This window comes from Pseudonocardia terrae (assembly GCF_021343995.1).
Taxonomy (GTDB): domain Bacteria; phylum Actinomycetota; class Actinomycetes; order Mycobacteriales; family Pseudonocardiaceae; genus Pseudonocardia; species Pseudonocardia terrae.
The window spans coordinates 1-57671 of record NZ_JAJTTE010000006.1; the positions used below are offsets into that span (position 1 = coordinate 1).

General features: G+C 74.1%; 47 protein-coding genes (1 of these 47 running past the window's edge). 26 read left to right on the forward strand and 21 right to left on the reverse strand.

Annotated elements, in window-relative coordinates; translation table 11 throughout:
* A partial coding sequence (locus tag LWC33_RS05475; protein ID WP_233303121.1) for a YncE family protein occupies positions 1 to 1078 on the forward strand: 1078 nt, incomplete at its 5' end.
* A gap of 523 nt (positions 1079 to 1601) precedes the next feature.
* Complete coding sequence (locus LWC33_RS05480; protein ID WP_233303122.1) at positions 1602 to 1856, forward strand: hypothetical protein; 255 nt, start codon at positions 1602 to 1604, stop codon at positions 1854 to 1856.
* Here the strand turns inward: LWC33_RS05480 and LWC33_RS05485 are convergent.
* From LWC33_RS05485 to LWC33_RS05510, 6 genes are all read right to left on the reverse strand, one after another.
* Positions 1822 to 2637, reverse strand: coding sequence for a DUF1775 domain-containing protein (locus LWC33_RS05485; RefSeq protein ID WP_233303123.1), 816 nt, complete (start codon positions 2635 to 2637; stop codon positions 1822 to 1824). The genes LWC33_RS05480 and LWC33_RS05485 overlap by 35 nt on opposite strands.
* Before the next feature lie 297 nt (positions 2638 to 2934).
* Positions 2935 to 4134: an ROK family transcriptional regulator gene (locus tag LWC33_RS05490; RefSeq protein WP_233303124.1), complete on the reverse strand. Its 1200-nt coding sequence runs from the start codon at positions 4132 to 4134 to the stop codon at positions 2935 to 2937.
* Positions 4131 to 5570, reverse strand: coding sequence for a sugar ABC transporter permease (locus LWC33_RS05495; RefSeq protein ID WP_233303125.1), 1440 nt, complete (start codon positions 5568 to 5570; stop codon positions 4131 to 4133). Before LWC33_RS05495 ends, LWC33_RS05490 begins: the two co-directional genes overlap by 4 nt.
* Entirely contained in the window at positions 5567 to 6343 is a 777-nt protein-coding gene (locus LWC33_RS05500) for an ATP-binding cassette domain-containing protein (protein WP_233303126.1), read from the reverse strand. Before LWC33_RS05500 ends, LWC33_RS05495 begins: the two co-directional genes overlap by 4 nt.
* Before the next feature lie 163 nt (positions 6344 to 6506).
* Positions 6507 to 7655, reverse strand: coding sequence for a sugar ABC transporter substrate-binding protein (locus LWC33_RS05505; protein WP_233303127.1), 1149 nt, complete (start codon positions 7653 to 7655; stop codon positions 6507 to 6509).
* A gap of 471 nt (positions 7656 to 8126) precedes the next feature.
* Positions 8127 to 9020 (reverse strand): EamA family transporter, encoded by an 894-nt coding sequence (locus tag LWC33_RS05510; RefSeq protein ID WP_233303277.1) that lies wholly within the window; start codon positions 9018 to 9020, stop codon positions 8127 to 8129.
* Positions 9021 to 9333: 313 nt separating this feature from the next.
* Between LWC33_RS05510 and LWC33_RS05515 the strand changes: the two genes are divergently transcribed.
* Complete coding sequence (locus tag LWC33_RS05515; RefSeq protein ID WP_037050289.1) at positions 9334 to 9522, forward strand: DUF7455 domain-containing protein; 189 nt, start codon at positions 9334 to 9336, stop codon at positions 9520 to 9522.
* Positions 9523 to 9650: 128 nt separating this feature from the next.
* On the opposite strand, the gene LWC33_RS05520 is transcribed toward LWC33_RS05515, so the two are convergent.
* Positions 9651 to 11390: a DEAD/DEAH box helicase gene (locus tag LWC33_RS05520; protein ID WP_372476550.1), complete on the reverse strand. Its 1740-nt coding sequence runs from the start codon at positions 11388 to 11390 to the stop codon at positions 9651 to 9653.
* A gap of 335 nt (positions 11391 to 11725) precedes the next feature.
* Here LWC33_RS05520 and LWC33_RS05525 point away from each other — a divergent pair, with 335 nt between their 5' ends.
* Positions 11726 to 13393, forward strand: coding sequence for an alpha/beta fold hydrolase (locus LWC33_RS05525; RefSeq protein ID WP_233303129.1), 1668 nt, complete (start codon positions 11726 to 11728; stop codon positions 13391 to 13393).
* A gap of 85 nt (positions 13394 to 13478) precedes the next feature.
* Here the strand turns inward: LWC33_RS05525 and LWC33_RS05530 are convergent, their stop codons facing one another.
* From LWC33_RS05530 to LWC33_RS05550, 5 genes are all read right to left on the reverse strand, one after another.
* Entirely contained in the window at positions 13479 to 18023 is a 4545-nt protein-coding gene (locus LWC33_RS05530) for a Pls/PosA family non-ribosomal peptide synthetase (RefSeq protein ID WP_233303130.1), read from the reverse strand.
* A 96-nt stretch (positions 18024 to 18119) separates the two neighbouring features.
* Positions 18120 to 19538 (reverse strand): aspartate aminotransferase family protein, encoded by a 1419-nt coding sequence (locus LWC33_RS05535; protein WP_233303131.1) that lies wholly within the window; start codon positions 19536 to 19538, stop codon positions 18120 to 18122.
* Between the two features lie 599 nt (positions 19539 to 20137).
* Positions 20138 to 20590 (reverse strand): universal stress protein, encoded by a 453-nt coding sequence (locus tag LWC33_RS05540; protein WP_233303132.1) that lies wholly within the window; start codon positions 20588 to 20590, stop codon positions 20138 to 20140.
* The gene (locus LWC33_RS05545) at positions 20584 to 21822 is read right to left on the reverse strand and encodes an MFS transporter (protein WP_233303133.1); all 1239 of its coding nucleotides are present in this window, start codon (positions 21820 to 21822) and stop codon (positions 20584 to 20586) included. The genes LWC33_RS05540 and LWC33_RS05545 overlap by 7 nt, the downstream gene beginning before the upstream one ends.
* Before the next feature lie 44 nt (positions 21823 to 21866).
* On the reverse strand, positions 21867 to 22502 hold the full coding sequence (locus LWC33_RS05550) for a MarR family winged helix-turn-helix transcriptional regulator (protein ID WP_233303134.1): 636 nt from the start codon (positions 22500 to 22502) through the stop codon (positions 21867 to 21869).
* 136 nt (positions 22503 to 22638) lie between these two features.
* Here LWC33_RS05550 and LWC33_RS05555 point away from each other — a divergent pair, with 136 nt between their 5' ends.
* From LWC33_RS05555 to LWC33_RS05595, 9 genes are all read left to right on the forward strand, one after another.
* On the forward strand, positions 22639 to 23091 hold the full coding sequence (locus LWC33_RS05555; protein WP_372476551.1) for a DUF6319 family protein: 453 nt from the start codon (positions 22639 to 22641) through the stop codon (positions 23089 to 23091).
* A 100-nt stretch (positions 23092 to 23191) separates the two neighbouring features.
* Positions 23192 to 26536, forward strand: a complete 3345-nt coding sequence (gene recC, locus LWC33_RS05560) for an exodeoxyribonuclease V subunit gamma (RefSeq protein ID WP_233303135.1) — start codon at positions 23192 to 23194, stop codon at positions 26534 to 26536.
* Positions 26533 to 30585: a UvrD-helicase domain-containing protein gene (locus tag LWC33_RS05565; protein WP_233303136.1), complete on the forward strand. Its 4053-nt coding sequence runs from the start codon at positions 26533 to 26535 to the stop codon at positions 30583 to 30585. The genes recC and LWC33_RS05565 overlap by 4 nt, the downstream gene beginning before the upstream one ends.
* Positions 30582 to 32663: an exodeoxyribonuclease V subunit alpha gene (recD, locus tag LWC33_RS05570; RefSeq protein WP_233303137.1), complete on the forward strand. Its 2082-nt coding sequence runs from the start codon at positions 30582 to 30584 to the stop codon at positions 32661 to 32663. The genes LWC33_RS05565 and recD overlap by 4 nt, the downstream gene beginning before the upstream one ends.
* 89 nt (positions 32664 to 32752) lie before the next feature.
* Complete coding sequence (locus LWC33_RS05575) at positions 32753 to 34438, forward strand: NAD(P)/FAD-dependent oxidoreductase (RefSeq protein ID WP_233303138.1); 1686 nt, start codon at positions 32753 to 32755, stop codon at positions 34436 to 34438.
* Complete coding sequence (locus tag LWC33_RS05580; protein WP_233303139.1) at positions 34438 to 35868, forward strand: ATP-binding protein; 1431 nt, start codon at positions 34438 to 34440, stop codon at positions 35866 to 35868. Before LWC33_RS05575 ends, LWC33_RS05580 begins: the two co-directional genes overlap by 1 nt.
* Positions 35865 to 36203 (forward strand): UBP-type zinc finger domain-containing protein, encoded by a 339-nt coding sequence (locus LWC33_RS05585; protein ID WP_233303140.1) that lies wholly within the window; start codon positions 35865 to 35867, stop codon positions 36201 to 36203. Before LWC33_RS05580 ends, LWC33_RS05585 begins: the two co-directional genes overlap by 4 nt.
* A 46-nt stretch (positions 36204 to 36249) precedes the next feature.
* Positions 36250 to 36738: an NUDIX hydrolase gene (locus LWC33_RS05590; protein ID WP_233303279.1), complete on the forward strand. Its 489-nt coding sequence runs from the start codon at positions 36250 to 36252 to the stop codon at positions 36736 to 36738.
* A 318-nt stretch (positions 36739 to 37056) separates the two neighbouring features.
* On the forward strand, positions 37057 to 38763 hold the full coding sequence (locus LWC33_RS05595; RefSeq protein ID WP_233303141.1) for an MFS transporter: 1707 nt from the start codon (positions 37057 to 37059) through the stop codon (positions 38761 to 38763).
* A gap of 37 nt (positions 38764 to 38800) precedes the next feature.
* Here the strand turns inward: LWC33_RS05595 and LWC33_RS05600 are convergent, their stop codons facing one another.
* Both LWC33_RS05600 and LWC33_RS05605 read right to left on the reverse strand, forming a co-directional pair.
* Positions 38801 to 39133, reverse strand: coding sequence for a hypothetical protein (locus LWC33_RS05600; protein WP_233303142.1), 333 nt, complete (start codon positions 39131 to 39133; stop codon positions 38801 to 38803).
* A 6-nt stretch (positions 39134 to 39139) separates the two neighbouring features.
* The gene (locus LWC33_RS05605) at positions 39140 to 39466 is read right to left on the reverse strand and encodes a hypothetical protein (RefSeq protein WP_233303143.1); all 327 of its coding nucleotides are present in this window, start codon (positions 39464 to 39466) and stop codon (positions 39140 to 39142) included.
* 166 nt (positions 39467 to 39632) lie between these two features.
* On the opposite strand from LWC33_RS05605, the gene LWC33_RS05610 reads away from it, so the two are divergent.
* Positions 39633 to 39890: a DUF7218 family protein gene (locus tag LWC33_RS05610; RefSeq protein ID WP_233303144.1), complete on the forward strand. Its 258-nt coding sequence runs from the start codon at positions 39633 to 39635 to the stop codon at positions 39888 to 39890.
* Between the two features lie 618 nt (positions 39891 to 40508).
* Here the strand turns inward: LWC33_RS05610 and LWC33_RS05615 are convergent.
* The gene (locus LWC33_RS05615; protein WP_233303145.1) at positions 40509 to 42770 is read right to left on the reverse strand and encodes a molybdopterin-dependent oxidoreductase; all 2262 of its coding nucleotides are present in this window, start codon (positions 42768 to 42770) and stop codon (positions 40509 to 40511) included.
* A 54-nt stretch (positions 42771 to 42824) separates the two neighbouring features.
* On the opposite strand from LWC33_RS05615, the gene LWC33_RS05620 reads away from it, so the two are divergent.
* The 3 genes from LWC33_RS05620 to LWC33_RS05630 are packed head-to-tail and all read left to right on the forward strand — an operon-like array spanning position 42825 to position 44625.
* Positions 42825 to 43610, forward strand: a complete 786-nt coding sequence (locus LWC33_RS05620) for a 5-formyltetrahydrofolate cyclo-ligase (RefSeq protein WP_233303146.1) — start codon at positions 42825 to 42827, stop codon at positions 43608 to 43610.
* The gene (locus LWC33_RS05625) at positions 43607 to 44122 is read left to right on the forward strand and encodes an O-acetyl-ADP-ribose deacetylase (RefSeq protein ID WP_233303147.1); all 516 of its coding nucleotides are present in this window, start codon (positions 43607 to 43609) and stop codon (positions 44120 to 44122) included. Before LWC33_RS05620 ends, LWC33_RS05625 begins: the two co-directional genes overlap by 4 nt.
* The gene (locus tag LWC33_RS05630) at positions 44119 to 44625 is read left to right on the forward strand and encodes a gamma carbonic anhydrase family protein (protein WP_233303148.1); all 507 of its coding nucleotides are present in this window, start codon (positions 44119 to 44121) and stop codon (positions 44623 to 44625) included. Before LWC33_RS05625 ends, LWC33_RS05630 begins: the two co-directional genes overlap by 4 nt.
* 387 nt (positions 44626 to 45012) lie before the next feature.
* Here the strand turns inward: LWC33_RS05630 and LWC33_RS05635 are convergent, their stop codons facing one another.
* From LWC33_RS05635 to LWC33_RS05645, 3 genes are read right to left on the reverse strand one after another with little or no spacing between them, the layout of a single operon-like run.
* Positions 45013 to 46062 (reverse strand): phosphotransferase family protein, encoded by a 1050-nt coding sequence (locus LWC33_RS05635; RefSeq protein ID WP_233303149.1) that lies wholly within the window; start codon positions 46060 to 46062, stop codon positions 45013 to 45015.
* Positions 46059 to 46745, reverse strand: coding sequence for a TetR/AcrR family transcriptional regulator (locus LWC33_RS05640; protein WP_233303150.1), 687 nt, complete (start codon positions 46743 to 46745; stop codon positions 46059 to 46061). The genes LWC33_RS05635 and LWC33_RS05640 overlap by 4 nt, the downstream gene beginning before the upstream one ends.
* Positions 46742 to 47485: an SDR family NAD(P)-dependent oxidoreductase gene (locus tag LWC33_RS05645; protein WP_233303151.1), complete on the reverse strand. Its 744-nt coding sequence runs from the start codon at positions 47483 to 47485 to the stop codon at positions 46742 to 46744. The genes LWC33_RS05640 and LWC33_RS05645 overlap by 4 nt, the downstream gene beginning before the upstream one ends.
* A gap of 171 nt (positions 47486 to 47656) precedes the next feature.
* On the opposite strand from LWC33_RS05645, the gene LWC33_RS05650 reads away from it, so the two are divergent.
* The 6 genes from LWC33_RS05650 (at position 47657) to LWC33_RS05675 (ending at position 51742) form a co-directional block, all read left to right on the forward strand.
* Positions 47657 to 48022, forward strand: a complete 366-nt coding sequence (locus LWC33_RS05650; protein ID WP_233303152.1) for an ArsR/SmtB family transcription factor — start codon at positions 47657 to 47659, stop codon at positions 48020 to 48022.
* Complete coding sequence (locus LWC33_RS05655) at positions 48019 to 48468, forward strand: SRPBCC family protein (protein WP_233303153.1); 450 nt, start codon at positions 48019 to 48021, stop codon at positions 48466 to 48468. Before LWC33_RS05650 ends, LWC33_RS05655 begins: the two co-directional genes overlap by 4 nt.
* Positions 48469 to 48498: 30 nt before the next feature.
* Positions 48499 to 49008 carry a MarR family winged helix-turn-helix transcriptional regulator gene (locus LWC33_RS05660; RefSeq protein ID WP_233303154.1) on the forward strand — a complete coding sequence of 170 codons (510 nt, stop codon included), beginning with the start codon at positions 48499 to 48501 and terminating at the stop codon, positions 49006 to 49008.
* The gene (locus LWC33_RS05665; protein WP_233303155.1) at positions 49005 to 49829 is read left to right on the forward strand and encodes an ABC transporter ATP-binding protein; all 825 of its coding nucleotides are present in this window, start codon (positions 49005 to 49007) and stop codon (positions 49827 to 49829) included. The genes LWC33_RS05660 and LWC33_RS05665 overlap by 4 nt, the downstream gene beginning before the upstream one ends.
* Positions 49789 to 50616 carry an ABC transporter permease gene (locus LWC33_RS05670; protein WP_233303156.1) on the forward strand — a complete coding sequence of 276 codons (828 nt, stop codon included), beginning with the start codon at positions 49789 to 49791 and terminating at the stop codon, positions 50614 to 50616. Before LWC33_RS05665 ends, LWC33_RS05670 begins: the two co-directional genes overlap by 41 nt.
* Positions 50617 to 50683: 67 nt before the next feature.
* A complete protein-coding gene (locus LWC33_RS05675; protein WP_233303157.1) occupies positions 50684 to 51742 on the forward strand; it encodes a D-2-hydroxyacid dehydrogenase in 1059 nt (352 codons plus the stop codon).
* Positions 51743 to 51754: 12 nt separating this feature from the next.
* On the opposite strand, the gene LWC33_RS05680 is transcribed toward LWC33_RS05675, so the two are convergent.
* Positions 51755 to 52333 carry a TetR/AcrR family transcriptional regulator gene (locus LWC33_RS05680; RefSeq protein ID WP_233303158.1) on the reverse strand — a complete coding sequence of 193 codons (579 nt, stop codon included), beginning with the start codon at positions 52331 to 52333 and terminating at the stop codon, positions 51755 to 51757.
* Between the two features lie 107 nt (positions 52334 to 52440).
* Between LWC33_RS05680 and LWC33_RS05685 the strand changes: the two genes are divergently transcribed.
* Positions 52441 to 53946 (forward strand): cytochrome P450, encoded by a 1506-nt coding sequence (locus tag LWC33_RS05685; protein WP_233303280.1) that lies wholly within the window; start codon positions 52441 to 52443, stop codon positions 53944 to 53946.
* A gap of 52 nt (positions 53947 to 53998) precedes the next feature.
* Here LWC33_RS05685 and LWC33_RS36740 read toward each other — a convergent pair whose 3' ends face one another.
* On the reverse strand, positions 53999 to 54226 hold the full coding sequence (locus tag LWC33_RS36740) for an Lrp/AsnC ligand binding domain-containing protein (protein ID WP_504937463.1): 228 nt from the start codon (positions 54224 to 54226) through the stop codon (positions 53999 to 54001).
* Between the two features lie 89 nt (positions 54227 to 54315).
* Here LWC33_RS36740 and LWC33_RS05690 point away from each other — a divergent pair, with 89 nt between their 5' ends.
* Both LWC33_RS05690 and LWC33_RS05695 read left to right on the forward strand, forming a co-directional pair.
* A complete protein-coding gene (locus LWC33_RS05690) occupies positions 54316 to 55812 on the forward strand; it encodes a deoxyguanosinetriphosphate triphosphohydrolase family protein (RefSeq protein ID WP_233303159.1) in 1497 nt (498 codons plus the stop codon).
* A gap of 225 nt (positions 55813 to 56037) precedes the next feature.
* Positions 56038 to 57462 carry a xylulokinase gene (locus LWC33_RS05695; RefSeq protein WP_233303160.1) on the forward strand — a complete coding sequence of 475 codons (1425 nt, stop codon included), beginning with the start codon at positions 56038 to 56040 and terminating at the stop codon, positions 57460 to 57462.
* Positions 57463 to 57507: 45 nt separating this feature from the next.
* On the opposite strand, the gene LWC33_RS05700 is transcribed toward LWC33_RS05695, so the two are convergent.
* Positions 57508 to 57671: the final stretch of a hypothetical protein gene (locus LWC33_RS05700; protein WP_233303161.1), read on the reverse strand. It continues 454 nt past the right edge of the window; only the last 164 of its 618 coding nucleotides appear in the window; the start codon falls outside the window, past its right edge; its stop codon occupies positions 57508 to 57510.

The window sequence follows — 57671 nt, forward strand, 5'->3', positions numbered from 1 at the left end:
CGTGGTGCTGGTGCTGCTGGCCGCCGTCGGCGGCGTCGGCTGGTTCGCCGCGAAGCAGTTCGGGCTGCTCGGCAGTTCCGGCACGACGGCGACGGCTCCGGCCCCGGGCGAGCCGGGCGGGGAGATGCCGCCTCTCACCGAGCCCACCAATCAACCGCCCGCCACCAGCGTGCCGATCCCGTCGCTGGGCCCGACGATCCCGGTGGGCAAGACCCCCGGCTTCATCGCGCTGTCGCCCAACGGCCGGCTCGGCTACATCGCCAACCGCAACGCCGGCGTCATCACCGTCTTCGACACCTCGGTCGACAAGGTCGTCGCGACCATCCCGGTCCAGGCCGGGCCGCCGCAGTACCTGGCCTTCGCGCCCGACGGCAAGCGCGTCTACGTCTCGATCTTCAACGACCAGAAGACGGTCAACGTCGTCGGTGTCCTCGACACGACCAGCAACTCGATCACCTCGACCATCCCGGTCGGCACCGCGCCGTACGCCCTCGCCGTCACCCCCGACGGGTCGAAGCTCTACGTGCCCAACCACGACTCCGGCACCGTCAGCGTGATCGACACCGCGACCGACACCCTCATCCACGACATCAAGGTCGCGCCGAACCCGCACTGGGTCGCCTTCGCCCCCGACGGCAAGACGGCCTACACGGCCAACCACGAGTCCGGCGTGATCTCGATCATCAACACCGCGGACGACACGGTGACCGGTGAGGTCAAGGTGCAGGTCAGCCCGCACAGCCTCGCGGTGTCGCCCGACGGCAAGTGGGTCGCCAACGTCAACTACGACAGCGACTCCGCGACCGTCATCGACACCACCACCCAGAAGGTCGTCGCGACGGTGCCGGTCGGGCACAAGCCGCAGGACATCGCGTGGGCGCCCGACAGCCGGTTCTTCTACGTCACCGGCGTCGAGGGCGACAACCTCACGGTGATCAGCGCGCAGAACTGGGGCGTCACCGCCACCCTGCCGACCGGGGACGCCCCGACCAGCCTCGCGGTCACCCCGGACGGGAAGAAGGCCTACATCACCAACCTCAACAGCGGCACGCTGACCGAGGTCAACCTGACCGGCTGACCCCGGGGCTCCGGTCCCGCCCCACTCCCGGCACCGGCAACGGCACCGGCAATGGCTCCACCCCCGCATGCCTCGGCCGCCGCACGCCTCGGCCGACGAACTCCCGGCTCGCCTCCCGCGAGTCGGGCCCTCACCTCCCGCGAGTCACGTCCTGATGTTCCGCGAGTCGGGAGTTCCGGCGGTGCGAGTCGCGAGCCCGGGCACCGCGGGTCGGCATTGTCGGATGACCGAGTTGCCCATCGCGGTCGCTCCTGCGACTCGCGCCGACATTTCGCGGTGCGCGCCGGGGTACCGCCCTTCGGGGGAATTCTCCGATCGCCCGGTCATTCGTGTTCAGGTCGCCGGACCACGGGTATCGCTCCGCCGGTTCTGGCGTGGGGGTCACCCCCACCCCGGTCGGCGGGTCGGCCCCGGTAGGAGTGGGGCCAGCGTCATCGTCGTCGGCTCGGTCCGGCGGGATGCTTCCTGTCGTTCGACACCGACACCGGGAGGGCCCCGGCGCCAGGACGGAAGGAGAAGCACGATGTCCGCACAGACCGCTCAGCTCGCTCTCGTCACCGGCACCGGCGGCACGGCGCTCTCCCATCGCGACCGCGCCGTCCTGCGCGCCATCGAGGCCGGCCGTGTCCGGCTGTCCGGTGGCTCCGCCCTCGTCGTCGACGGGCTGTTCCTCGCCGACCCGTTCGCCGCCCCGCGCCTCACCGACGCCGGTCTCATCGCCGACGCCGACGGTTCCGTCGCCCTCACCGAGTCCGGTCGCGCCCTGCTCGCCGCCTGAGGTTCCGCGGACCTCCGGCCCCGGCAGGCGCCACCACCTCGGGCTTCCGGCCCTCCTCACGATCCTCGGTGGCCTCGCTCCCGTTCCCACGGTGGGCGGCGAACCGGGCGGCCTGCCACTTCCCCAGCTCCCGGATCCCCATCGCGACCAGCGCCGCGAGCGCGATCCCGACGCCGATGGTCCACGCCGCGTTCGAGCCGGGCGAGGGCGTCGCGGGCAGGCCGGCCGCAGCGTCGCGGGCCGCCTGGTCGTGGTCGTGATGGCCGCCGATCGGGATCGCCTGGACCGCCGCTCCGTACGGGAGCACGAGGGCCGCGCGCGCGGGCGGGGGACGACCCGGCGTCACCAGGTCCGACCACTCGAGGACGGCACCGGACCGGCTCGTCTGCGTCGCCCGGAACCGCACCGGACCCGCGCCGTCGGGCATCCGGCCCACGCGCAGCACGAACTCCACGGGAGCGGCCCCGACGGGACCGCCGTTCCACTCGATCCCCGTCGCCGTGGTCGTGACCTTCCATCCCGACGGTGCCGACGGCTGCGGGTCCTCCAGCGGGCGCGCCGTGGGCAGGTCCACCCGCAGCGCGACGACCGGGTCGGAGGGGTCGTCGTCGGTCACCCGGAACATCACGACGACGTCCCGCGCGCCGGCCTCGGTGTGGTCGGGCGAGAGGGTCACGTCCGCCGCCGCGGCACCGGCGGACAGCGTGCCCAGCCCGACGACCGTCAGGACGATCAGCAGGGCACGCCGGAGCGGGACGACCGCCCGGCCGATCCCCCGCATGCCCGTCTCCTCGCCACTGCTCCCGCCCCGAGGCTCGCCCCTGGGGTGCGGCCGTTACCGCCGCACAGTGCGTGACGACGGTGGGCGCTCGGAACGACCCGGTCAACCTCCCGCGAGCCGGCAGTTCCGGGCCACCGAACCGCACATGTCGGGGGACGACGGGGATGTGCAACTCAGGCACCCGAATTGCCGACTCGCCGAACCCCAAAGCCCAACTCGCCGAAGCCCAGACCCCGACTCGCCGAAGCCCACAGCGCGACTCGCGGAAGCCCAGACCCCGACTCGCGGGAACGGCTCCTACACCGCGCCCAGCACCGGCTCGAAGGCGAGTTCGGCGGCACCCACCAGCTTCCCGTCCCGCCCGAGTGGTGAGACGGCGACGCGGGTGCGGCCGGCCGCGCGGCTGACGAGGCTGCGGCGGTGGAGCTCGTCGCGGATGCGGTCGACGAGCGGGGTGGGGAGGGCGGCGAAGAGGTCGCCCAGCACCACGAGCTCGGGTGCCAGCATGTTCACCGCCGTGACCAGGCCCGTGACCAGCCACTCCGCGAACTCGGCGAGCAGGTCGAGCCGGCCGGGCCGGGACTCGAGGTCCCGCAGCTCGGCCACCAGGACCCCGCGGGGCGTGTCCTCGGGCAGCCCCAGGGCCCGGCACAGCGCCGGCTCGCCCACCTCGGTCTCCCAGCAACCCTGCTCACCGCAGAAGCACGCCCGCCCACCCGGCCGGACGATCATGTGCCCGATCTCGCCGACGTACCCGCCGGACCCCCGCAGCGGCACGCCGCCGACGATGACCCCGCCGCCCACGCCGACGTCGGCGGAGAGGTAGAGCAGGTCGGAGGCGTCCCGCGCCGCCCCGCGGACGTGCTCGGCGAGGGCACCCAGGTCGCCGTCGTTGCCGACGGTGGTGGGCGAGCCGAGCACCGCGGCCAGCCGGCTGCCCAGGGCGATCTCCCGCCAGCCGAGGTTGGGTGCCTCGTGGACCAGACCGTCGGCCCGTCGGATGACCCCGGGCACGGAGATCCCGACCCCCTGCTCCCGGACGCCGAGCTCGTCGCGCAGCAGCTGGGCCGACTCGGCGATGTGCGTGATCACCTCGCCGGGCAGCCGGGTCGTGCGGTGCAGGTTCCAGCTGTGCCGGCCGAGGATCTGGCCGCCGATCCCGACCATGGCCATCGCGACCTGGTCCACCCGGACGTCGACGGCCAGGACGACCGCCGCCTGCGCCTCGGGCAGCACCAGCAGGGAGGGCCGCCCGGCGCCGGTGCGCTGCGCCGGGACGGCCTCCGTGACGACGCCCGCCTCCGCCAGCCCGTCGACCACCGCCTTGATCGTGCTCCGGTTGAGCCCGAGCTCGCTCGCCAGCGTCGCGCGCGTGCAGGGCCCCTCGACGTGGAGGCGGCGCAGCAGCGCGGTCCGGTTGTGCCGGCGCGCGTCGTCGGGACGGGTGCCGGAGGTCGGGACCGAGCGGACTTCTCGCTCGCGGGCTCGCTCGGTCACCTGCCGGCGGCCGCCGACTTCCGCCGGGACAGGACGTCGACGCCCGCCGCGAGCAGCAGCACCAGGCCGGTGATGATGAACACCACCGCGGCCGGCTGCTTGAGCAGGCCCAGCCCGTTCTCGACGGTCGCGAGCACGGCACCGCCGATGACCGCGTTGGAGACCCGCCCCCGCCCGCCGAACAGCGACGTCCCGCCGATGACGGCCGCGCCGACCGCGAACAGCAGCGTGTTGCCGCCACCGGCCGCGGGAGAGACCGACCCGACCTTCGACGAGTAGACGATCGCGCCGATCGCCGCGAACGCCGAGCTGATCACGAACACGGCGGCCCGGATCCGGACGACGTCGATGCCCGCCCGGCGGGCCGCCTCGCGGTTGCCGCCGACGGCGTAGACGTGCCGGCCGAACCGCGTGCGGTCGAGGACGTAGGTCCCCAGCACGAGGAGGACCAGGACGATCGGCACGACATAAGGGATACCGGAGATCGCGATGACCCCCGGCGACCGGTCCTGGGTGAGCAGGAAGGTCGCGACCGCCCCGAGCACGACGACGGCCCCGACCTTGATGAGGACCAGGCCCGTCGGCTGCGCCACCAGGCCCTTGTGGAGCCGGCTGCGCTGCTGGAGGAGCTTGACCGCCGCGTACCCGCCCGCCGCGACGACGAACAGCAGCCACGAGCCCAGCGTCGACAGGTTGCCGTTGGCCACCGCGTTGATCACCGGGTCGCGCAGGCCGAGGGTGCCGCCGTCGCCGATGAGCTGCAGGATCACGCCCTGCCAGGTGATGAACAGGGCGAGGGTGACGACGAAGCTCGGCATCCCCACCCGGGCGACGAGGAAGCCGGTCAGGCAGCCGACGACCACACCGACGCCGATCGCGAGCAGCATCTCGATCCACGGGTTGGCCGGTGCCCCGATCAGCAGGATCACGGCCGTCAGCACGCTGACCACGGCGCCCGCCCACACCCGCACCCAGATCGCCAGCGCTGCGGCCACGAGCATCGCGACGATCAGCACCGCGAAGACGAACCCGCCCATCGCGCCGAGCATGTTGCCGCCGCTCACGAGGTGCAGCGCCATGAGCGCCGCCGCGAGGCCCGACGCCGTGCCCGCGGCGAGGTCGATCTCACCGGTGAGCAGCACGAACACGAGGCCCATCGCGATGATGGTCCGGCCGGCACCCTGCTGGAGGAGGTTCGCGAGGTTCAGCAGGCTGGGGAAGGTGCCGCCGGAGTCGAGGATCGTGAACAGGACGAACAGCGCGGCGAGGCCGAGCAGGGCGGGCAGCGAGCCGAGCTCGCCGCTGCGCAGGCCGCGCAGGTACCCGCGGATCGCCTCGCCCGTGGTCCGGGCGGTGGTGTCGATGCCGAAGTCGGCGGCCCGGTTGCCGGGGTCGGCCTTCTCGGCCGCGGACTTGTGCGTCTCGGGTGCGGTCACTGCCCGACCACCCCTTCCGGTCGGGCCAGCCCGAGGTCCCCGGACCGGCCTGCGGTGATGAGCTCGACGACCTGCCCGTGGGTGACGTCGCGCGTGGGCACCTCGGCCACCATGCGGCCGAGGTAGAGGGTGGCGATGCGGTCGGCGACCTCGAAGACGTCGGCCATGTTGTGGCTGATCAGGACGACCCCGATGCCCTGCTCGGCGAGCCGCCGGACGAGGTCGAGGACCTGCCGGGTCTGCGCGACGCCGAGGGCCGCGGTCGGCTCGTCGAGCAGCACGACCCGGGAGTCCCACAGGACGGCCTTGGCGATCGCGACGGTCTGCCGCTGGCCGCCGGAGAGCGAGGCCACCGGGGTCCGCACGCTGGTGACGGTGCGGACCGACAGCGAGGCGAGGGTGCGCCGCGCCGCCTGCTCCATGTCGGCCTCGTCGAGCAGCCAGGGCCTGCCGCGCTCCCGGCCGAGGAACATGTTCTGGACGATGTCGAGGTTGTCGGCGAGCGCGAGGTCCTGGTAGACGACCTCGATCCCGAGCTTCGACGCGTCGGAGGGGCTGTGCAGCGCGACGGGGTCGCCGTCGAAGAGGATCTCGCCACCGTCGATCGGGTGGATCCCGGCGACGCACTTGACCAACGTCGACTTGCCGGCGCCGTTGTCGCCGACGAGCGCGGTCACCTCGCCGGCGCGCACCGTCAGGTCGACGTCGTGGAGCACCTGCACCGCGCCGAAGCTCTTCGACACGGACCGCAGCTGCAGGATGGGTTCGGACATGCGGACCTCCAAGCGAGGGCGCCCGGCCGGGAGGGGGCGGCACCGATGATCGGCTCCGCCTCCGTCGCCGAGGCTCGGCTCCGCCTCCGGAGCCGATGGTCGGCTCCGCCTCCGGAGCCGATGGTCGGCTCCGCCTCCGCCCCCCGACCGCGCGCCCGGCGGGTTACTTGATGCCGGCCGCGTCGCAGGCGGCCTGCGTGGCCTGCACGCAGATCTCGCTGGCCTTGACGTAGCCCGCGTCCGTCACCGTCTTGACGTTGTCCTTGGTGATCAGCTGCGGGGTGAGCAGCACGGACTTGACCTGGCGGTTGCCCTTGGGGTCGTTCACCGTCTGGGTCGCCGTCTGGTCCGCGGTGGCGGTGTCGCCCTTGGCGAGGGCCGCGGCGAGCTTGGCGGTCGCGTCGGCCTCCTCCTGGATCGGCTTGAACACCGTCATGTACTGGTCGCCGCGCAGGATGGCCTGCAGGCCGTCCGCCGTGGCGTCCTGGCCGGTCACGGCCACCTGGCCGTTGAGCCCGTACTTGGTCAGCACGGTGACGATCGCGCCCGCCAGGCCGTCGTTCGCCGCGACGACGCCGTCGACCTTGCCGCCGTTGCCGGTGAGCAGTTGCTCGAAGGTCTGACCGCCGACCTGGTTGTCCCACTTGTCGATGGCCTGGTTGGCCACGAGCTTGAGCTGGCCGCCGTCGTACATCGGCTTCAGCACGCTCTGCTGGCCGTTGTAGAAGAGGGTCGCGTTGTTGTCCGTGGGCGCGCCCTCGATCTGGATCACCTGGGCGCCCTGCTTGCCCTGCAGCGCCTGGGCGAGGCCCTGGCCCTGCAGCGCGCCGACCTTCTCGTTGTCGAAGGACACGTAGTAGTCGCTCGTGCCGCCGAGGTTGAGCCGGTCGTAGTCGATGACCGGGATCCCCTGCGCCTTGGCCTTGGCCGCGACGGCGTCGCCGCCGTCCGAGCTGATCGACGCGATGACCAGCACCTTCACGCCGCTGGAGATCATCCCGTCGGCCAGGGTGGAGAACTTCTGCTCGTCGCCCTGCGCGTTCTGGATGTCCGGGTCGAGCCCCGCGGCGCGCATGGCCTTGTCGAGCATGGGCTTGTCGAAGCCCTCCCAGCGCGCCGACGTGTCCGTCTCCGGGAGGATGACGCCGACCTTGACGCCGCCGCTGCTCGGCGCGGCCGAGCCACCCGCCGAGCCGCCCGAGGAACCGCCGGAGCTGTTCGCCCCGCACGCGGTGAGGGTGAGGACCAGCCCCAGCCCCAGCGCCGCGATCATCTTCGGCGCACCGTTGAGCGCCGACCTGCCTACCCGCATCCGCCCTCCACCTCACTGTGGACCCGGTGTCCGACGACATCGGGTGAATGTTGTGGGCGACAACGTATGCAACAGAAGTCTGTGATGCAAAGCATGCTGGATCGGTCAAGATCGCAGCAGATCGTCACGATTCGGTCTCGCCGGACGACATTTGTTGCCGCAGTGCCGTTTCCGGGTGCCCAGCGTCACGGATCTGCTCCGCTCCGTGACATCGGGGCCTGCGGCACCGTTGGGCCGCCCGGGCGCGGACCGGCGGAGTGAGACCACTTCCCGCGGCGGCCCGGACGGAACGCCTCCCGCACCTCACCGACCGGCGTGCTCCGTCCGAGAGGTTCACGCTCCGTGTCACCCCGAGCGGCGGCACCGCCGGGGCGGGCGTGGTCGACGCGGCGCGAGCCGCCCACCACCGGATCGGGTGGTCCTCACCCGAGCGCCGCTGAGGTGATGACGCACCGTGACCGACCGCTGTGGTCACTCCCCGTGACGAGGAGGCGCTTCCCGGGGCACCTCGAGGACCTCCGGCGGGCGGTCCCCGTCCCGCGAGCGCAGTGCCACCGCGGCGACGACGGCGGCGATGCCGACCGCCTCGGCCACGCCCGGGAGCTGGCCCAGCGCGAGGAAGCCGATCACCGTCGCGGTCGCCGGGAGCAGGGCCAGCAGCACCGCGAACCGGCCCTGCCCGACGCGCCGCAGCACCACCTGGTCGAGGCCGTACGGGATCACGCTCGACAGCACCCCGACCCCGACGGCGAGCAGCACCACCACCGGGTCGGTCAGCGGTGCGAGGCCCGCGGCCCCGTCGAGGAACAGCACCGGGGAGCACAGGACGGCCGCGACGGTGAACCCGACGGCCATGTCGTCGACGCCGTTCCCGGCCGTCGCGACCCGCTTGCCGAGGAGGATGTAGGCGGCCCACATGACCGCCGCGGCGAGCGCCCACAGCACCCCCGACGGGCTGCCTGACCAGCGCACATCCGCGATCAGGGCCACCCCGCCCGCGGCCAGCACGACGGCCCCGACGTCCCGCGGCCGCCGCGACAGCGCCGCCGCCACCGCCACCGGCCCGCAGAACTCCAGCGCCACCACGGTGCCGAGCGGCAGGCGCGCGATGGCCTCGTAGAACGCGGCGTTCATCAGCGCCGTCGCCAGCCCGAACGGGATCGACCGTTGCAGCCGGGCGGGCCGCCAGGCGGCCCCGCGGGGACGCCGCCACGCGAGCAGCACCAGCCCCGCACCCAAGATCCGTAACACCGCCACGGCCGCGGGCGACAACCGGTCGAACAGCCCGACCGCGAGGGCCGCCCCGACGTACATCGAGGCGCCCCCGACGACGAAGAGCACGGGCGCCGGGACCCGGCGGATCATGCTCGGCGCCACGACCACACCCCCGGTCGCGCTCCGTAGCCGCGACGACCGGACTGTTTACACGCCACACCTTGCGGTGTCACACCGCGCACCGCATCATTCACTCGTAGTCAACTGAATCCGTGTTCGTCATCGGACCGCCACCGCCTCGACGGTCACCCGACCCCGATAGGTCGATCTGTGATTGTCGTCGCGACACGGGACGGGAACACATGCAGGGGTAGTGAACGTCTGCAAGAGTGGGCGCACCGCGCGAGCGGTCGTCACAGCAAGCGACACCGGAGGATCGGTGTCGAGACGGAGGGAGACCGCTATGCAGCCTGGAACCCTGACCCGGCCCGAGTTGACCCTCGCCGACCGCTGTGACCGCTGCGGAGCGGCCGCAAAGGTTCGTGCCGTGCTGCCTTCCGGTGGCGAGCTCCTGTTCTGCGGACACCACGCGCGTGCGCACGCCGACAAGCTGCGCGAGCTCGAGGTGGACGTCCAGCAGGGTGCTGAGTAGGCACGAGTGATGGGCGTGGGGCGACTCCCGGCGCGGTTCTTGTGTGGGTGGTGGTGTGGGCCGGCACCGGGGGGGGCCGGCCCTCTCGTCTGTCCGCTCCCGGCCGCCCCGGGGGAGGGTGACGACCGTCACCGCCACGACCGGATCGTGGCGATGCGCTCCTCGAGCTGCTCGATCGTGGCCATCGCGGTCGGCGGGCCGCCGCAGGCCCGGCGCAGCTCGTTGTGGATCACGCCGTGCGGCTTCTTCGTGCGGTGGTTGTGCAGCGCGACCAGCGTGTTCAGCTCCTTGCGGAGCTTCTGGATCTGCTCGCGCACGGACATCGCGCGCGACGGCTCGGGCGGGGGCGGCGGGGTCGCGCGGGCGCCGGCACCCGACCGGGGGGAGCCCTTGTCGACCCATTCCTGCTGGCGCTGCTGCAGCAACGTGCGGACCTGGTCGGCGTCGAGCAGGCCGGGCAGGCCGATGTACTCCTCCTCGTCGGCGCTGAACGACGCGCCGTCGAAGATCAGCTGGTCGAGCTCCGCGTCGGCGTGCAGCGCGGTGAACGACTTCTCGTCCTCCCCCGGCTCGTCCTGCTGCCGGTTCGCGAGGGCGAGCTCCTCGTCGTTCCACTCCTCCTTGGGCCGGTGCGGCTTGCCGAGGACGTGGTCGCGCTGCGCCTCCAGCTCGCTCGCGAGGCCCAGCAGCACCGGGACGGACGGCACGAACACCGACGCCGTCTCCCCCGGCCGCCGCGACCGCACGAACCGGCCGATGGCCTGGGCGAAGTACAGCGGGGTCGACGCCGAGGTCGCGTAGACGCCCACCGCGAGCCGCGGCACGTCGACGCCCTCGGACACCATCCGGACGGCGACCATCCACCGCTCGTCGGACTTCGAGAAGGACTCGATCCGGTCCGACGAGCCCGCCTCGTCGGAGAGGATCAGCGCCGGCGCGGTGCCGGTGATCTGCTGCAGCAGCGCGGCGTAGGCCCGGGCGGTGTTCTGGTCGGTGGCGATGACGAGGCCGCCGGCGTCGGGCATCCCGCTGTTGCGGTGGGCGTCGAGCCGCTTGTCGGCGGCCGCGAGCACCGCGGGCATCCACTCGCCGCCGGGGTCCAGCGCGGTGCGCCAGGCCATCGCGGTCTGCTCCTTGGTGAGCGGCTCGCCGAGCCGGGCGCTGATCTCCTCGCCCGCGCTCGTCCGCCAGCTCGACGTCCCGGAGTAGGCGAGGAACACCACCGGCCGGACGACGTTGTCGGCGAGCGCGTCCGCGTACCCGTACTGGTGGTCCGAGCGGGACCGCAGGGCGCCCTCGGCGTCCCGCTCGTACTCGACGAACGGGATCGGGTTGTCGTCCGAGCGGAAGGGCGTGCCGGTCAGCGCCAGCCGCCGCTCCGCCGGCTCGAAGGCCAGCTGCACACCCTCGCCCCACGACTTGGCGTCGCCGGCGTGGTGGATCTCGTCGAGGATCACCAGCGTGCGCCGGTTCTCCGTGCGGGCCCGATGGGTGTTGGGGTGCACGGCCACACCGGCGTAGGTGATCGCGATGCCGTGGTAGTCCCGCGACGTGCCGGCCGACGCCCGGAACTCGGGGTCCAGCGCGATCCCGACCGCCGCCGCGGACTGCGCCCACTGGTACTTGAGGTGCTCCGTCGGGGTGACGACGGTGACCGCCTCGATCGTCCGGTCCGCCAGCAGCTCGCTCGCCACCCGCAGCGCGAAGGCGGTCTTCCCCGCGCCCGGCGTCGCGACCGTCAGGAAGTCCCGGGGCCTGGCGGCGAGGTACCGGGCGAGCGCCGAACGCTGCCAGGCACGCAAAGGGCGCGAGCCCGGAGCCGACACCGAGGAGAGTCCCTGAATCGGTACGGATTCGGTTTGCGACACACGTCTCCCTGTCCTGCCGACCTGCCCCCGGAGGGGTGCTGGGGCCGCCGATCAGGGTATCCGGCGGTGAACGCGGGCGATGCCGTGCCCCGACCCGGGCGCGAACGCGCACGTCACGCGCGGCGGGCTGGCCCGCGGCTCCCGGTCCGGGGTACACCTGCGGGCACACCGGGGCGGCTGCGAGGATCGACCGGACGGGCACCGGGGGACGAACCGGGCGGGAAGGAGCGCAGGATGACCCGGGCGGAACAAGACGAGCGGCCGACGGCGCGATCGGTGCGGTCGGTGCGGTCGACCCAGCCGGCCCTGTCGGTGCGGTCCGGCGGGGGCGGGCGATGACCCGGCCCGAGGCCGACGACGCCGCCCTGCCGCTCGACGCCCTGCTCACCGAGGCCGCCCGCGGCCCGCTAGCGCGGCTGCTGCCCGTCGCCCCGGCCGCCCGGCTCGCCGCCGCCGCGCTGCGCTCCCCCGCCGCCACGGCCGGCCGCGCCGCGGGCGTGCTGGCCGATCTCGGCCGCATCGGGCTGGGCGCGCGCCCGGCCGCCGGCCGCACGGACGACCCGCGGCACGCCGATCCCGCCTGGACGGACGACCCGTTGCTCTCCCGCCTGCTCCAGGCGCACAAGGCCACCCGGGCCGCCGCCCTGGAGCTGGTCGAGGACCTCGCCGCCGATCCCGACGACGCCGACCGCCTCCGCGTCGCCGTCGCCCGCCTGGCCGACCTGCTGGCCCCCGGCACCAACCCGCTGCTGCACCCGCGGGGACTGCGCGACGCCCTGCGCTCGGGCGGCACGAGTGCCGTCCGGGCCGTGCGCGCCCTGGCCGCGGACCTCGCGAGCCCGCCCCGGCTGCCCGACGGCGGCGCCCGCCTCGAGCCCGGCACCGAGACCGCGACCGCCCCCGGCGCCGTAGTGCTGCGCACCCCGCTGTTCGAGCTGATCCACTACCTGCCGGCCACCGAGCAGGTCGCCGAGGTGCCGGTGCTGGTGGTGCCGGGCGTGGTCAACCGCTTCCACCTCGTCGACCTCGCGCCCGACCGCAGCCTGGTCCGCCGGCTCGTCGAGGCCGGCCAGCAGGTGTTCGCGCTGTCCTGGCACGACCCGGGCCCCGAGGACGCCGGGCGGGGCCTCGACGCCTACGCGGAGGCCGTCGTCGAGGCGCTGGGGGCGTGCGGACGGATCTGCCGGGTGGACCGGACCACCCTGCTCGGCCTCTCCACCGGGGGGCTGCTGGCCGCGGCCGTCACCGCGCGGCTGGAGCGGCAGGAACGGGTCGCGGCGCTCGTGCTGGCCGGCACGTCGCTCGACCGCGAGCGCTCGCGCACCGGCCCCTCCGCCGCGCCGGTCGACGACGCCGAGGTCCGTGCCGCCGTCACCTCGGTCGGCCGGGCGGGCCTGCTCGACGGGCGCCGGCTCGCCGAGATCCACGCCCTGCTCTGCCCGGAGGCGCTGGTGTGGCCGGCCTGGGAGCGGCGCTACCTCGGCGACGGGGAGACCCGGCCCGATCCGCTGCGCGTCTGGAACCTGGACGCGCAGCCCGTGCCGGCGGCGCTGTTCCGCGATCTCGCCGGGCTGGCGCTCACCGGTGCGCTGACCCGGTCCGGCGCCGCCCAGGTCCTCGGGGGCCCGGTCGACCTCTCCGCGGTCGACCGGGACGTCTACCTGCTCGCCGGCGTCGCGGACCGGGTGGGGAGCTGGCAGGCCGTCTACCGGACCTCGCAGGTGCTGGGCGGCAAGTGCCGCTTCGTGCTGGTCCCGGGCAGCACGGCAGCCGCGGTGGGATACGGGACGAGCGCGCACCGGGTGGCCCCGGGCGCGGTGTCGGCGGGCAACCCGGCCGACGCCGAGCGCTGGCGCGCGGCCTCGCACGTCGAGCAGGGCTCGTGGTGGGAGGACCTCGTCCCCTGGCTGGGCGAGCGGTCCGGTGACGTCGTGGACGCGCCGCCGGAGCTGGGCGGACGCGGGCTGCACCCGATCCACCCGGCTCCGGGCACCTATATCTGAGTCGCTCGTCTCGCCTGGTGCAGCCTCCACCTTCTCCGCACCCATGGACGTCGCGGCCGCCGGAGCCGGGCGACCACACCCCGGGTCACGGCGTCGTGTCCGCGCTCCCCGGCGCCGTTCCGGTGTCTGGCGGTGCGGGCGCGACGCCCGACGGCGGTGGAGCTTCCGACGGGCTCGGGCCGTCCGATCGGTTGCCGGGCTGCGCGGGCCGGTGCAGGGACACCACCCCCGAACCCGGCGTCGTCGGCGGCTGGGCCGGGCCGTAGATCGGGGGCGCCGGCGGGGGCACCGCTCTCGTCGCGGCGGCGCCTACCGGCATCGGAACCGGACCGACCTGCGGCGGAGGCAGGGCCGCGATCGCTGCGAAGACGGCGACGGCCACCGCGGCTCGGGCGAGGCTCCTGGTCATCGGGGTGGCACCCGGTGAAACGGAGTGCACCGGTAGGGGCTCCCTGAGCTCCGTGGCCGGGTTCCCCCGGTACCGCGCCCACGCCGGTACGTCCGTGCCCTTCATGAGGAAGGCGTCGGCGTCGAGCACGGCGCCTTCGCGCATCCGGACGCCGTAGTGCACCCATGCGGCAGTACCGAGGGTGCAGTCACGCTCGATCACGATCCGGTCGGACTTGAACGCACCGTCCTCCAGCGAGTGGGCCTGGATGGTGGTCGCGGCGTTGAGCGTTGCGTAGTCGCCGATCGTGACCAGCGTCTTCTCGGGGATCCCGCAGCCGTCGTCGAAGACCTTGTGCCCGATCCGCACCCCGAGTGTCCACCACACGAGGTTCTTCATCGGGGTGCCGTTGAACAGCGCCAGGAGTTTCCCGCTGCTCAACTTCCAAATGCGCTCGTGCCGCCAGAACCGCCGATCGTAGATGGAGCAGAACCTGGGCTCGAGCGCCCGGAAACCGGTGGCGGCACGTTCGACGAGCACCCTGAACGCGAGCATCAGCACGAGGGCACCGACCGTCGTGGGCGCCATGGCCAGGAATCCGAGGCTGCTGTAGACGTCGACGGCCAGCAGGCCGAACACCGCGACGATGTAGAGATCCACGAAGGTGACGAGCAGGTACAGCACTGCCGTGACCGTGTTGTGCAGGTTCTTGGCCCGCACCCGCCTGCGCCGCTCCTCCCCGGACTTGAGGTGGTGGTCGAACGTGCGGTCGCGATGCACGGAGCGGGGGATCTCGAAGGGTGGCGACCCGAGCAGCCCGACGCCCTCGCGGACCCGACCCGCGAGCGGGACCATCACCTTGGTGGCGAGCAGGCAGTTGTCGCCCGTCCGCGCACCCGCCGGGAAGGCGATGTTGTTCCCCAGGAAGTTCTCGGCCCCGATGACGGTCGGCCGGACCCGGAAGGACGTGCTCGAGTACTCCGCGTTCAGCATCGACAGGCCGTCGGAGACCAGCGTCCCCGAACCCACACGGGACAGGAACGGCGTCTCGTGGCGCACCTCGAGGCCGAAGTTCGACCCGGTCTGCACCACGGGGCTGCCGAGGTCGTAGCCGAGCAGGCGCAGATAGTGCACGATCGCCGAACTGTCGCCGAACAGGGCCGTGAAGAAGGCGAAGTTCGTCAGCCGCTGGACCGTCCGCTGCGCCCAGTACCGGATCCCGTAGAGGGGATACACCGCGCCAGGTCGCAGACCGAGAGCCACCAGCCGGGGAATCGTGAAGACGACGACGAGGCCGAACACCAGCGCGCCGACGGCCGTCACCGACACGTAGACGAGCGCCTGAGAGGCGAAGTTCCACCTGGGCCCGACCACGAGACCCGGCGCCTGCACGTCCTGGAGCAGCGGAAGCCCCCTGAGCAGCTGCACGGCCACGGTCAGGCCGAGCGGCGCGGCAAGGACCGCGACGAACACCAGTTGCCACAGCGAGTACGAGAACCGCCGGAACCGGCCGCACCGGGCCGGGGCGACGGTCCGATGGTCCGCACCGCCCGGCTGCGCGGGTGATCCGTGCCAGGACTGGCCGGCGGGTACGACCTGGCCGGTGTGCAGGGAGGAGGCGTGTCCCAGCTGGGCCCCGTCGCCCATCGCGACGTCGATGTCGAGGACCGTCCGCTCGCCGACCAGTACGTGGGACCCGAGAGTGACCCGCCCGGTCCGGATCCGGCCCGCGTACGCCCGGTAGCCGTTGAAGGACGAGTCCTTGCGGACGACGGTGTCGTCCCCGATCGTCACCAGGTCCGTGCACACGGGCACGTTGCGCGAGAGGATCACGACGTTGCGGCCGACGCGGGCACCGAGCGCGCGAAGGTAGACGTTGAACAGCGGAGACCCGACGAAGAGGGTCAACGGGTTGGCGCGCACGAGGATGCGAACGACCCAGAAGCGCAGGTAGGTCGCGCCCCACAGCGGGAACTCCCGCGCGGTCCAGCGCCCGACGAGCAGCCGTTTCAGCGCGATGGGCAGGACGGACATGACGACGAAGGCGGCGACCGAGAACCCCACGCTGCGCATCAGCATGCTCAGGAACCCGTCCGCCGCGTCCATCCACGCCAGGCCCGTCGTGAACACGACCGAGATCAGGCACGCGAAGGCGAGGTACAGCAGTACCTGGACCGCCCCACACACCACGTACCGGACGGTCGACACGCGGAGGACCTCGTCGGTCGACACGTTCCGGGTCCCGTCGCCCGCCTCCACCACCGCGGCCAGCTTCTCGACGGTCGGGTTCAGGTAGAGCTCCTTCATCGCAGGCGGCGACAGGTCGGTTCCGTTCCGCACCCGGGCGGAGAAGCGGGCCAGCTGCAGGGAGTCGGCGCCGAGCTCCTCGAACAGATGGCTGTCCACGGAGACCCGTTCGAGCCCCAGCGTCTGCGCGAGCAGCCTCGCGAGTACCTGCTCCGTCTCGGTCCTCGGGGCCACGTACTCGCGCGTGTTCGCCATCGCCGGCGTCGTCGGCGCCGGAAGGCGTTTGCGGTCGGCCTTGTCGCTCGTCGTCATCGGGATGACGGGCAGGTGCTCGAGGTAGGTCGGCACCATGTAGGAGGGCAGCCGGTCGCGCAGCACCCGATGGATGTCCGCCGGGTCCACCGAGTCGGTGTCGTGCCGCAGGCTGTAGTAACCGACGAGCGCGACGCTGCCGGGCACCGGCTCGAAGGTGGCGACGACCGCCTGGGCGACACCGGGTACCTCCAGCATCACCGACTCGATCTCGGTCAGCTCGACGCGGTAGCCCCGGATCTTCACCTGGAGATCGATCCGGCCCAGGTACTCCAGCTCGCCGTCGGCGTCGACCCGGCCGAGGTCCCCGGTCCGGTATATCCGTCCTGACGGGTTGTCCCGGATCCCGAGGAAGTCGGGGACGAACACCGAGGCGTTCAGGTCGTCGCGCCCGACGTACCCGGCCGCCAGCCCGACGCCGGCGATGCCGATCTCGCCCACCGCGCCGTGGGGCAGGGCCCGACCCGGATCGTCCGGATCGAGGATGACGACCGCGTAGGTGGGCAAGGGGCGCCCGATCGTCACGGGCCGGTCGGGGTGCACGACCGTCCACGTCGCCGTCACGGTGGCCTCGGTCGGGCCGTAGACGTTGAGGAACCGCCTGTCCTCCCGGTGCCAGCGCACGATCAGGTCGTGCGGGCACGCCTCGCCCGACACCAGGAGGAACCGCAGGCCGGGCAGGTCGTCGTCGATCGTGGCCAGCAGGGTGGGCACGCAACAGAGAGCGCTGACCCGGCGCTCGGTCAGGAACTCCTGCAGCTCGACCCCGACCAGGGTCGACCCCGCCGGCTTGGGCACGAGGGTCGCCCCGACCATCCACGGCACCCAGATCTCCTCGACGGAGAAGTCGAAGGCGATCGTCAGGCCCTGGTACACACGGTCGTCGGACCGGAAGCCGTACACCTCCGCCGCCACCCGCACGAAGTTGCAGATGCTGGCGTGCTCGACCGCGACCCCCTTCGGCCGGCCCGTCGAGCCCGAGGTGTAGATGATGTAGGCGGTCCGGTCCACCGGCTCGCCGCGGTCATGGTCGGCGAGCGGACCGTCGGCACGGATCGCGATCTGCGACGACTCCGTGTCCATGCAGACGACCGGGACGTCCACGTGGCCGAGCCGGTCGCTCAGGTGCTGGGTCGACAGCACCGCACCGACCTGTGCATCCGCAAGGATGTATACGACGCGCTCTGGTGGGAAGCCCGGGTCCAGCGGCACGTACGCCGCGCCCGCCTTGAGCACGCCGAGCATGCCCACGTACGCGCACACCGCGTCGTCGACGAGCAACGCCACGCGCCCGCCGGTACCGACGCCCCGGGCGACGAGGTGTCGGGCCACTTGGTTGGCCCTCGCGTTCAGCTGCGCATACGTCAACGTCTCGGCCACGGCATCCACAGCCAAGTGGTCCGACCGCCCACTCGCGTCCTCGAGTGCACAGCGCCTCTCGAACAGCTGCTCCAGCCGCTCGCCCGGATGCCACCGGACACCACGGCCCGACCCTGGGCCCTCGAGCACCAGATCCGACGGGGCCGGGTTCGACAGGACCGGGTTCGACAGGGCCGGGTTCGACGGGGCCGGGTTCGACAGGGCCGGGTTCGACAGGGCCGGGTTCGACAGGGCCGGGTTCGACGGGGTCGGATCCGCCAGGGCCCCGTCGTCCACCGAGACCCACGTCTCGCGATCGCCCACGGCTCTCACCGTTCCTCGACGCCGCGGCGGCCGGGGTGCCGAGTGCAGCAGCCGCGCCGACTCGCACTCCGGGTGCCCGGACCGCCCGGGCGGTTCTCACTCCCCGATCGGCGTCCCGGTCGGACCTCTCCGTCCGAGCTGCGGTGATTCGGCCGTGCACCTCTCGACGGCGCCCGTGAGGATCGCGCAGGCCGTGTCGACGACCTCGGCCGTCACGTTGAGCGGCGGGAGCATGCGCACGACGCAGTCGTCACGCCCGCCGAGCTCGACGATCAGCCCGTTGGCGAGCGCCTCCGACTGCACGCGTGCCGCCAGCTCGCCGGCCGGGCGCCCGCTGAGCGGGTCCGCCAGCTCGACGCCCCACATGAGGCCCATGCCCCGGATGTCCTGCACCCACGGGTCGGCTCGCAACCGGTCGAGACACGCCGCGATCTGCGCAGCGCGGCGCCGGACGTTGCCCAGGACGTCGTCGCGGGCCACGATCCGCGCGTACTCCACCCCGGCGGCGAACGCCAGCTGGTTGCCCCGGAACGTGCCCGTGTGGGCTCCCGGCGCCCAGACATCCAGTCGCTCGTGGTAGATGATGATCGCGATCGGCAGGCCGAGTCCGCTCAGCGCCTTCGAGGCGACGATCACGTCGGGCTCGATGTCGTACTGCTCGAACGCGAACCAGGTGCCGGTCCGCCCGCACCCGGTCTGCACCTCGTCGACGACCAGCGGGACGTCCAGCTCGCGGGTCAGCGCCCGTAGCCGCTGCACGAAGTCCCGATCGGCCGGGACGACCCCGCCTTCGCCCTGCACGAGCTCGACCACCACGGCCGCCGGCAACGGGATCCCGCCGTACGGGTCGCGCAGCGACTGCTCGAGAAAACCGATGCAGTTCGTCGCACAGGTGTCGCGGCTGAGCCCCATCGGGCAATGCGTGCAGTTCGAGTACGGGAAGAAGTGCACCCCGGGCACGCCGTCCGCGATCGGGCGCTTGGTCGCGACCGCCCCGGTCACCGCCATCCCGAGGTGCGTGGTGCCGTGGAACCCTCCCTGGAAGGAGACCAGACCGGAGCGGCCCGTCGCCGTCTTGCAGAGCTTGACGGCCGCATCGACGGCATTGGCCCCGGTCGGTCCGCAGAAGTGCACCCGGGTCCGCTCGCCCATGTCCCAGGGCAGCATCGACAGCTGCGCGTCGGTGAAGGCGTCCTTCGCCGGTGAGGGCAGGTCCAGTCCGTGGGTGAACCGGCCGAGCTGGTCGACGACGGCGCGCACGAGTTCGGGATGGTTGTGCCCGAGGGCGAGCACGCCGGCTCCGGTCAGGAAGTCGATGAAGACATTCCCGTCCAGATCACGGACGAAGCTGGCCCTCGCCTCGTCGACCGCGATCGGGACGTGCCGGGGATAGACGCGGGCGTTGGACTCGTGCCGTTCCTGCTTCCCGAGAAGCTCCGCGGAACGAGGCCCCGGAAGCGGGCCGGTGACTAGCGGGCCGACGACGGCGGCATCGTGAGCCTTGATCAAGGACATCGCTCGATCCCCGAACTACGTGGGCCGCACCCCCGCGACCACCCGGCCAGGTAGCCACGGCACCCCGCCCCGCGTTTCAGACAGGGAGACGGTTCCCCCGTTCTGCGCAGACAAGTAGCCGAATCCACGACCGACGGGCAAGAAGGGTGGCAAAAGCGTCGGAAACACTCGATCAGAGCAATGAACCGCACCCGAATTGTGATGTCCGGGCCTGCCCGTCCGTCCCGACGAAGGTAGTTGCGCGCGCACCGAACTCCGGCGTCTCGACAGCAAGACCGTCAACCGGACCAGGACTTCCGCCGACGATCCCCCGTCTGCGCTGCCGGGCGGGGTGGACGGCGCCGATCGGGCGACCCTTTCCGAGGCTCCTCCTCACCCGTAATCTGGTGCGCATCTACTACGGTATTCGCCGGGGCGGGGGCCGTCAGGCCCCTGAGCGAATTCCTTCTGAAATGTCCGCCAGGGCGCGTTCATGCATTTTTCCGGAAAACGAACCGCCCTTCACGAATGACGTGTTCGAAGCCCGGGAGTAGCGCACGACGACCGGGGCCCGGGCCCAGCTCCTCGGCGGTGACCCTGGCGTCAGGTCGCCGACGGCATCACGGTACGACGGTCACGGGCCAGCGTCCCGACCGCACCACCCGGACCGCCACCGAGCCGAACAGCTTGTGCCCGGCCTGCACGCTCGCCCCGACGACGACAGCGTCGGCGCGCTCGCGCCCGGCGACCCGGGTCAGGGCCAGCACGGGGTCACCGGCGACCACCTCGAAGGCCACCTCGACGCCGTACTGCGGGCCGAGCTCCTCGACCCCGGCCCGCAGCTCCTGCAGGAGCGTGTCCTCCTGCGGGTCGGTGACGGCCGCGGCCGCCAGCGGCACCGCCGTGGCGAAGGCCACGGACGGGAGCCGGTCGGCGTAGACCGCCACGACCCGGCCGCCCTGCCGGCGGGCCTGCCCGACGGCGTAGTGCAGCGCCCGCCAGCCCGTCTCCGACCCGTCGATGCCGACCACGACGGCCCGCGGGCCGTCGCAGCCGTACTCGAAGCTCACCACCGGCCGCTCTCGTGCTGGAGGGCCTGCTCGGCGAGGATGGCCTCCTCCTCGACCGCCGGCACCTCGGTGACGGCCTCCTCGGCGGCCGCGTCCTCGGCCGCGGCGTCCTCGTCGGCCTGCTCCAGGGCGTGGTGCACGGTGCTCAGCAGCGCCGCCCCGCCGAGGACGACGACGGCGGCGATCCAGAACGGGACGTGCACGTTCAGGCCCTCGGCCAGCAGCCCGGCGACGAAGGGGGCGAGCCCGCCGCCGATGAACCGGACGAAGCCGTAGGTGGCGCTGGCGACGTTGCGCGGCACCGGGGAGATGCTCATGACCGCGGTCGTGACCAGGGTGTTGTTCAGGCCGACGAACGCGCCGGAGAGGATCACCGCGACGATCACGGTGGGCACGGAGCCGGAGAAGGTGCCGATCACCGCGAGGATGACGGCGACGCAGATCAGGCTGCCGTAGAGCGTCCGGGCGGTGCCGAACCGGTCCTTGAGCCAGGTGGCGCCGAACACCGCGAAGATCGCGACGAGCACGCCCCAGGCGAAGAACACGGCGCCGAGCCGCAGCGCGGACAGGTTCATGAGGAACGGCGCGTAGCCGAGCAGGGTGAAGAAGCCCCAGTTGTAGAGCAGGCCGACCAGGCTGGTGGTGCGCAGGCTGCGGTGGCGCAGGGCGGTCAGCGGTTCGGAGAGCTTCGACGGCTCCGGGGGCTTCGGGGTCTTGTCGACGAACACGAGGGTCGCGACCAGCGCGATCAGCATCAGCACCGAGACGCCGAAGAACGGGCCGCGCCAGGAGATGTTGCCCAGCAGGCCGCCGAGCAGGGGTCCGGACGCGATGCCGACGCCGAGCGCCGTCTCGTACAGCACGATCGCGCCGCCGAAGCCGCCGCTCGCCGAGCCGACGATCACGGCGAGGCTGGTGGCGATGAACAGGGCGTTGCCGAGGCCCCAGCCGGCCCGGAAGCCGACGATCCCGCCGATGCTGCCGGCCAGTGCGGCGGCCGCGGCGAAGACGACGATCAGCGCCAGCCCGATGACGAGCGTGCGCTTGGCGCCGATCCGGCTGGACACCCAGCCGGTGACGAGCATGGCCACCGCGGTGACCACGAGGTAGCTGGTGAAGAGCAGCTCCACCTGGGTGTGGCTGGCGTTCAGCTGCGTCGCGAGCGCGGGCAGGATCGGGTCGACGAGGCCGATGCCCATGAACGAGATGACGCAGGCGAAGGCCACGGCCCACACGGCTTTGGGCTGCCTGAACGGACTTGCTGACGTGCCGTGAGAACTCACGACGGCTCCCCCTCGGTACGGGTCTCGCGGGTGATCGGGGTGGTGGCGGCCGCGGCGTCGGGCCCGGTGGGGCCGGCGGGGGTCGTCGGGGTCGGGGTTGTCTGTGCTCTCTGTGCTTTCTGTGCGGTCGCTGCTTTCTGTGCGGTCGCTGCTTTCTGTGCGGTCGCTGCCGGCGGGTCCGGGGACGGGGTGTCGATCAGGGTGGCCAGCGCGTGCGTCGCGTCGAGCAGCGCGCGTTGGTCGTGCGCCGACAGCGTGGTGATCCGCTCGGCCAGGAACTCGGTGCGCCGGGCGTGCCGGCCGGCGATGTAGGCGTGGCCCGCGCCGGTCGCGGAGACCAGCGAGGCCCGGCCGTCCGACGGGTCGGGGGCGCGTTCCACGAGCCCCGCGGCCTCGAGCCGGCTGACGATGCCGGTCATCCCGGGCTGCGAGGCCCGCTCCTGCGCCGCCAGCTCGGTGACGCGCCGGGGCCCGTTGCGGTCGAGCTCGTCGAGCACCGCGAGGGCGACGGCGTTCCACTCGTCCGCGCGCAGGGTGCGGCGCAGCCAGCTCGCGGTGCGTTCGAGGACGTGGGCGAGCTCGGCCACCTGCGCGTCGGCCCGCGCCGGGCTCACGGATGCCGTGGGAGTCACGAGGACCATTACATCACACAACTATATAAGTCGTCGATGCACACCGGCTCACATCGCGATCACCCGGGTCCCGCGGCGGTCGAACGCCTGTTCTACGGTCACCCTTGGACGTTCCGCCCAGCAGGAGAGGGAGCCCGTGACCGCCGAGACCGACAGCACCTCGACCGACACCGCCCCGACCGGGGGGTCCGCGCCCGCGCCCGAGGCCGGCGCAGTGTCCGAGGCCGGCGCAGTGCCCGAGGGCGGCGCGGCCCCTGCGCCCGCCGCGGCCGAGCCGGAGAAGCGCAAGCGGGGCCGGCCGAAGGGCTCGACGGCCCGCACCACCCGGGTGGTCGAGCTGACCCTCACCGTGAGCGGGACGGCCGACGGCGAGTGGCAGGCCGAGCTCAAGCGCGGCACCACCTGGCTGGCCCGGGCCCTGCCGGTCTCCGCCGGTGCGGTGCAGAAGGCGGCGGCCGAGCTGCACGCGGAGATCGCCGGGCCGATCGAGGAGATCATCGGCGAGGCACGGGCGGCCCGTGAGGCCAAGGTCGCCGAGCTCGAGGCCCAGCTGGAGCAGGCGAAGAAGGCGCTCGCCGAGCTGGACTGACCCCCTCGGCCGACGGGTTCCGGCCGGTCGGCGGGCGGCCTGCGGACACGCCGCCGGGGCCTCGCCGGAACCGTCGGTGGGCGTCGTTAACGTGGCTCACGTGTGGGTGGTGCACCGGGCCGAGCGGGCCGATCGGCTGGCCGACGCGCTCGCCGAGGTGATCGGCGCGCCGGCGGCCGATCCGTTCGTGCCCGAGATCGTCGCGGTGCCCGAGCGGGGCGTCGAGCGGTGGCTCGGGCAGCGGCTCGCCCACCGCCTGGGCACCGCCGGTGGGGTGCGCGGGGCGGCGGACGGCGTGTGCGCCAACGTCCTCTTCCCTCCCCCCGGTCAGGTCCTCGCCGAGGCGGTCGACGCGGCGACCGGGACCGACCCGGAGACCGACCCGTGGCACCCGGCCCGCGCGGTGTGGCCGCTGCTGGAGGAGGTCGTCGCGGCCGTCGAGGCGCCCGGCGGGACCTTCGCCGCGCTGGCCGCGCACCTCTCGCAGAGCGGCGGCAGCCGGACCTACGCCGTCGCCCGCCGCCTGGCGGATCTCTTCGCCGGCTACGCCGTCCACCGGCCGGACATGCTCCGCGCCTGGTGGGCCGGGTCGCCCGAGGGTGTGCCGGAGGATCTGCGCTGGCAGGTGGAGCTGTGGCGGCGGCTGCGCGCGCGGATCGGCGTCCCGGGCCCGGCCGAGCGGTTGGAGCAGGCCGAGCGGGCGCTGCGCGCCGACCCGGGCCTGGTCGAGCTGCCGGACCGGCTGTCCGTCTTCGGCCCCACCCGCCTCGCTGCCGAGCACCTGGCCGTGCTGTCCGCCCTCGCCGAGCACCGCGAGGTCCACCTCTGGCTGCCGCACCCCTCCCCCGCGCTGTGGGAGAAGCTGTCGCCGGCGCAGGGCGCCGCCGTCCCGCGGCGGGCGGACCGGTCGGCCGACGCGGTGGTCAACCCGTTGCTGCGGTCCCTCGGGCGGGACGTCCGGGAGCTGCAGCTCCGGCTGCCCGCCGGCATCACGGACGTGCACCACCCGGCGGACCCGGCGTCCGCCACGCTGCTCGGCCGGCTGCAGGAGGGCCTGCGCGGGGACCTGCTGCCCGCGGGCGAGCTGCCGCTGCTCGACCCGCGGGACCGCAGCGTCCAGGTGCACGCCTGCCACGGCCCGGACCGGCAGGTGGAGGTGCTGCGCGAGATCGTCCTCGGCCTGCTCGCGGCCGACCCGACCCTCGAACCGCGCGACGTCATCGTGATGTGCCCGGACATCGAGGCGTTCGCGCCGCTGATCTCCGCCTCGTTCGGGCTCGCGGCCGCCGCCCCGGGCGCGACGGCGGCAGGCCCCGACCCCGAGGACACCCACCCCGGGCACCGGCTGCGCGTCCGGCTCGCCGACCGGGCGCTGCGGCAGGCCAACCCGTTGCTCGGCACCGTCTCGGCGCTGCTCGAGCTGGCCGACTCCCGCGTCGCCGCCTCGCAGGTGCTCGACCTGGTCGGCTCCGCGCCGGTGCGCCGCCGCTTCCGCCTCGACGACGACGCGCTGGACCGCATCGGCGAGCTCGTCGTCCGGGCCGGGGTGCGCTGGGGGCTCGACGGCGAGCACCGCCGCCCGTTCAAGCTCGACGGGTTCCCGCAGAACACCTGGTCGGCCGGGCTGGACCGGATGCTGCTCGGGGTCGCCATGGCCGAGCGGCCCGGCGAGCAGGGCTGGCTGGGCACCGCCCTTCCGCTCGACGACGTCGACTCCTCGGACGTCGACCTCGTCGGCTCCCTCGCCGAGATCCTCGACCGGTTGCAGACCACGCTGGCGGCGCTCGCGGGCCCGCAGCCGCTCACCGCCTGGGTCGCGGCGCTGCTCGACGGGCTGTCCGCCCTCACCGCGACCACGGCGTCGGAGGCCTGGCAGGACGCGCAGGCCCGGGCCGAGCTCGCCGAGGTCGTGCGCTCGGCGGGCCCGCAGGGCGGCACGGTCCCGCTCACGCTCCCGGACGTCCGGGGCCTGCTGGCCGACCGGCTGCGCGGCCGCCCGAGCCGGGCCAACTTCCGCACCGGGACCCTGACCGTCGCCACCCTGGTGCCGATGCGGTCGGTGCCGCACCGGGTCGTCTGCCTGCTCGGGGTGGACGACGGCGTGTTCCCCCGCACCGGCGCCCCGGACGGGGACGACGTCCTGGCCCGGGACCCGCGCGTCGGCGAGCGGGACCCGCGCAGCGAGGACCGCCAGCTCCTGCTCGACGCGCTCACCGCCGCCACCGAGCACCTGGTCGTGGTGCATTCCGGCATGAACGAGCGGACCGGGGCGGACCGGCCCCCCGCCGTGCCGATCGGCGAGCTGCTCGACGCGGTCGACGCGACCGTGCGGGTACCGGACGGCTCCCGGTTCGCCACCGCGAGCGAGGCGATCACGGTCCGGCACCCGCTGCAGCCGTTCGACCCGCGGAACTTCACCCCGGAGCTCACGGCCGGGCCCGGCCCCTTCAGCTTCGACCGCAACGCGCTGGCCGGCGCGCGGGCGCTGCAGGGCGAGCGCCGCCCCGCGCCCCCGTTCCTCGCCGCGCCGCTGACGCCGCCGGAGTCCGGCGACACCGTGGAGCTCGACGACCTGGTGCGCTTCCTCGAGCACCCGATGAAGGCCTTCCTGCGGCAGCGGGTCGGCATGGTGCCGCGCTCCGAGGACGAGGAGCCGGCCGACGCGCTGCCGGTGAGCCTGACCGGGCTCGACGAGTGGGCGGTCGGGAACCGGATGCTGCGCGACCGGCTCGCCGGCGCCCCGGCCGAGCAGTGCGTGCAGGCCGAATGGCGGCGCGGCGAGCTCCCGCCCGGCACGCTCGGCGGGGCGGTGCTGGAGAAGGTGGGCAGTGCGGTCGAGCCGCTGGTCGAGGCGAGCAGGGAGCTGCGCACCGGAGAACCGGTGTCGCGGGACGTCGCCGCGGACCTGGGCGGGCTGCGGGTCGTCGGCACCGTCGCGGGCCTGTACGGGTCCACCCTGGTCACGGTCGAGTACTCGCGGCTCGGGCCGAAGCACCGGCTGCGGGCCTGGGCCCGGCTGCTCGCGCTCACCGTGACCCGTCCGGACACGCCATGGCGGGCGGTCACACTCGGCCGCGGGCGCGGCGGCGGGGCCATGCGGGCCACGATCCGCCCGCTCGGCGCCGAGGAGGCCAGGGCCGCCCTGGCGGACCTGGTGGCGCTGCACCGGGAGGGGCTGCGCGAGCCCCTGCCCGTGTCCACCCCGTGCACCGCGGCCTACGCGAAGGCCCGGCGGGCCGGTGCGGCCGCGCGGGACGCGGAGCTGGCCGCGGCCAAGGAGTGGACCTTCGAGAAGGAGGACGAGGCGATCGTCGCGGTGCTGGGCGCGGACCCGGAGTTCGAGCGGCTGCTGGAGCAGAAGGGGGCGGTGGAGACCCGGTTCGGCGAGCTGGCCGAGCGGATCTGGCGGCCCCTGCTCGACGCGGAACACGTGGAGTTGTTGTGACACAGGTGCTCCCCACCCACCCGCAGTTCGAGGTCGTCGGTCCGCTACCCACCGGCACCACCGTGCTGGAGGCCAGCGCCGGCACGGGCAAGACCTTCACGATCGCCGCGCTCGCCACCCGGTACGTCGCCGAAGGAATCGCCGCGCTGCCCCGGCTGATGCTCGTGACCTTCGGTCGCGAGGCCACCCAGGAGCTGCGCGAACGCGTCCGGGAGCGGCTCGGTGCGACCGAGCGCGGGCTCGCCGCCGGGGTGCCGTCGGCGGACCCGGTGACGCGGCTGCTGCAGCAGGGCAGCCCGGAGGAGGTCGCACAGCGGCGCGCGCGGCTGCGGGCGGCGCTCGCCGAGTTCGACGCGGCCACCATCGCCACCACCCACCAGTTCTGCCAGCAGATGCTGGCCGGGCTCGGGGTGGCCGGGGACAGCGACCCCGACGCCGAGTTCGTCGAGCACGTCGACGACCTGGTCACCGAGGTGGTCGACGACTTCTACGTCCGCAAGTACGCCGCCGCCGGCGCCGGCCGGCCGGACTTCTCCCGGGACGAGGCGCTCACGCTCGCCCGCCAGGCCGTCGGCGACCCGCAGGCCCGCCTGGAACCCGCGGACGCCTCGCCCGCCTCCGGCGCGGGAGTGCGGTACAGCTTCGCCAAGGCCGTCCGCGGCGAGGTGGACCGGCGCAAGCGGGCCCGCCGGCTGTTCTCCTACGACGACATGCTCACCCGCCTCGCCGGCGCCCTGCGGGACCCGGTGCGTGGCGCCGCGGCCCGTGAGCGGCTGCAGGCCCGCTACGACGTCGTGCTGGTCGACGAGTTCCAGGACACCGACCCGGTGCAGTGGGAGATCCTGCGGCGGGCCTTCCACGGGCACGTCACGCTCGTCCTGATCGGCGATCCCAAGCAGGCCATCTACGCCTTCCGCGGGGCCGACGTCGTCTCCTACCTGGAGGCGGCGAAGGAAGCGGGCGAGCTGCGGACCCTCGGCACGAACTACCGCACGGACGAGGCGCTGCTCGAGGCGCTCGACGGGGTGTTCGGGTCGGCGTCGGGCGAGGGCGTCGCGCTGGGGTCGGACCAGATCGTGGTCCGGCGCGTGGAGGCGCACCACACGGCGCGGCGGCTGGCCGGAGCACCGTCGGACGAGCCGTTCCGGCTGCGCGTGGTCGACCGGGACCGGCTCGAGCCGCTCACCGGGCGCCGGCTGGGCCGGGCGCAGAAGGCGCGGGAGGTGGTGGCGGAGGACGTCGCCGCCGACATCGCCGCGCTGCTCTCCTCCCCCGCGACCGTCGAGGGCCGGGACCTGCGGGCCGGCGACGTCGCGGTGCTGGTCCGCACCAACGCCCAGGGCGTCCAGGTGCGCGACGCGTGCACCGCGGCCGGCGTCCCGGCGGTGCTCACCGGCACCACCAGCGTGTTCACCACCGAGGCCGCGGCGGAGTGGCTGACCCTGCTCGAGGCCGTCGAGCAGCCGCAACGCGCCACCCGGCTGCGGGCGGCCGCGCTGACCTGCTTCGTCGGGCACACCGTCGAGGAGCTGTGTGGCGAGCGCGCCGAGGAGCTGATCGACGAGCTGGGCACCGACCTGCGTGCCTGGCACGCGGTACTGGCCGAGCGGGGCGTCGCGGCCCTGCTGGAGGCGGTCACCAGCCGCACCCGGCTGCCGTCGCGGCTGCTCGGGCTGCGCGAGGGGGACCGGCGGCTCACCGACGTGCGGCACATCGGGCAGGTGCTGCACGGGGCGTCGCTGGAGCGGCGCCTCGGCCCATCGGCGCTGGTCGAGTGGCTGCGCCACCGCATGGCCGACGCCGCGCGGGACACCACCACCGAGCGGAGCCGGCGGCTGGAGTCCGACGCCGACGCCGTCCAGATCGTCACGGTCCACCGCAGCAAGGGACTGGAGTTCCCGGTCGTCTACGTGCCGTTCGGCTGGGACCGCTGGGTCAACGACAAGGCCGACGTCCTCCTCGTGCACGACGACGAGGGGGCTCGCGTCCTCGACGTCGGCGGGCCGGTCGGGCCGCACCGCGGCGAGCGCCTGCAGCGGCACCTCGAGGAGGAGGCCGGCGAGGACCTGCGGCTGATGTACGTCGCCCTCACCCGGGCCCGGTGCCAGGTGGTGGCCTGGTGGGCGCCGACCACCACCACCGAGTGCTCCGCCCTGCACCGGCTGCTCGTCGGCCGGCCCGCGGCCGGGACCGTGCCCGAGGCCGGGTACCGGGTGCCGTCCGAGGCGTCGGCGCTGGAGCTGCTGCGGTCGGTGCCGGGCGTGGCCGTCGAGACGCTCGCCGACCGCACCCCCGCACCCGCCCCGGACCGCGAGGGCGACCCGCCGGAGCTGGGGGTGGCCCGCTTCGCCCGCCGGCTCGACGCGGCGTGGCGGCGCACCTCGTACAGCGCCCTGACTGCGGACGCCCACGGCCACCACGCGGCCGTCGAGACACCGGAGCCGCCGACCCCGGGCGTCGGCTCGGAGCCGGAGGCGCCGGGCAAGGACGACGAGGCCGAGCTCGACCTGCTCGAGGTCTCGTCCGAGATCGGGGCGGATCTGCCCTCGCCGATGGCCGACCTGCCGCTGGGCACCGGCTTCGGCACGCTGGTGCACGCCGTCTTCGAGCACCTGGACACCACCGCCGCCGACCTGTCCGCCGAGCTGCGCGTCCGGGTCGACGACGAGCTGGCCCGCCAGCCCGCCGACGTCGATCCGGAGGCGCTCGCGGCGGCGCTGCGGCCCGTCGTCGAGACGCCCCTGGGGCCGCTCGCGGGCGGGCGGGCGCTGCGGGCGGTCCGATCGGCGGACCGGCTGGCGGAGCTGGACTTCGAGATGCCGCTCGCCGGCGGCGACACGCCGTCCGGACAGGTCACGCTGGGCGACCTGGCCCCGGTGCTGCGCCGGCACCTGCCCGCGGGCGACCCGCTCGCCGGCTACCCCGACCTGATCGCCGCGCCGGGGCTGGCCGGGCAGCCGCTGCGCGGGTACCTGACCGGGTCGATCGACGCCGTCCTGCGGGTCGACGGCCGCTTCCTCGTCGTCGACTACAAGACCAACTGGCTCGGTCCCTCCGGGCCGGGTGGCCGCGAGCCGCTGACCGCCGCGCACTACGCCCCGCCGGTGCTCGCCGCGGCGATGCAGGCCGCGCACTATCCGCTGCAGGCGCTGCTGTACTCGGTCGCGCTGCACCGCTTCCTGCGCTGGCGGCTGGCGGGCTACTCCCCCGAGCGGCACCTGGGCGGGGTGCTCTACCTCTTCCTGCGCGGGATGTGCGGCGCCGACACCCCCCAGGTGGACGGCACGCCCTGCGGTGTCTTCGGCTGGCAGCCGCCCCCCGCCCTGATCGCCGAGCTCTCGGACGTCCTCGACGCCCGCACCGGCGCTCACGGTGATCACCAGCCGGGACCGCTCCCGGCCGAGGACGGCGCCGAAGTGTCCGAAACGGCGATCACCCCGGACACCGCCCCCGACGCCGCGACGACTCCCACCCGTGATCACCAGCCGGGACCGACGACGGCCATGAGCGGCGTTCAACGGTCCGAAACCGCGATCACCCCCGACGCCGCCCCCGGCTCCGCCACGCCATGCGTCAGTGATCACCAGCCGGGACCGACGACGGCCGACGACGGCGCCGAGGTGTCCAATATGGCGATCACGCCCGACCACGGCTCCAACGCCGCCCCTGACTCCGGCTCCGGCACGCCGTCCGTCGATGATCACCAGCCGGGACCGGTGACGGCCGAGAGCGGCGCAGAACGGTCCGAAACGGCGATCAGCCCCGACGCCGCCCCCGGCTCCGACGCCGCCCCCCGCTCCGACGCCGTCCCCGACCCCGCCACGGCCTCCGCCCATGATCACCAGTCGGGACCGCTCCCGGCCGCGAGTGGCTCTGAACAGGCCCACACGGTGATCACGGGAGGCGAGGAGCTGCCGCTCGACCTGCCCGAGCCCACGGAGGCGCCGCATCCGCGCGAGCGGCACGGCGCGAGGCCGCGGAAGGCGGCGCATCCCGAGCCAGACGAACCCGGGCTGTTCGACCTCGGCGACCTCGGAGGCGGCCGATGAGCGTCACCTCCGGTGTCACGGCCGGCATCCCTGCCGGTGTCACGGCCGGCGTCGCCTCCGGTGCCACAGCCGGCATCACCCCCGCCACCGGCTCGATCGTCAGCCCCGACCTCGGCTCCGGCCGCACCCCTCCCGCCACCGTCCCGGAGCGCGACCCGTACGACCTCCGCACCGCCCGCACCGCGTCGGGCCTGCTCGGGATGTTCAACGTCGCCGGGGTGCTGTCGGCGGCGGACGTGCACGTCGCGACCCGGCTCGGACGCCTCGGCGGCGATCCGGGCGGCGAGCCGGAGGAGGTGCTGCTCGCCGTCGCGCTGACCGTCCGTGCGATCCGCAACGGTTCGGTCTGCGTCGACCTCGCCGAGGTCGCGCACACCGTGCTGGGCGAGGGCGAGGAGTCCGTCGACGTCTCCGCCCTGCCGTGGCCCGAGCCGGAGGGGTGGCGGGCGGCCGTCGAGCAGAGCCCGCTGGTCGCCGGCGGGGCCGACGCCGCCTCCGGGCGCCCGCTCCGGATGATCCCCGTCGCCGGCGGGCGGGGCCTGCTCTACCTCGACCGCTACTGGGCCGAGGAAGAGCTCGTCCGCCGCGAGCTGCGGGACCGCGCCGCCGCCGAGCAGCCCGAGGTCGACCCCGACCGGCTCCGGACCGCGCTCGCCCGCTTGTTCGACCGCGCGTCCGACGCGGCCGGCGAACAAGCGCCGCAGGGCACGGACCTGCAGCGCCTCGCCGCAGCCGTCGCGGCCCTGCGCCGGGTCACCGTGCTCGCGGGCGGTCCCGGCACCGGCAAGACCACCACGGTCGCCCGCCTGATCGCGCTGCTCCACGACCTGCACGAGGCCACGGACCCGCCGTCGCCGCTGCGGGTCGCCCTGGTCGCACCCACCGGCAAGGCGGCCGCGCGGCTGGGCGAGGCGGTCGCCCAGCACACCGCCGAGCTGCCGGAGGAGGACCGGGCGCGCGTCGGGTCACCCTCGGCGTCGACGATCCACCGGCTGCTCGGGCGGCGGCCCGGCTCGTCGAGCCGCTTCCGGCACGACCGGGCCAACCGCCTCCCGCACGACGTCGTGGTCGTCGACGAGACCTCGATGGTCTCCCTCACGCTGATGGCCCGGCTGCTCGAGGCGGTCCGGCCCGACGCCCGGCTCGTGCTGGTCGGCGACCCCGACCAACTCGCGTCCGTCGAGGCGGGCGCGGTGCTCGGCGACCTCGCCCGCGCGGTCGGCCGGCCCGAACCCGCCCTCGAGGACCGGCTGCGGCAGGTCGGCGCGCTCGCCGCCGAGGATCCGCCGGTGGTCCACGGCGTCGTCACGTTGCGGCACACCTGGCGCTTCGACGGCGGCATCGCCGAGTTCGCGGGCGCCGTCCAGGCCGGCGAGGCCGACGCGGCGGTCGCGCTGCTCCGCGAGGGCCGGCCCGACCTGCGGTTCGTCGAGAGCGACCTGGAGGTGCGGGAGCCGGCCGGCCTGGAGGAGCTGCGGGCGGACGTGGTCGACGCCTCCGGCGCGCTGATCACCGCGGCGGTCGCCGGCCGTACCGGCGAGGCACTCGACGCCCTCGAACGCCACCGCCTGCTCTGCGCCCACCGCCGCGGCCCGTACGGCGTCACGCGGTGGGGGCTGGAGGTCGAGCGCTGGCTCGCGCACGCGCTGCCCGGGTTCGACGAGGTGGCGCCCGGTCAGCCGGGGCCGTGGTACCCCGGCCGGCCGCTGCTCGTCACGGCCAACGACTACGACCTCGGGCTGTACAACGGTGACACCGGCGTCGTCGTGCGGCAGGGCGGCGCGCTGCGGGCGGTGTTCGGCCGGCCCACCGCGCCCCAGTCCTTCGCCCCCGCCCGGCTCGGCGGCGTGCAGACCGTGCACGCGATGACGGTCCACCGCAGCCAGGGCAGCCAGTTCGCACAGGTCACCGTGGTGTTGCCGCCCCCGGACTCGCCGCTGCTCACCCGCGAGCTGCTCTACACGGCGGTGACCCGCGCCCGCACCGCCGTCCGGATCGTGGGCAGCGAGGAGGCCGTCCGCGCCGCCATCGCCCGCCCGGTGAGCCGCGCCAGCGGCCTGCGGGAACGCATGGGCTGAGCACCCTCCGTACAGCCGAGGGCGAACACGGGGGCACTACTGGCGAATGGCCGTGCCCCTCCGGAGGCGGGCAGTGCAGGATGGGGCCCATGCCGGAGGCTGCCTCCTCGCTCGTCCCTGCCAAGCCCGCCCTCGTCACCGTCGACGACGATCCCAGCGTCTCCCGCGCCGTGGCCCGCGACCTGCGGCGCCGGTACGGCGAGACGTTCCGCGTCGTGCGCGCCGAGTCCGGTCAGCAGGCCCTCGACGCGCTCAAGGAGATGGCGCTGCGCGGCAACGACGTCGCGGTCCTGCTCGCGGACTTCCGCATGCCCGGGATGAACGGGCTGGAGTTCCTCGAGCAGGCCATGGACCTGTACCCCGCGGCCCGGCGGGTCCTGCTGACCGCCTACGCCGACACCGACGCCGCCATCACCGCGATCAACGTCGTCGACCTCGACCACTACCTGCTCAAGCCCTGGGACCCCCCGGAGGAGAAGCTCTACCCCGTCGTCGACGCGATGATCGACGCCTGGCGGGCCACCCCGCACAAGGAGGTCTGCGAGACCCGGGTGATCGGCCACCGCTGGTCGGCCCGCTCGCACCAGGTCCGGGACTTCCTGGCCCGCAACCAGGTCCCCTACCGCTGGTACCCCGTCGACCAGCCGGAGGCCGCGCGGCTGCTGCAGGCGGCCGGCGTCGACGACTCGCATCTCCCCGTGGTGATCTCGCCCGCCGGGGAGTGCCTGGTCGCGCCGGACGAGATGCAGCTCGCCGAGCGCGTCGGGCTGGCGACGGTCCCGGTCACGGACTTCTACGACCTCATCGTGATCGGCGGCGGCCCGGCCGGCCTCGGCGCGAGCGTGTACGGCGCCTCGGAGGGCCTGCGCACGGTCCTGGTCGAGCGCACCGCGACCGGTGGCCAGGCCGGGCAGAGCTCCCGGATCGAGAACTACCTGGGCTTCCCCGACGGCGTGTCGGGCGCCCAGCTCACCGACCGCGCCCGACGCCAGGCCGTCCGGCTCGGCGCGGAGGTGCTGACCGCGCGGGAGGTCGTGGCGCTGGAGGCCAACGGCCCCGCCCGCACCGTGCGGTTCGCCGACGGCAGCGCCATCCACGCGCACGCCGTCGTGCTCGCCACCGGGGTGAGCTACCGCGAGCTCGACGCCCCGGGCCTGGCCGACCTGGCCGGCCGCGGCGTGTTCTACGGCTCCGCGCTGACGGAGGCGGCGGGTTGCGCCGGCGCCGACGTCTACATCGTCGGCGGCGCCAACTCCGCAGGTCAGGCCGCGGTCTACTTCTCCCGGCACGCCCGCGGCGTCACGATGCTGGTGCGCGGGCCGAGCCTGCAGGCGTCGATGTCCCAGTACCTCATCGAGCAGATCGACGGCATCCCGGAGATCACCGTCCGGGCCTGCACCGAGGTCGTCGAGGCCACCGGCGGCGAGCACCTGGAGAAACTCACCCTGCGGGACCGCACCACGGGCGAGACCGAGACGGTCGACGCCGGCTACCTCTTCGTGTTCATCGGCGCGACCCCGCGCACGGACTGGCTCGGCGAGCTCGTGGAGCGCGACGCCGGCGGGTTCGTCCTGGCGGGCCCGGACCTCGTGGTCGACGGGAAGCGGCCGGTGGGATGGACCGAGGAGCGGGATCCGTTGCACCTGGAGACGAGCCTGCCGGGAGTCTTCGTCGCCGGCGACGCGCGCGCCGAGTCCGTGAAACGGGTCGCGTCGGCGGTCGGCGACGGGGCGATGGCCGTGTCGCTCGTCCACCGCTACCTGGAGAGGCCGTGATGAGCGCACCGACCGCCTGCGACCCGGACGAACTGCGCCGGCTCTTCCTGTTCGAGAAGCTGCAGCCCGACCAGCTCGACTCGCTGTGCCGGCAGGGCCGGATCGAGACGTTCGAGCCCGGGCAGGTGTACCGCGAGGGCGATCCCGCGACCTGCTTCTACGTGCTGGTCGAGGGCACGGTGGTGCTGAGCAGGCGGTCCGGCGAGGAGGACGTGGAGGTCGAGCGCACCTCCCAGTCCGGGGTATATGCCGGGGCCTGGCACGCCTACCTCGGCGACCGGGTGCCGCAGGTCTACAACAACTCGCTCCGGGTGACCGTGCCCTCGCGCTTCTACGTGCTCGACGCCGAGAAGCTCTCGACGTTGATGCGCGAGTGGTTCCCGATGGCGCTGCACCTGCTCGAGGGCCTGTTCTTCGGCATCCAGAACACCCAGCAGGCGGTCAGCCAGCGGGAACGGCTGCTCGCGCTCGGTTCGCTGTCCGCCGGCCTGACCCACGAGCTGAACAACCCGGCCGCCGCGGCCGTGCGCGCCACCTCGACGCTGCGCGAGCGCGTCGCCGGGATGCGGCACAAGCTCGGGCTGATCGCCGCGGGCCCCTACGAGCGGGCCGACCTCGAGACCCTCATGCGCCTGCAGGAGGACGCCGCCGACCGCGTCGGCAAGGCCCCCGAGCTCGGCCCCCTCGAGACCGGCGACGCCGAGGACGAGGTCGGCGAGTGGATCGCCGACCAGGGCATCGACGGCGGCTGGGACATCGCGCCGAACTTCGTGGCCGCCGGGATCGACGTCGACTGGCTCCAGCAGGTCAAGGCGAGCGTGCCGGCGCCGATACTGGAGAGCGCGGTCCGCTGGCTGAACTACACGGTCGAGACCGAGCTGCTCATGAACGAGATCGCGGACTCGACCACCCGGGTGTCGACGCTGGTCGGGGCGGCGAAGCAGTACTCGCAGATGGACCGCGCGCCGTACCAGACCGTCGACGTGCACGAGCTGCTCAAGTCCACGATCGTCATGCTGCACGGCAAGTTCGGCGACGGCGTGCAGCTGGTCAAGGACTTCGACCGCAGCCTGCCGAAGATCTCCGTCTACGCCGCGGAGCTCAACCAGGTCTGGACGAACCTGATCGACAACGCGGTCCAGGCCATGAACGGCTCGGGCACCCTGACCGTCCGCACCGCGCGGGAGGGCGACCGGCTGCTCGTCGAGATCGGCGACACCGGCCCCGGCATCCCGGCGGAGATCCGGTCGCGGATCTTCGAGCCGTTCTTCACCACCAAGACCGTCGGCGAGGGCACCGGGCTCGGCCTGGACATCTCCTGGCGGATCGTGGTGAACCGGCACCACGGCGACCTGCGCGTCCTCTCCGAGCCGGGGAACACCCGATTCCAGGTCCTGCTGCCCTTCGACGCCCTCGTGGAGGAATCGTGACGACCATCGACCCGTCCGTGCCGCCCTCGGGCACCGGGTGCGTCGAGTGCGAAGCCGCCGGCGGCTGGTGGCTGCACCTGCGCCGGTGCGCGACCTGCGGGCACGTCGGCTGCTGCGACAGCTCCCCCGAGCAGCACGCGACCGCACACTTCCACTCCACCGGGCACGGGGTCGTGCAGAGCTTCGAGCCGGGCGAGGACTGGTTCTGGGACTACGAGCGCGAGGTCGCCCTGTCCGGTCCGCCGCTGGCGCCGCCGTCGCAGCGGCCCGCGGACCAGCCCGTGCCCGGGCCCGCCGGCCGGGTGCCGGCGGACTGGCGCTCCAAGATCCACTGATCCCGACGCCCGGCGGCGCCCGGGCGGGGCGGAGAATCGAGCCGTGCTGACGAGTGCCGGGATCCTGCTCCACCGCGACCGCGACGGGATCGTCGAGGTGCTCCTCGGCCACATGGGCGGGCCCTTCTGGTCCCGCAAGGACGCCGCGGCCTGGTCGATCCCGAAGGGCGAGCTCGACGAGGGCGAGGAGCCCGTCGCCGCCGCGCGCCGGGAGTTCGCCGAGGAGCTGGGCTTCCCGCCGCCCGACGGGGAGCTGCACACGCTGGGCTCGGTCGTCCAGTCCGGGCGGCGCAAGACCGTCCTCGGGTTCGCGCTGGCCGGCGACGTGCCCGCCGCCGAGGTCGCGGCCGTGGCCGAGCGGCCCGACGACGGCTCGTGGGTCGAGATCGAATGGCCGCGCAACTCCGGCCGGCGGATGCGTTTCCCGGAGATCGACCGCGCCGCCTGGTTCGACCTGGCGACGGCGCGGGTGAAGGTCGTGAAGGGCCAGCTGCCCTTCCTCGACCGGCTCGAGGCGCTCCTGACCGCGGCCTGACCCGGCCGGGGCGCTTCCGAACCCGCACCGGCGGGCGCGGTTGGCGCGCCTTCACCGGCCGGGCGGTGCGGAAGGCTCACCGGTCGGAGCGGTTCTGAACCCTCATCTGAATCGATCGTGAAGCATCTCACCTGCGACGGGTTGGCGATCTCGGGCCGAGTTCTGCCACCGTGGAACGTCGACGCACGCGGTCGTGCGTCTCGTACTCCGACCGCCCGTCGCGCGCCCTCCCCGAGCGTCGCGACCGTCACGGTGGGCCCCTCCGAGCCGGCAACCCGAGCGCCGCCGGAGTGTGCGGCCCGCCCGAGGACCACGTTCATGCCCGTCTCCCCCGCCGGGTCGCGCCGGCGTGCCCCGGTGCGCCTCCGTGATCTCCGTCCGTTCCCCCGCACGGCGGCCCCGGCCCCTCCGGACCGCGCCGAGCCGGCACCGGCCTCCTTCGGCCGCCTGCGCGCCGCCGTGACCGCGCTCTTCGCGTTCGACGGCGCGGTGTTCGGCAGCTGGGCCGCCCGCATCCCCGACGTCACCGCCCAGGTCGGCGCCACCCACGCCACGCTGGGCGTCGCGCTGCTCTGCGTCTCGCTCGGCGCCCTGGCCAGCATGCAGCTCACCGGCCTGCTCGCCACGCGTTTCGGCGCCGGCCGGGTCGCGCTGGCGGGCACGGCCGGCGCCGCACTCGTGCTCCCGCTGCCCGGACTGGCGACGTCGATCCCCCAGCTCTCCGCCGTCCTGCTGCTGTTCGGCGCGCTGACCGGCATGGTCAACGTCGCCATCAACAGCGCGGGCGTGGCCGTCGAGGCCCGACGGCCCGGCCGGCCCCTGCTGCCCGCGCTGCACGCCGCGTTCAGCATCGGCGGGCTCGCCGGCGCCGCCGCCGGCGGGGTCGCCTCGACGCTCGGCCCGGTGCTCCTGCACCTCGCGGCCGTCGGGGTGGTCGGCCTGATGATCGTGGCCGCGACCCGCTCGACGCTCGCCCGGCTCCGGGACGGCACGGCCCGCGGATCCTCGGACGACAGCCCGGACGAGCCGGCGGCCCCCCGCCGCGGGCGGGGCCTGGTCGTCCTGCTCGGCCTGATCGCCGGCTGCACCGCCTTCGGCGAGGGCGCGATCACCGACTGGGGCGCCCTGCACCTGCGCGAGACCCTCGGCGCCACGCCCGCCCTGGCCGCGGCCGGCTACTCCTGCTTCTCGCTGGCGATGGCCTGCGGGCGGCTCACCGGCGGCGTGCTGCTCCGCCGGCTCGGCGAGACCCGGCTGCTCGGCGGCGGAGCACTGCTCGCGGCCGCCGGGATGGCCGTCGCGCTGCTCACCTCGTCGCCCGAGCCGGCGCTGGCCGGGTTCGTGCTGGTCGGACTGGGACTGGCGAACCTCTTCCCGGTCACGATCGCCCGCGCCGGGGCGCACTCGGGCTCGCGCGGCGTGGCCCTCGCCTCGACCGTCGGCTACAGCGGGCTGCTCGGCGGGCCGCCCGCCATCGGCTTCCTCGCCGAGCACGCCGGCCTCCCGGCCGCGCTGGCGTCGGTGCCGCTCCTGGCCGTCGTCGCGGCCGGGCTGGCCCTGGTCGTCGGGGCCGAGAAGCCGCGGCTCCGGCTCCCCGCCCGGCTGCCCCTGCCGCCGCTGCGGCCCCTGCCCACCTTCGCGCCCCTGTCCCCCCGGCCGGCGGGTGCCAGGGCAGCCCGCGCGACCCGGGCAGCCCTCGGCCGCGTCGCGCAGGCCACGGCCCGGCCGGTCGATCCCGCCGGTCTCGGACTCCTCGCCGCCCGCACGGCGACGGCGGTCGCCCGCACCCAGCCGTTGCGCATCGTCCACAGCGCCGGGTCCCGGGTCGCGGTGACGGTCCGCCCGGCGATGCTGCGCGGCGGGGCGATCGTCCACCGGGCCGCGGCGGACCTGCCCGCCCTCACCCCGGCGACGACGACCCTGCCGACCACGACGACCCTACCGACGACGACGACCATGCCGGCCACCCGCGCCCCCGGGGCCCGGATCCGGCCCTACCCCGGCCTGGAGCAGCTCGCCTCCTGATCCCCGGTGCGGAGGGCCGCCCCGGTGGCCTCCGCACTCAGGAGGAGAGGCGCTTCCCGAGTCGCCGCCGCGCCCTGCGCACCCGCTTCCGCAGTCGCCGGCGGGGGCGGCGCGTGGACCGGGCGAACCGGTCGGCGGCCGCGCGGATCTCGGGGACACGCAGGCTCCCCTGCAGCCCCCGCTGCACATCCACCTTCCGCGGCAGCAGGAGCCGGACGCCGGCCTTCCCCAGCTTCACGGCCAGGAACCCGACGCCGAGGCCGACCGGCAGCAGGACCACGGTCAGGCACAGCACCAGCCCGACCACCATCAGCAGCGTGGCCAGCACCAGCACCAGTACGCCGGCCACCGCACGCAGCGCGCGGATCACCGTCGCTCACCCCGGATGCAGGCGGCGCCGCAGCCGCGAACCGCCGCCGCGCACCGAGTCCTCGGCCCGGCGCACCAGCCCCTCGACACGAGTACTGCCGGGCACCAGGAGCTTCGCCGCCCGGCTGTAGAACGACAACGCGATGACGACGACCGGGATCCCCAGGGGGAGCAGGAGGACGGTCAGGCACAGCACGATGCCGACCAGCAGCAGCACCGTCCCGAGCAGCGCCAGGACGAGCGCGAGCACCCCGCGCACCACCGCGGACAGCAGACCCGTGACGGTACCGAGCACACCGGACACCAGGCCGGTGACCCCACGAAGCAGGCCCATCGGCGCACCTCCTCCGAATTGTCCCGGATACCCCGGTCACACCTGCTCAAACGGTGTTTCGGCAAACCGACCGCGCACCGCTGCCCGACGACCGCCGGGCTTCTTCTCCGACTTCTTCTCCGACGGCCGCGCTTAGCACGGAGCGAGCCGGGGTACCACCGCCGGCATGCCGAACTCGAGCATCAAGAACGAGAAGATGTACGAGGACCTGCGCGACCGCGGTGAGAGCAAGGAGAAGGCCGCCCGGATCGCGAACGCCTCCGCGGCCGAGGGGAAGAAGAAGGTCTCCTCCCGCGGCGGGAAGTCCGGCTCCTACGACGACATGACCAAGGACGAGCTCTACGAGCGGGCCAAGAAGGTCGGCATCGAGGGCCGGTCGAACATGTCGAAGGACGAGCTGGTGAAGGCCCTGCGCGACCACTGACAGCCCCGGGTGCCGCTCGGGTGGCACCCTCCGGAGGAACGCTCCATCCTTCTCGTGAACAAGGTTCGGCGCGTTTCGTCCGGGACCGCGGACGGGATCGTCCCACCGCGAGGAGGAACACCGTGAGCAGCACCGACGACGGCCACCGGACACGCACCGCGGAGGACCGGGCCGCCCTCCGCCCTGGACGGGAGCGCCGCCGAGATCGCAGCGGCCCTGGAGCTGGCCGAGGCGGAGCGCGCGGTCGCCGAGCACCGCGCCCGGTCCGAGATCGTGGCCGCCGTGCACGCGCTCGACGGGGTGCGCCGCCCCGAGGACCGCATCCACGCGTGGCAGCGGCACGCTCCCTCCTGAGAACTCCCGGCGCCGTCGTGGCCGCGGTACCCCGCCGACGCCGGACGCCCGCCCGCCGCCGGACGAGAGCCCTCCGGCGGCGGGCGGGGAAGAAGAACTCCTAGGCCGTGTTCAAGAAGTCACGATCGATGGGCTTCGTGATCCAGATCGCGGCTGGCAAGGCGCCGCCCCGGCCTCGTACCGGGCGTACTCGGCCGCGGGCGGCAACGCCGCCAGGCGTGATCTGGGCGCGAAGACCGCGATCAGGGACCTCTTGAACACGGCCTAGCCGCGCGGAACGATCGGCGGTCGGCGGTGGGCCCGCACCTCCTGCGGCTTCCCCGCGTACCGCTCCACTTGCACCGTCGTGAGCTGCCCGGTGCAGGCCTGCGCCAGCCGCGAGGTCCCGACGTCGCGGGTCAGCACGTTCGGGTTGCCGTGCACGCAGGTCGGGTCGTCCGCCGACGCCGGTGTGTACCAGGCACCGGTGGGCAGCTGGACCACCCCGGCCCGCACCTCGTCGGTCACCCGGGCGGCCGCCAGGCAGGCGCCGCGGGCGTTGACCAGCCGGACGACGTCACCGTCGCCGATCCCGCGCGGCGCGGCGTCGACGGGGTGGATCCGCACGACCTCGCGCCCGCCGACCTTGCCCGCCACGCTGGTGGCGCCGAAGTCCAGCTGGCTGTGCAGCCGCGTGGACGGCTGGTTCGACACCAGCCAGAGCGGCTGTTCCGGGGTGGGCGGCTCGGTCGGCGGGAGCCACGCCGGGTGGCCGGGGCAGTCGTCGTAGCCGAACGACGCGATCCGCTCCGACGCGAGCTGGATCCGCCCGGACTCGGTGGGCAGCCGGCCGGTGCCGGCCCGGAAGGCCGCGAGCAGGCCGCCGTCGTCGGCGCCCGGAGGCAGCTCGTGCTCCCCCGCCGCCCACAGGTCCTCGAACGTCGGCGCGGGGAACCCCTTGTCCGCCAACGCCTTCTCGGTCCGCTCCCAGAGGTGTGCGAGCCACTCGCGGGTGGTCCGGCCCTCGGTGAACCGTTCCCCGAACCCGAGCCGGCCGGCCAGTGCGGCGAGGATCGCGTGGTCGTCGCGGGCCTCGCCGTAGGGCTCGGCGATCTGCTTCATGGCCACGACCAGCGGATCCGTCCCGTGCGCCCCGACGTCCTCGCGCTCGAGCGTGGTCGTGGCCGGCAGGACGACGTCGGCGTGCCGGGCCGTGGCCGTCCACACGGACTCGTGGACCACGAACGTGTCCACCCCGCCCAGCGCCCGGCGCAGCCGCGTCAGGTCCTGGTGGTGGTGGAACGGGTTGCCGCCGCACCAGTACATCAGCCGGATGTCGGGGTAGGTCCGGTCCTCGCCGTTGTACGAGTAACGCTCGCCGGGGTGCAGCAGCATGTCCGCCACCCGCGCGACGGGAATGTAGCTGCGCACCGGGTTCGGCCGCCGCGACAGCGTGGGGACCGGGACGGCGTTGCGCGGCCGGCCGTAGTGCCCCAGCGAGCCGAGGCCGTACACGAACCCGCCGCCGGGCAGGCCGATCTGGCCGAGCATCGCGGCCAGTGCGAGGCCCGCCCACACCGGCTGCTCGCCGTGCTCGGCGCGCTGCAGGGACTGCGAGACGGTGATGAGCGTGCGTCCGGCGGCGAGCCGGCGGGCCAGCGCCCGGATCTCCTCCGCGTCGATCCCGCAGATCCGCGCGGCCCACTCGGCGTCGCGGCCCTCCAGGGAGCGGTCGAACTCCGGCCAGCCCGCGCAGTGCGTGGTGAGGAACTCGCGATCGTGCAGGTCCTCGGCGCGCAGCGTGTGCGCCAGGCCGAGCATCAGCGCGGCGTCGGTCCCGGGCTCCGGGGCGAGCCACCGGGCGTCGACCTCGTCCGGCAGGTCCTGGCGCAGCGGGCTGACCAGCACGAACCGGGTACCCCGACGGTGCGCGGCCCGCATGGCGTCGCGCTCGACGTGCCGGCTCACCCCGCCCGCGGCGACCGTCGAGTTCTTCAGCGCCATCCCGCCGAACGCCAGCACGGTGTCGGTGTGCGTCGCGATCTGGTCCCACGTCACCACCGACCGTGTCACCGCGTCGAAGGGCCCGAGGACGTGCGGGAGCAGCACCTCCGCCGCCCCGCCGGAGTACGTGTTGACCGACTGGGTGTAGCCGCCCGCCATCGCGAGGAAGCGGTGGATCTGGCCCTGGGCGTGATGGAAGCGGCCGGCGCTGGCCCAGCCGTAGGAGCCGCCGTAGATCGCGGTCGGCCCGTGCCCGGCGTAGACGCGGCGGAACTCGTCGGCGAGCCGGTCGAGCACGTCGTCCCAGCCGACCTCGAGGAACTCCTCCCGCCCGCGCCGGTCGGTCGGCCCGGGTCCGTCCTCCCACCAGCCGCGCCGGACGGACGGGCGGGCCACACGGACCGGGTTGCGGACGGCGGCCGGGATGTTCTGCAGGACCGGCGACGGGTTCGGGTCGGCCTCGTGGGGGCGGACCTGCAGCTCGCCCTCCCGCCACTCGGCCCGGAAGACTCCCCAGTGCGCGCTGTGCGGGACCGCCGTCATGCCTCCCATCATGCGACACGCGCCGGAGTCGGCCGCCGCCGATAAGGTCGGCGCATGGCACGGACGCCCCGGCGGCACGATCACGACGCGGGCGGCGACCGCGCCCTCCTCGACGCCAAGGCCGCGCTGCGCGAGGAGGTCTGGACCGCGCTGACCGAGGCGAAGGTCGCGCGGTTCCCCGGTGCCCGGAACCGGATCTCCAACTTCACCGGGGCCGAGAAGGCCGCCGAGCTCCTCCGGTCGCTGCCGGAGTGGGAGAAGGCCCGTGCGGTGAAGTCCAATCCGGACTCCGCGCAGCTGCCCGTCCGGCAGCGCGTCCTGGAGGACGGCAAGACGCTCTACATGGCCGTGCCGAAGCTCACCGAGGAGGACCCGTTCTTCCTGCTCGACCCCGAGCACCTGGCCGACCCGCCCCGCCGGGCGGTGTCGATCAAGAACGCGACCCGCTCGGCCCGCCGCGTGGCGGTCGACGACCTCGACCCGGTCGACCTCGTCGTGACGGGCTGCGTCGCGGTCGGCGAGGACGGGGCGCGGCTGGGCAAGGGCGGCGGGTTCGCCGACCTGGAGTTCGCGCTGGCCGGGGCGGCCGGCCTGATCTCCGACCGGACCGTCGTGGTCACCACGGTGCACGAGCTGCAGGTCCGTCCGGCCGGGGCGATCCCGACGGCGGCCCACGACATCCCGGTGGACCTCGTCGTCACCCCCGAGCGGGTGATCGACTGCCGGCCGACGCGCGGTGAGCGGCCCACCGGGGAAGTCCGGTGGGAGTCGCTCACCGACGAGAAGATCGCCGCGATCCCGTTGTTGCAGAAGCTCCGCGCCCAGGGAGGTGCCTCGTGACCCGGATCGAGCTGGTCCAGGGGGACATCACGACCCAGGAGGTCGACGCCGTCGTCAACGCCGCCAACTCGTCCCTGCTCGGCGGCGGGGGCGTCGACGGCGCCATCCACCGGGCCGGCGGCCCGGCGATCCTCGCCGAGTGCCGGGAGCTGCGCGGGACGCGCTACCCGGACGGGCTGCCCACCGGCCAGGCCGTGGCCACCACGGCCGGGAACATGCCCGCGCGTTGGGTGATCCACACCGTCGGCCCGGTGTACGCGAAGAAGGAGGACCGCTCGCACCTCCTCGCCTCGGCGTACCGGGAGTCGCTGCGGGTCGCCGACGAGCTCGGCGCCCGGTCCGTCGCCTTCCCCGCGGTCTCGGCGGGGATCTACGGCTGGCCCCTCGACGACGCCGCCCGCGTCGCCGTCACGACGGTGCGCGAGGCGGACACGCAGGTCGAGACGGTCCGGTTCGTGCTGTTCAGCGCGGAGATCCTCCGCGCGTTCGAGAAGGTGAGAGGAGCGGAATGATCACGATCGAGGGCGCGACGCCGTCCGTGGACCCCCAGGCGTGGGTGGCCCCCGGGGCCGTCCTGGCCGGACGCGTGCGGGTCGAGGCCGAGGCGAGCGTCTGGTACGCGTGCGTGCTGCGCGGCGACATGGACTCGATCACGGTCGGCGCCCGCTCCAACATCCAGGACGGCACGGTCGTGCACGCCGACCCCGGCTTCCCGGTCACGATCGGCTCCGGGGTCAGCGTGGGGCACCGCGCGGTCCTGCACGGCTGCACCGTCGAGGACGACGTGCTCATCGGCATGGGCGCGGTGGTGCTCAACGGCGCGCGGATCGGCTCCGGCACGATCGTCGCCGCCGGCGCGGTCATCACCCAGGGCGTGGAGATCCCGCCGAACTCGCTGGTCGCGGGCGTGCCGGGCAAGGTGCGCAAGGAGACGGGCGAGGACGAGCGCAAGGGCATCGCCCTCAACGCCGCCGCCTACGTACACCTCGCCGGCGTCCACCGCGCTGCGGGGTGAGCGCTCCGGGCGTCACAGACGCGCGTTGACGACCACTGCCCGCAGTCCCGCCAACATCAGAACGAGTGCGGCCAGCAAGCCTGCGCAGGTGACGGCGACGGTCAGGTCCTCCCACATGGGGTCCTCCTCGGTCGAGATCGGCTCGTGGCGCTTCCGTCTCCGACGCTAGGCGCGCCCGTCCGGGTCCGGTGGCGCTCGAGGACATCGCAAGTCGATCGGAAGACCGGGCGGTGGGCGCGCTCACAATTCGGCCCCCACCACCCCTTGAGGCACAACAGAACCACGAGGCGCTCTGCCGCCGTCGAAATTCGCATTGTGGTTCCATGACGCGCTCAGACGGCGTCATCAACCGCATCATGGAACCATAACTGCGATCTTGAGCGCGGCTCAGTCGAGCACCGACCACTCCCCCCGCGCGACCCGGCCGGCGAGGGTGAGCAGGCCGACGGCGTGGTCGTGCAGCCGCTGCCCGATCTCCTGCGGCGCCTTGCCCGCGCTGGCCCGTGCCCACGTCCCCTCGAGGACGATCCCGAGCTTGAACCCGGCGAGCGCGGTGTACCAGTCGACGTGCACCGGCTCCCGGCCGCCGGCCTCGCCGTAGGCCGCGACCAGCTCCTTGCGCGTGGGCAGCCCGCCGAGCTGGGCCAGCGGACCACCGATGTCCGTCGCCGTCGGCTCCTGCGGCCAGGTCACCATCAGCCAGCCCAGGTCCAGCAGCGGGTCGCCGACCGTGCACATCTCCCAGTCGACGATCGCCGCCACCTCGGGCTCGGTGCGCGCGAGCATCACGTTGTTGAGGTGGAAGTCGCCGTGCATCACCCCGGGCGGGGCGTCGGCGGGCCGGTGCTCCTCCAGCCACCGGGCGACCAGCTCGACGTCGGGCAGCCCGCCGGGCTCCCAGTCCGGGAACTCGCGGTAGCCCTCGAGGTGGCGCAGCCACTGCGGGACCTGCTTCTCCAGGAAGCTGCCCGGCTTGCGCAGCACGTCGAGCCCCTGCGCAGTGGGGTCGAGCGCGCCGAGCCGGGACAGCGCCCGCGCCATCGCCAGGCCCTGCCCGTGCCGCAGCTCCGGGTCGGCCCGCTGCTCGGGCGTGACCTCCTCGCCGGGGTTGACGCCGTCGATCAGCTCCATCAGGTAGAAGACGACGCCGAGCACGGAGGTGTCCTCGCAGCCGGCGATCAGCCGCGGGTGCGGCACCCCGGTGCCGGCGAGGCCACGCAGCACGGTGATCTCCCGCGCGATCGTGCGGTCGCTCGTCGGGCGCGGGTGCTCGGGCGGGCGGCGCAGCACCACCGGCCGGCCGTCGAGGTCGATCCGCAGCACGACGTTCTGGGTCCCGCCCGCCAGCGGCATGACCTCCCCGATCCGCCCCTCGATGCCCTGGGTGCGCAGCCAGTCCGCCAGCCGGTCGAGGTCGACGGTGTCGACGGGGCTCATCGCTCGTTCCTCTCGGCTCGCAGCCGCCGGGTCTCCGCCGAGGTCCGGGCGCCGAGCAGCCCCGCGGCGGAGTCGACGAGCTGGCTCACGAACAGCCGGTGGTCGCGCCGGCCGGGGGCGCGGGCGCGCTGGGCCAGCTCGACGTCGACGAACCGGATCACGTGGAAGCGCCGGTGCAGGACCACGGCGTCGGGATCGAGCAACGGCTCCAAGAGGGCGCGCCAGCGCAGGATGCTGCCGCCCTCGACGTCGTAGCCCAGCGGTTCGGTCTGCGGCTCCGGCCGGGTCAGCAGGTCGGCCACGGTGCGCAGGTAGCCGGCGCCGCTGGCGCCCTGGTCCAGCTTGACGGCGCTCGGCCGCACGAGGGCGCCGGCGAGCGCGGCGAGCCGGGCGTCGGCGTCGCCGGCGGTGCCCGCGGCCAGCGCGGCCTCGTACTCGTCGAGCAGGGTGTGCCGGGCCGCCTCGATCTCGAGCCGGTGCCGATCGATCAGCGCCTTGATCAGGCCGTCCCGGTCGGTGAACCAGTACTGCGCGGCGATGACGTTGCGGGCCCCGGCGGCGCGGCCGATCTCGCGCAGCGACACCGATTCGCTGCCCCGCTCGGCGAAGAGCGCCTCGGCGGCGTCGAGCAGGCGGGTCCGCGTGTCGGTCCTGCCGTCGGTCCTCGTGTCCGTGTCCGTCATGCCGGGGCCCAGGCCATGCCGCCGTCGACCTTGAGGATCGCGCCGGTGGTGAAGCTGGAGTCGGCGCTGGTCAGGTACCGCACGGCCCCGACGATCTCCTCCGCCTCGCCGATCCGGCCGAGCGGGGCGGTCTCGCCGTGCGCCAGCGTCTCCTCGCTCCACGCCTTGCTGATGTCCGTCCGGAACATGCCGGGCATGACGCCGTTGACCCGCACGGTGGGCCCGAACGCGCGGGCCAGGCCGAGGGTCAGCGCGTTGAGCCCCGCCTTCGCGGTGGCGTAGGGCAGCTCGCCGGGCTGCGGCTGGACGGCGGCGATGCTGCTGACGTTGACGATCTGCCCGCCCTCGCCCTTCTGCATCGCCTCGCCCGCCCGGACCGCGAGCCGGAAGGGACCCTTGAGGTTCACCCCGATGACCTTGTCGAACAGGTCCTCGCCCACCTCGCCGAGGGAGGGGTAGAGCGGCGACATGCCGGCGTTGTTCACCAGGACGTCGATCCGGCCGAACTCCTCGAGCACGCGGTCCATCAGGGTGTCGCAGTCCGCCCAGCGGCCGACGTGACAGGCGATCCCGAGGGCCGGCACCCCGAACTCCTCACGAAGCTCGGCGGCGAGGGCCTCGCAGGCCTCCGCCTTCCGGCTGGCCACGACCACCCGGTGGCCACGGCCCGCGAGATCCCGGCAGATCTCGCGTCCCATGCCCCGGCTGCCCCCGGTCACGACAGCGACCTTGCTGTCCATCGGCGTCCTCCGTTCATGCGCCTGCATCACCGAACGGAGAGCCTAGCCGGTGATCAGCGCGTGGAACCCCGTTCGCGCCATTCCTCGTCCTCGCGATCGGGCGTCAGGTCGGGCTCGTCCAGGCTCGTACATGCCTTGCAGGTTATATAACTGTGCCGGTACATTGCGGCCGTGCTGCCGTTCGCCGTCCTCGCCGAACCCACCCGACGCCGGATCCTCGACCTGCTGCGGGAACGCCCGCGCCTCGTCGGGGAGATCGGCGCCGAGCTGGGCCTGAGCCAACCGGGGACGTCCAAGCACCTGCGCGTGCTGCGCGAGGCCGGGCTGGTCGAGGTGCAGCCCGACGCGCAACGGCGCCGCTACGCGCTGCGGGCCGAGCCGCTCGCCGAGCTCGACGCCTGGCTCACCCCCTACCGCCGCTTCTGGAACCGCCGGATCGACGCCCTCGAACGCGAGCTCGACCGGATGCCCGACCCCGTGTCCGACCCCGTGTCCGACCCCGTGCCCGACCCTGTGTCCGACGAGGAGGATCCGTGATCCCCGACAGCCTCACCCTGCGCGACGGCCGCACCGTGCTCCGCCTGGAGCGGCCCCTGCCCCATCCCCCGGAGAAGGTGTGGCGCGCCCTGACCACGCCGGAGCACCTCGAGCGCTGGTTCCCCTCGACCGTGGGGCTCGACCTGCGGGCGGGCGGGGAGATCCAGTTCGACGACGGGGCGACCCGCGGCGTCGTCACCGACCTGGACCCGCCACGGCTGTTCGCCTTCAGCTGGGGCGACTCGGACCACCTGCGCTGGGAGGTCCACCCGGCCGACGGCGGGTCCCTGCTGGTCCTGCATCACGCCTTCACCGACCGCTACGGCGCCGCGAGCTTCGCCACGGGCTGGTCCGCCTGTGTCGAGGGCCTGTCGCAGCTGCTGGCGGCTGGGGACCCCGCGCCGACCGTCGACATGCGGTTCGCGCCGGTCCTTGAGCGTTGCTAACAGCTCTGACTGCGAGCTATCGTCGGCCGCGTGACCGCACTCGCCACCGTGTCCGACGACGTCCTGCGCGTCGTCGTGGGCATGCGGCGTGTGCTCCGGCGTCGGCTCCGCGCGAAGTTCGGGCGGCCGCCGTTGCGCGGGGCGCAGGCCGAGCTGTTGCAGCAGGTCGAGGCCGAGCCGGGGATCGGGGTGGCCGCGGCCGCGCGCGCCCTCTATCTCGCCGGCAACTCGGTGAGCACCCTGGTCAACCAGCTCGTCGACGCCGGACTGCTGCGACGCGAGCCCGACCCCGCCGACCGTCGCGCCGTCCGGCTCTTCCTCACGCCCGGAGCCGTCGACCGCCTCGCGCGCCGGCGCGCAGCGCGTCGCGAGCTGCTCGACGACGCGTTCGCCCGGCTCGACGCCGGCGAGCGGTCCGCGATCACGGCCGCGCTCCCCGCGCTGGAGCACCTCCTCGCCGCCCTCGAGGACTCGTCCCCCGCAGACCAGCCCGCCCCGGTCCCGTCCGCCGCAGCACCATCCGCAGGAGAGGCCCCGTGACCAGCCCCTTCGACAGCAGCGCTCCCCCGGCCGTCCGCTGCACCGGGCTACGCCAGGCCTTCGGCGACACCGTCGCGGTCGACGGCCTCGACCTCGAGGTCCGGCGCGGTGAGGTCTTCGGCCTGCTCGGCCCCAACGGCGCCGGCAAGACCACCACGATCCGCTCGATCACCACGCTGCTGCCCGCCCCGCCCGGCACGGTCACCGTGCTCGGCCGCGACGTCGCCCGGCAGAAGACCCAGGTCCGGCGGCTGATCGGGTACGTCCCGCAGCAGCTCTCCGCCGACGGCACGCTGACCGGCCGGGAGAACGTCATGCTGTTCGCCCGGCTCTTCGACCTCCCCCGCCGCTCCCGGAAGGAGCAGGTCGAGAGCGTGCTCGAGGCGATGGACCTCGTCGAGGCGGCGGACCGGCCCGTCAAGACCTACTCCGGCGGGATGGTGCGCCGGCTGGAACTGGCGCAAGCTCTGGTCAGCGCCCCGCAGCTGCTCGTGCTCGACGAGCCGACGGTCGGGCTCGACCCCGTCGCCCGGGACGGCGTGTGGGACCGGATCGCCCGGACCCGCGCCGAGACCGGGATGACCGTGCTGGTCACCACGCACGCCATGCAGGAGGCGGACGAGCACTGCGAGCGGATCGCGCTGATGCACCGCGGCCGCGTCCGCGCGCTCGGCACCCCCGAGGAGCTCAAGGGCGCGATCGGCCCGGACACCACGCTCGACGACGTCTTCCGTCACCACACCGGCGACACCCTCGACAGCGACAAGGGAGGGATCCGCGATGTCCGCGCCGCTCGCCGCACCGCCGGCCGCCTGGGTTGACACCGAGCCGGGTCCGGTGACCCTGCTCCGCACGGCCCTGTCCCGCATCGCCACGATGTGCCTGGTCGAGCTGCAGAAACTCCGCCACGACCGCACCGAGCTGGTCACCCGGGCCGTGCAGCCCGCGCTGTGGCTGATCATCTTCGGTCAGGTCTTCACCAACATCCACGCGATCCCGACCGGGAACACGCCCTACCTGGACTTCCTCGCGCCGGGCATCCTCGCCCAGTCCGCACTGTTCATCGCGATCTTCTACGGCATCCAGATCATCTGGGAGCGCGACGCGGGAGTGCTGGCCAAGCTGCTGGTCACGCCGACGCCGCGGGTCGCCCTGGTCGCGGCGAAGGCGTTCGCGGCGGGCGTCCGGGCGGTGGCGCAGGCCGTGGTCGTGCTGCTGCTCTCCGTGGTCCTGGGCGTGTCGTTCACCGCGAACCCGCTGAAGCTGCTGGGCGTGATCGTGGCCCTGATGCTGGGCTCGGCGTTCTTCTGCTGCCTGTCGATCACGATCGCGGGGCTCGTGCTCTCCCGCGACCGCCTGATGGGCATCGGGCAGGCGATCACCATGCCGCTGTTCTTCGCCTCGAACGCGCTCTACCCGGTGGCGCTGATGCCGACGTGGCTGCAGTGGGTGAACCACATCAACCCGCTGTCCTACGAGGTGGAGGCGCTGCGCGGACTGCTGATCGGCACGCCGGCTCGCATGGGCCTCTGCTTCGGCGTGCTCGTCGTCGCCGCGGCCGCGATGATCACGATCGCGAGCTCCCTGCTCCCCCGCCTCACGCGCTGACCCGGCCCCGGAGCCGGCCCGGGCGCTAGCATCGGCCGCGCCCCGTCCCCCTCGGAAGGTCCAGCCCGTGCCCCCCTCTCCGGACCGGCTCCGAGTCGTCGCGTCGACCCCGCTCGAGGAGGATCTCGTCGCGGAGATCGTGCGGGCCGAGCCCCGCGTCGACATCGTCCGCGACGGATCCCTTCTGCCGCCGCAACGGTTCGCCGGGGACCACTCCGGCGATCCGGCGTTCCGCCGAACCCCCGCCCAGCAGCGCGCCTTCGAGGAGCTCGTCGACTCCGCCGACGCGCTCTACGGGGTCCCCGACGAGCAGCCGGCCGCGCTGGCCCGGACGGTGCGGGCCAACCCGGGGCTGCGCTGGGTGCACACCATGCCGGCCGGTGGCGGGTCGCAGGTCAAGGCCGCCGGGCTGACCCGGGAGGAGCTCGACCGCGTCGCCTTCAGCACGTCGGCGGGCGTCCACGCGCAGCCGCTCGCCGAGTACGCGCTGTTCGGTCTGCTCGCCGGCGCCAAGTCCCTCCCCCGGCTGCTCGACCAGCAGCGCCGGGCCGAGTGGTCCGGCCGCTGGGCCATGGGCCTGCTGGCACAGCAGCGGATCCTGCTCGTCGGGCTCGGCAGCATCGGCCGGGCCACCGCCGAGAAGCTGAAGGCCCTGGGCGCGACGGTCCTCGGCACCAGCCGCTCGACGGACCGGGTCGAGCACGTCGACGAGGTCGTGCACCCCGACCGGCTCGCCGAGGTCGTGCCCGCCGTCGACGGGATCGTCGTCAGCCTGCCGGGCACGGCCGCCACCGAGGGGCTCGTGAGCGCGGAGGTGCTGACCGCGGTCACCCCGGGGACCACCCTGGTGAGCGTGGGCCGCGGCACCGTGATCGACGAGCAGGCGTTGGCCGCCGCGCTCGGCGACGGCCGCATCGGCTTCGCGGCGCTCGACGTGTTCGCGGCCGAGCCGCTCGCCGCGGACAGCCCCCTGTGGAGGCTGCCGAACGTGCTGGTCTCCCCGCACACCGCGGCCCTGAACCCGGCGGAGGACCGGTTGATCGCGCAGCTCTTCGCCCGCAACGCGACCCGCCTCCTCGACGGCCGGGAGCTGATCAACCGGGTCGACACCGTCGAGTTCTACTGAACCTCGTCGTCCTCACCGCCCGCAGCAGATGCGGACCACCACCGTGGCGACCTGCTCGGCGATCACGTCGGCGGGGGCCAGCGGGAGCACGATGTGGCTCACCGTGAGCCGCGCGGCCGTCTCGGCGGCGAGCCCGACGGCATCGGGATCGAGGTCGGGCCAGCGGCGCCGCAGGTAGCCCGCGGCCCGCTCCCGCGCCGCCACCACGATCGGCTCGCTGTCCGTGCCGAACAGCTCCGGGGTGCCCTCCTCGCCCGTCAGCAGCGTCTTGAGCAGCGGGGTGTCCTCCGCCCGCGCCAGCGCCCCGCGCACCGCCGCCACCCAGGCCGCGTGCAGGTCGGCCTCCCCGGCCAGGGCCTGCTCGATCTCGTCGAGGAACCGTTCGGTCGAGCGCAGGACCAGTGCGGACGCCACGCCCCGGCGGTCGCCGAACTCGGTGTAGAGCGTCTGCCGGCTCACGCCCACCCGGGTGGCCAGGTCCCGCATCGAGAAGGCCCGGAACCCCCGGTCGACGACGAGTTCCTCGGCGACGTCGAGCGCGTCGTCGCGCAGTCCGGCGCGCGCCCGCTGGGCCATCGACCTCGGTTCCATCGCGCCAGCCTGGACGATTCTGCGAGGTCCGTCAACCATGTGGACACATCCGGTCACAGTGTCTAACGTCGGCGGCACAGCCGAGGTCGAGGGAGACTCACGTGACGGTGATCGAGCAGGTGCAACGGATCGGGGCGGGGATCGGGTCGCTCCCCAGCCGGGCCCGCGAGCGGTACTCCTCCGTGCTCACCCTGCCGCTTCCCGGCCGGGTCGACCGTGCCCTGCTCGAGCGCTCGGCCGGCGGGGTCGGCTCCCCGCTCTCCCCCGCGCCGGAGGGGCTGCGCCCGGTGCCCGGCGACGAGGGGCTCCCGCTGCTCGGGCACGCACTCGGCTACGTCCGGTTCGGCACCGACCTCAACCGCCGCCGCAGCGCCCACTACGGGCCCGTCTGGTGGATGCGCACCCCCACCGGCCGCGCGGTCGTCGTCGGCGGGGCGGCGGCCACCCGCGAGGTGCTCACCAACCGGGACAAGGCCTTCTCGCAGGAGGGCTGGCGGGTCCTCGTCGACCGCTTCTTCCACCGCGGGCTCATGCTCATGGACTTCGACGAGCACCGCGCGCACCGGCGGATCATGCAGGAGGCGTTCACCGCCGACCGCATCAAGGCCTACGTCGACGAGGCCGTGCCCGTGATCCGGGACGTCGTCCCGACCTGGGAGGGCTCGCTGCGGCTCTACCCGACGCTCAAGAGCATGACCCTCGACATCGCCACCCGGGTGTTCATGGACGCCCACAGCGAGCCGGAGGCAGTGGCGGAGGCGGAGCGTGCGGAGCCGACCCTCGATGCCGACGCGATCAACCGGGCGTTCGTCGACTGCGTCCGCGCGGCCAACGCGTTCGTGCGCTACCCGGTCCCCGGTTCGCGCTGGCAGAAGGGCCTGCGCGGGCGGGCGGTGCTGGAGAAGTGGTTCCGCGACGCGCTGCCGGCCAAGCGCGCCGGGACGGGCGACGACCTGTTCACCGCGCTGTGCCACGCCGTGACGCCGGAGGGCGAGCGGTTCTCCGACGACGACGTCGTCAACCACATGATCTTCCTGATGATGGCCGCGCACGACACGTCGACCATCGCCACGGCGTCGGCCGCCTACCACCTCGCCCGCAACCCCGAGTGGCAGGAGAAGGCCCGCGCCGAGTCGCTCGCCCTGGGCGACACCCCGCCGGACGTCGCCGCCCTGAAGTCGCTGACCACCCTCGACCTCGTGATCAAGGAGGCGCTCCGGATGGACGCGCCGGTCCCGGTCGTGATGCGCACGGCGGTCAAGGACACCGCGGTCGCCGGCCACCACGTGCCGAAGGGGACCCGGGTCGTCGTCGCGCAGGGGGTGAACCACTACGACCCGGCGTGCTGGACCGACCCGGAGACCTTCGACCCCGACCGCTTCTCCGAGGGCCGCCGCGAGGACCGCTCCGACCGCGACGCCTGGATCCCGTTCGGCGGCGGCGTGCACAAGTGCATCGGTCTGCACTTCGGCACCTACGAGGTCACCGCGATCCTGCACGAGATGCTGCGGACCCACCGCTGGGAGATCGAGCCCGGCTATCGGCTCCGCTGGGACAACACGTCCCTCCCCGTCCCCGTCGGCGGCATCCCGGTGCGGTTCCACCGCCTGTGACGCGGTCCCGCCGCCCGTGGGTGGTCGGTGACGCCGGAGCAACCCGGACCCCTCACGGGTAGGCGCCGGCCCGCTTGACCGTCCGCGTGATCGGGCCGGTCTCGACCTCGCCGATGTTCGGCAGCGCCCCGATCCGCTCGGTGAGGTGGCGGAAGAGGTCGGCCTCGTCCCGGCACACCACGGACGCGGTCAGGTCGGCGCGGCCGGTGGTCGCCGCGATGTCGGCCGCGCCGCCGCAGCTCGGCGGGCGGTCGCCGGGACGCTCAACACCGCCCGGCAGCTGGGGTACGCGCTCGGCGGCGTCATGACTCCATACCGCGCCGCGGCGGGTCCCGGCGGGCGCGGGGGCGCGCGGATAGCCTGCTGCGCATGACCCTGCGCACGGCCGAGGGCCGGGAGGAGCGCGCGTCCGGCGCGGCGGAGACGGGGGCGGGGCTGGCGGGCTCGCCGTTCCGCGTGGACCGCGACCGGATCGCCGCCTCGCCCTTCTTCGCGCGCCTCGCCGGCGTCACGCAGGTGGTGACCCCCAACGGCGCCGGGCTGCTCCTCCACAACCGCCTCACGCACTCGCTGCAGGTCGCGCAGGTCGCCCGGGCGATCGCCGAGCGGCTCGGCGAGGAGTCCGGGCCGGTGCTGGAGAAGCTCGGCGGCTGCGACCCGGACGTCGTCGAGGCCGCCGCGCTGGCACACGATCTCGGCCACCCGCCCTTCGGGCACCTCGGCGAGCAGGTCCTCGACCGCCTCGCCCGGGAGCGCCTCGGGCTGGCCGACGGCTTCGAGGGCAACGCCCAGAGCTTCCGGATCCTCACCACGATCGACCTGCACGGCCCCGGGCGCACCGGCCTCGGCCTGACCGCGGCGGTGCGCGCCGCCGTCCTCAAGTACCCGTGGGCGCGTCGCGGGTTCCCGGACCCGCACCCGAGCGACGCCGAGCTGCCGCCCCGCGGCGGCGGCCCGCTGCCCGGCGTCCCCGACTCCGGCTCGGCGAAGTTCTCGGCCTACGTGACGGAGCTCGGCGAGCTGCGGGCCGCGCGGGCGCCGTTCCCGGTGGCGCCCTGGCAGCAGACGGTCGAGGCCGCGGTGATGGACACGGCCGACGACATCGCCTACGCCATCCACGACGTCGAGGACTTCCACCGGGTCGGCGTGCTCCAGCAGGCCGGGGTGGCCGCCGAGCTGCGGAGCTGGGAGCGGTCCGTCGAGCCGGGCCCGACCGCGGGGCCGGGCGCCGCGCTGGAGCGGCTGCGCCGCCGGCTCGCGGAGCGCGACGACTGGGTCTACTCCGACGACGCCTTCGCCGCCGCCGTCGCCCGGGTGCGGGCCGAGCTGGTCGACGGCCTTCTCGCCGTGCCCTTCGACGGGTCGATGGCCGCCGAACGGGCCGTCGCCGAGTTCTCCGCGCGCTGGACCTCGCGGCTCGTCGGCGGCATCCGGGTGCTGGAGGAGCCGCCGGTCCGGGCGGCGCACGTGGCGCTCGGTGAGGCGCAGTGGCACGAGGTGGCGGTGCTGAAGTTCGTGCACCAGCAGTTCGTGCTGCGCCGCGCGGACCTGGCCTCGCACCAGCGCGGGCAGGCCACCGTCGTCACCGGGCTGGTCGGAGCCCTGCACGACTGGCTCGCCGACGGTCGCTCCCCGGACGCGCCCGGCCTCCCGCCGCGGCTGCACGATCTCGTGGAGCTGGCGCGCGGTGAGTACACCGCGCTCGCGGAGGAGGGCGTGGTCAAGGCGGCGCGGGTCGGCGACCTCGCCCGCGGTCGGGCGGTGATCGACTACGTCGCCTCCCTGACGGACGCCCAGGCCGGCGCCCTGCTCGACGTCCTCACCGGCCGCTCCGCCCGCCTCTGGACCGACGCGATGGCCCTCTGACCCCGCTGACCCCGTCCGCGGGTCGGGAGCTCCGCCCCCGCGAGTCGCGAGCTCCGGACCCGCGAGTCGGGAGATCCCAAGGCGCGCGAGTTCTGGACCCGCGAGCTCACGATCCGTGCGCGCAGCATCCGCCCGATCCGTCCGGCGGCTCCCGTGATCAGAACTCGTTGCCCGCCGTGATCCTGCCCTCGCGCGGAAGGGGCCGCGCAGGGCAGGGTGGGCGGTATGGGTGAGCTCGTCGCCGGCGTCGACTCGTCGACGCAGTCCTGCAAGGTCGTCGTCCGCGACGCGGAGTCCGGGGAGCTGGTCCGCTCCGGACGGGCCGTGCACCCCGACGGGACGGAGATCGACCCCAAGCACTGGTGGGCGGCGCTGCAGCAGGCCCTCGACGAGGCCGGTGGGCTCGCCGACGTCGCGGCCGTGAGCGTCGCCGGGCAGCAGCACGGCATGGTGTGCCTCGACGAGACCGGCGAGGTGGTCCGACCCGCGCTGCTGTGGAACGACACCCGCTCGGCTCCCGCCGCCGCCGCGCTCGTCGAGGAGCTGGGCGCGCAGGCCTGGGCGGACGCCACCGGCACCGTCCCGGTCGCCTCGATCACCGTGACGAAGCTGCGCTGGCTCGCGGAGAACGAGCCGGCCAACGCCGCCCGCACCGCCGCCGTCTGTCTGCCGCACGACTGGTTGACCTGGCAGCTGGCCGGAGGCGGAGCCGACCACCGGCAGGGCGCCCCGGGGCTCGACGCGCTGGTCACCGACCGGTCCGACGCCTCCGGCACCGGCTACTTCGACGCCTCCTCCGGCGAGTACCGCCGCGACCTGCTGCGGCGGGGGCTGGGCCGCGACGACGTCGTCCTCCCCCGGGTGCTCGGCCCCACCGAGTCGATCGAGGGTCCCGGCTTCCGGCTCGGCCCCGGGGCCGGGGACAACGCCGGCGCCGCACTCGGACTCGGCGCGGGCGACGACGTCGTGGTCTCGCTCGGCACCTCGGGCGTGGTGTCGGCGCGCGGGGAGCGGCAGGGCAGCGACCCGACCGGCACGATCGCCGGGTTCGCCGACGCCACCGGCGCCTTCCTGCCGCTGGTGGTCACGCTCAACGCGGCCCGGGTGCTCGACGCCGCCGCCCGGATGCTCGGCGTCGACCACACCGGCTTGTCCCGGCTCGCCCTCTCCGCTCCGCCCGGCGCCGAGGGCCTCACGCTCGTGCCGTACCTGGAGGGCGAGCGCACCCCGAACCTGCCGCACTCCACCGGCGCGATCCACGGCATGACGCTGGCCAACGCCACCCCCGCCAACCTCGCCCGCGCCGCGATCGAGGGCATGCTGTCGGGGCAGAAGGCGGGGGTCGACGCGCTGGCTGCGGTCGGAGTGCACGTGCACGAGATCATGCTGATCGGCGGGGCCGCGCGGTCCGAGGCGGTGCGGCGCATCGCCCCGACGGTCTTCGGCGTCCCGGTCGTGGTGCCCGAACCCGGCGAGTACGTCGCCGACGGCGCCGCCCGCCAGGCCGCCTGGGTGCTCGCCGGCGGGTCCGAGCCGCCGGCCTGGGCCACCGGCGGCACGCCCGAGCGCCACGAGGGTGAGCTCACCGCGGGCCTCGAGGACCGCTACCGCGAGGCGGCGGAGAAGTACCTCCCGCGGCCCGAGGGGTGAGAGGAGCGCCGGCGTTGTTCGATCATGGTTCGACGACGCTGGTGCTCACCGCGCCAACGTGGTGGGGTCCTGTGCCGCAAGCTGTTCGTAGCCGACCCATTCCTGTGCCAGGCGCTCTCCCCGTGCGAAGAGCTGCGCGGTCCTCGACCGGATCGCCGCGGGGAGCCAGTCCAGCGGCGCGGCGCCGGCCCGCGCCGAGCGCTTCCGGT

Bases quoted from the DNA above. Each gene is read 5' to 3' on its own strand.
- LWC33_RS05480 (WP_233303122.1), top strand. From the start codon at position 1,602: ATGTCCGCACAGACCGCTCAGCTCGCTCTCGTCACCGGCACCGGCGGC.
- LWC33_RS05485 (WP_233303123.1), bottom strand. From the start codon at position 2,637: ATGCGGGGGATCGGCCGGGCGGTCGTCCCGCTCCGGCGTGCCCTGCTG.
- LWC33_RS05500 (WP_233303126.1), bottom strand. From the start codon at position 6,343: ATGTCCGAACCCATCCTGCAGCTGCGGTCCGTGTCGAAGAGCTTCGGC.
- LWC33_RS05505 (WP_233303127.1), bottom strand. From the start codon at position 7,655: ATGCGGGTAGGCAGGTCGGCGCTCAACGGTGCGCCGAAGATGATCGCG.
- LWC33_RS05510 (WP_233303277.1), bottom strand. From the start codon at position 9,020: ATGATCCGCCGGGTCCCGGCGCCCGTGCTCTTCGTCGTCGGGGGCGCC.
- LWC33_RS05515 (WP_037050289.1), top strand. From the start codon at position 9,334: ATGCAGCCTGGAACCCTGACCCGGCCCGAGTTGACCCTCGCCGACCGC.
- LWC33_RS05525 (WP_233303129.1), top strand. From the start codon at position 11,726: ATGACCCGGCCCGAGGCCGACGACGCCGCCCTGCCGCTCGACGCCCTG.
- LWC33_RS05535 (WP_233303131.1), bottom strand. From the start codon at position 19,538: ATGTCCTTGATCAAGGCTCACGATGCCGCCGTCGTCGGCCCGCTAGTC.
- recD (WP_233303137.1), top strand. From the start codon at position 30,582: ATGAGCGTCACCTCCGGTGTCACGGCCGGCATCCCTGCCGGTGTCACG.
- LWC33_RS05575 (WP_233303138.1), top strand. From the start codon at position 32,753: ATGCCGGAGGCTGCCTCCTCGCTCGTCCCTGCCAAGCCCGCCCTCGTC.
- LWC33_RS05580 (WP_233303139.1), top strand. From the start codon at position 34,438: ATGAGCGCACCGACCGCCTGCGACCCGGACGAACTGCGCCGGCTCTTC.
- LWC33_RS05595 (WP_233303141.1), top strand. From the start codon at position 37,057: ATGCCCGTCTCCCCCGCCGGGTCGCGCCGGCGTGCCCCGGTGCGCCTC.
- LWC33_RS05605 (WP_233303143.1), bottom strand. From the start codon at position 39,466: ATGGGCCTGCTTCGTGGGGTCACCGGCCTGGTGTCCGGTGTGCTCGGT.
- LWC33_RS05610 (WP_233303144.1), top strand. From the start codon at position 39,633: ATGCCGAACTCGAGCATCAAGAACGAGAAGATGTACGAGGACCTGCGC.
- LWC33_RS05615 (WP_233303145.1), bottom strand. From the start codon at position 42,770: ATGACGGCGGTCCCGCACAGCGCGCACTGGGGAGTCTTCCGGGCCGAG.
- LWC33_RS05620 (WP_233303146.1), top strand. From the start codon at position 42,825: ATGGCACGGACGCCCCGGCGGCACGATCACGACGCGGGCGGCGACCGC.
- LWC33_RS05630 (WP_233303148.1), top strand. From the start codon at position 44,119: ATGATCACGATCGAGGGCGCGACGCCGTCCGTGGACCCCCAGGCGTGG.
- LWC33_RS05635 (WP_233303149.1), bottom strand. From the start codon at position 46,062: ATGAGCCCCGTCGACACCGTCGACCTCGACCGGCTGGCGGACTGGCTG.
- LWC33_RS05640 (WP_233303150.1), bottom strand. From the start codon at position 46,745: ATGACGGACACGGACACGAGGACCGACGGCAGGACCGACACGCGGACC.
- LWC33_RS05645 (WP_233303151.1), bottom strand. From the start codon at position 47,485: ATGGACAGCAAGGTCGCTGTCGTGACCGGGGGCAGCCGGGGCATGGGA.
- LWC33_RS05670 (WP_233303156.1), top strand. From the start codon at position 49,789: ATGTCCGCGCCGCTCGCCGCACCGCCGGCCGCCTGGGTTGACACCGAG.
- LWC33_RS05680 (WP_233303158.1), bottom strand. From the start codon at position 52,333: ATGGAACCGAGGTCGATGGCCCAGCGGGCGCGCGCCGGACTGCGCGAC.
- LWC33_RS05690 (WP_233303159.1), top strand. From the start codon at position 54,316: ATGACCCTGCGCACGGCCGAGGGCCGGGAGGAGCGCGCGTCCGGCGCG.
- LWC33_RS05695 (WP_233303160.1), top strand. From the start codon at position 56,038: ATGGGTGAGCTCGTCGCCGGCGTCGACTCGTCGACGCAGTCCTGCAAG.